Origin of the sequence: Caryophanon tenue, assembly GCF_001700315.1 — a bacterium.
In the GTDB taxonomy this organism is placed as follows: domain Bacteria; phylum Bacillota; class Bacilli; order Bacillales_A; family Planococcaceae; genus Caryophanon; species Caryophanon tenue.
The window spans coordinates 57672-111642 of the sequence record NZ_MASJ01000042.1 but is presented as its reverse complement, the minus strand read 5'-3'; the positions used below and the strand labels follow the sequence as shown (position 1 = coordinate 111642).

Here is a 53971-nt window from a genome sequence, read left to right as displayed (position 1 = left end):
AGGATCAAACTCTCCAAAAAGAATTTGAGTTAAGCTCAAATTTTCCATCTCAAACCGAAGTTCTCGATGTTGCTGGCATCATTTAAGATGTCATAATTTTGTCGGTTAAACCGACTATGTTTCATCAACGTTTGTTGTTCAGTTTTCAAGGTTCATGTTGCAGTCACCTTAGCGACATTTACTATCTTATACCATCTAACAAATAAGGTCAACACTTTTTCAAAAAATTATTTAAAAAAGTTAAGAAAATTTATTATCACGCCAAACGCGTACTTTTTTATCTTAAAGATTTTAATAGGAATTTTCAAGATATTATTTTAATATGCTACACGGCTATCTAGTTTCTTCCCATATATTATATATAAGAAACACCGGCGAATAAATTCCAATCGACCACTATTCATTTAATTCGATAAAAATCTATCTACAGCAAAAAGCGACTGGGACAAAACCCTACTTCTGATGAAAATACATGTATGGAGATAATCAAAATTTGCGCGTGCGTCCCGACACAAGCGGCGATTTCAGCAGGAATAGCAATGTTTGTCTGCGACGAGGTACCGTAGGAGCATGCGCTTTTAAGTGGAACATCGTGTTTGCCTCAAGCCATCCCTACGAAACGCGTCTGCTATGTAGAGTAGCACCCAAAGCAAAAAATATCCTTCAGCCGTTGTCGTTGCTGAAGGATATTTCCTTTTGTCCCAATCTCTTTCCTACTCTTTTAATACTGCCGTTCCACACAAAATAAATCCTTTAATTCCTTTAAGCTGCTTGCAATACATTGGCTTGTTGTAAACGACGCTTCACAACTAAACCGATTGAAGCAGCCATCACCGCTTTTAATACGCCCGTCACTAAAAATGGCACAACACCTGATAATAAAGCTGCTTGCCACGATAAATCTGCAATAACTTTAAGCCATACTGCACCAAATGCTAGTGTAACGAACATGCCGATAACGTTGGCAACAACTGCATGTGTAAATGTATAGCCAAAACGTTCAAAATACACGCCCATCACTAATGCTGTTGGTAAAAACCCAATAATATACCCACCTGTAGGTCCAAAAATAATACCTAAGCCGCCTGAAAATGCAGTAAACACTGGCAAACCAATTGCACCTAATAATATGTATAACCCAACTGCTTGTGTCCCCATTTTTTTACCTAAAATCGTTACAACTAAACCAATGGCTAACGTTTGTCCCGTAATTGGTACCAGTGGCAACGGAATTATAATTTGAGCTAATACAGCAATAATCGCCGCACAAAAAGAAACATAAATTAATGGTCGTACATTCGTTTTCATACACACACCTCTTTTATTTGTTAACCAAATTATAAAATAGGTTAACAAATAAAACAACCTCCTATTATTTAATATGAGGAAATTTTTTATAAAAAGCATGTTCATCCGCTGGATAAGCGAGATGACACGTATGACTTACGGTAAACGTAGCTTCTTGGAAAAATGTACGCATCGTCTGCAAACTATGTTGCACATATTCTATTGTCCCTAAATTAAATGTTTCAACGAACATCCCGTACTGTTCTGCGTTCAGAATACTTTCTAATTCGTTATACGTCGGGTTCATTGTTAACGAAAAAGATTGCTGTGCGCTTAATGACCATAGTAACATCGTCATAAATGGCTTGCGTATTTTATGTTCAATATAATAAATAGCGGGCAAATGCTCTTGACGCTGTAAAGATGTAAGTGCGAATTGTTGCCCTTGCCAAAACTGTTGGCAGCATATCGTAAATTGCTCATTTGTTGGCGCACTAATACACGGCGAGGTTGTAGACGCTAAAAACTGGTCTTTATCAATCAGCACACGTAAATACTCTTCATATTCTAAAAGTTGATGTGCTTGTTGCTCCGTTAATGATTTCACATGTAATTGTTGCCCGTCTTGCGCTAATAATAAATAGGCACTTTCATGCTTTGCTGGTGGAAAAAGCATCATATTTGGCATGAGGACACGTTGTAAACGCTCGAAAAAAATTTGTGCTTGAAACGTTTCATTTACAACAAGCAATACGTAAAAAGCATGTGTAGCCATTGTTTCATCAATCACTTCTTCTTGCTGTAAAACAACTGTACGTATCATTTGTTCGCTCTCTACTACTTCAAGCAATCGCGATAATAAAATTTGTTTTTCCGCCATACGCCCCCTCCTTTTCTTTTTATTATACCGTGAGAACGACTATTTGAATATGAAGCAAGTTAGTCGCAATATCGATTTCCTTTATTTTATACTGTGTATAGAAGAGGTGTTTTTTTATGACAATTACAATTGAACAATTAGAGCGCGATATTGAAGACGTGTTTTATCGCTGCCTTGAATTAGATGCCGATGATGCACAATATAAAATGTCACAATCTTTTGCGTCATTATTGCCGAAATTACAACAAATCGGTTATATTGACCGCTCGCTAACGATTTTAGTACAACCTGAAACTTGCGCGCCACAAGCTCGTCTATTATTACAAAGCTTGCAAAAAGCACATGCACGCAAAACAAGGAAGCGACAACTACTGACACATCGACAAATTATTCGCGTTTGGCTTCGCCAACATCAATCCTACACACATGAGTATTTACCGACAACATTTTAAATAAAGGGGGCATGCGCATGGTCATTCAACGTATTTTATTGGCGTGTAGTTTCTTGTTACTCGCAAGTGCTACACTTTTCTTTCCACTTTATCATTTCAAAGAACCATCTTATGCCGGGCAAACGTTTTTGCCTGCTACATATGTAAGTTATTTATGGATTGCATTATTTGCGCTTTTACTTTCATGGCTAATTCGCTCATTCCATTTAAATCTATATTTTCCTCGCTCCTTTATTTGGTCGTTTTTTGCTAGTAGCTTTCTCCACTTCCTACTCGTCGTTTGTTGGCAAATGGAACTGTATATGACGTCTACTGTATGCGTTAGTTTATTGCTGTTCTTCCTTGTAAAACTGTACGGGGTATCTCATCGGAAGCGCGTCTCCTCATTAGCGAAAGTAACGTTTTCGTTATACGTGAGCTGGATTGGCATGTTAAGCTTTTTCTATTTAAATTTTTTAGTCGTTTATTATGATTGGTCTGCGTTTCTGTCTCAAAACGTGTGGACATTTGTATTTTTAGTCGTTGCCGCTCTTATTAGCGTGACCATTCGTTTTCGCTTTGACGACCGATTATTTCCACTCGTTTGTGCTTGGACGATGATTGGTATCGCTATTTATACTGGCTTGTCACAAATGCTGTTGTTTACGAGCACGATTTTACTGAGTATCCTTTTAATTAGCAGCGTCTTTGTAAAGCCACTGACTGAGCCACAACAAGCATAATCATTGAAACGCTACTTATTTTCTTTTACAATAAAATCATTCCGTCTAAAAGGTGAGGTTTAAACATGAAATTGTTTTATATCGCTATTCTTTTAATGGCTGTCGCAGCGTTGATTTTAGTCGTTTCAAGTATTGCGCAAGGTACACTATCTCTTTTGTGGTATAGCTTATTATTAACAGGTGCGGCGATTGTGTTCGCACGTATTAGTACACATAAAGCGTTGCATGTATCGTAATATATTCACCGCTTTTCATATGAAAATAAACAAAAAGCACATGCATTTTCCGCATGTGCTTTTTGTTTATTTTTTCGCTACGTCGTATGCTTCAATCCAGTCACTGAAACTGCCAACATATACTTTTACATGTTCATAGCCCGCTTCTTTTAACAATGTATACACCGGTGATGCGGTAACCCCACTGCCACAATATATAACAATCTCTTCGTCACGTGCGACCGTTTGCGTAAGCGTATCTGTTACACGTAGGAACGAGCCATCCTTTGCTTGCTCCCAACAATAATTGCGTGCTGTTGGAATATGCCCTGCTACTTTATCCAGTGGCTCAACTTCCCCGCGATAACGTGCCGCTTCACGCGCATCCAGTAAAACCGCGTTGTGCTGACCATCAACAATCGCTTTTACATCGTCACGCGACGCATATATTGCAGACTGCCAATTAGGTGTAATCGTTGTCGCTGTCACATGAACAGTGTGTGCATTCACCGTAAACCCTGCTGCAACTAACGCATCAAAACCACCGTTTACAATACGTACATTCGAAAACCCTGCATACGCTAGCATATAATACGCACGGCTTGCAAACGGTGCACCGCCTTGGTCATAAATCGCGATGGCATCGTCTAGCTGTAAGCCTAAACGCTCAAATACTTGTTGTAATTGCGCATGTGACGGCATCGGATGACGACCACGCGTGCTTGCCATATCCGATAAATCCACCTCTAAATCAATATAACGCGCACCGTCAATATGTGCCTCGTCGTATTGACGTTTGCCAGCTGTCTTATCTTGCAGTGCAAAACGTGCATCTAAAAAGATGACGTCTTGCCCTACTAGTTCCGTTGCTTCTACAAAAACACTCATATCACTCGCCCCTTATGCGTGTTGTAATTGTGTATAAATGTCTTTCCAGCTTTGTAACTGACTTTCCTCTTGTAATAACATACGCTCCGTTGCAATTTGCTCTTTCGCTTGGTCGACTAAGTAATTAGCTTGGCGATCCGCTTCTTGTGCAACATACGCAAATGCCCATTGTAATAAGCGCTCTTTTTCCATATTTAAGAATTTCTCAGCGTCTGGCTTCGTTAATTTCTCTAATGCGTCACGTAAGTTTTCTTTTTCATTTTTCTCGAAGAACGCTTTCGTATTTTTAAAGTGTGATTTTACCGATACATACGGTACTTCAGATTGGAATGGTCCAGTAAAGTCCAGTAATGACGGCTCTTCGGCTTCATATCCTAAGAATGAGAACGAGTTGTTTTTCTCTTTTAAGTTTTGAACATTTTCTTTATATAGCATTAATAAACTGCGTTGTACGTACTGTGCTAAACGGAAGTTCGTTACGCGTAACTCTTGCGCTAAGTCAAAGCTTAAACTTTGTAACACTTCTTTTAATGCGACTTCAAGCGCTTGCTGTGCCGGCTGATGTGCAAACGTTGCTGGGTTATAGCTTTCACGGAAGAAGTCTGGGTAACGATAGTACACACGTTGTAGTAAGTAATACAGTAACTCATCTAACTCTTGCTTCGTATCCGATTCAAGCATTGCTGTTTTCGGTACGCGGTAATATTTCTCAACATCTTGCTCTAACTGTGTTAACTCTTTTAAGCGCTCTTCTTTACGCGATAAGTTGTGCTCTGTTTGTGCGATTAAATCGGATAAACGTTGCTCTGTTTTTTCAACTTCCTCTGCTAACGCTTGTACTGCCAACGCACGTAACTCATCGTTTAAGAATGAATGGAATGCCGATTCAAACGGCTTCATACCCGAATTGTAATCTGCACTGTCTACTTTTTCATTCAACGCTTGTAAACTTGATACTCCGTATAAACGTGGGAAACGAATACCGAAGCGTTGTAATTCTGTACGTACGTATCCTTTTACGTCTTCTGCTTCCGCTTCATTTGACGCTAAATCAATCGCATTTACAATAAAGAACATTTTATCTAGTTCGAACGCATCTTTTACACGCCCTAATTGAATTAAGAATTCACGGTCCGCCTTTGCGAATGCGTGGTTGTAATACGTAATGAATAAAATCGCATCCGCATTACGAATATAATCAAATGCTACACCTGTATGACGCGCGTTAATCGAGTCTGCTCCTGGTGTGTCTACTAATGTTACGCCCATACGTGTAATTGGTGAATCATAGTAGAAGTCGATATTATCAACGAAGCATGAACGATTTTCTTGTGCGACGAATTTTTCAAAGTCTTCACGATTAGCACGAATCGTTGTGCCAAGCTTTGGCATAAACTCGTTATACCCTTGCTCATATGCACGAATAAATGATTTATGCACGTTTAATCGCTCGTCTGTTAATTTAACAGCTAATCCTTCTTGTGCACGACTATAAGCTTCTTCTAATGAAGAAATCGTTAAGCCAATTGCCGCATACGATGCTTGAATATCCGCTAACATATCTTCCTTCGTCTTTAATACAACGTCGGCTGTTTCATGTGGACAGTCTGGTGATACCGGACGAATTTTATTAATCGCAGCTGTTGTTGGGTTTGGTGATACCGGTAATACTTTTGAGCCCATTAACGCGTTTGAGAATGATGATTTCCCTGCTGAGAATGCACCGAATAACGCAATTGTGAAGTCACGCTTTTCTAAACGCTCCACCTTTTTCGTTAAGTACTCCGCTACCTCTGTAAAGCCGTGAACATCTTTTACTAAGTTTGCTGTATGCATCGCACGTGATACGACTTCATCGACAGCAAGTGTCGCAATTGGTGCACGTTCTACTTGTTCTTCTAACACTTCTTGCTGCTCTTTTGGCTTCAACATCGACTCATCAAATAGACGAATTTCTGCTAATGCACGTGCATATTCACGTTCCCAACGCTCTAAAATTAATTTCGATTCTGCGCGGTTTTCATTGCTCACTTGGTGCATCATTAATGCCGAAGCTGCCAAACGGTTTTCAACATCGACAACGCCTTGAATCGCATCAATTTTTTCTTGCATCGCTTCAATTTTCTTTTTCACTGGTCCAGATACTTCTGTTGCCATATTTTGAAGCTCTGCTGCCATTTCCTTTTTCCACACATCACTTTGTTCGATATAGAAACGGTTCGTCGCTTCAGCTACACGGTTCGCAAAGTTTAGTAACGCATCGCCTGCAATTCCCGTACCTGGCTGAATTTGTGCATCAATTAATGATAATGTCGGCACATAGGCAATTGCATCAATTTGCGCTGAGCGTTCCTCTGTTAATGCGCCAACATCACGCAATGCTTGCTTCATTAGCCCTTTTAAATGACCTGTCACTTGCTGTGACGTTACGTGCTGGTATGATTTTTCAACCTCTGCCCCACGACGTGCAATTTCTTCCTCTTTCTTGCCTTTACCACCAAATAAATTTCCTAAGAAGCCCCCCACTTTAAAGTCGGGTTGCTTACTTTCTAAATAATCACGGAGTAAATCACGGAAATGTGCTGGAATAATAACTGATTTTGTATCCGCTAACAATTCTTTGCGCGCATCCTCAAAACGTTCAATCCACTCGTCTACATTTAATAAATCTTTTTGCTGTGTTAATTTGTGATACTGCCCTAATAAATCGTCACGGTGCTTCCAATCATCTTCAAATACGACATCTGTTGAATCCATGATGATTTGCTCTTTTTCTGCTGTTAAATACGCCGTATGCTCATCTTGTAATTTCGTTAATGTATTAGCTGCTGTTTTCACAAGCTCGCCTTGCCAATCGTCCATACTGTCCATTACGATTTTTTTCACTGTTTCAAAATCGTTATGCGGATGATCTTTTTGCTTTAATGATGTGAAGAAAATCGCTTTCGGTTCAACACCCCATGCCGCAAATGATTGGTGTACGGATTGTTTAAAGTCTTCAAATGACAGCTCATTGTCTTTATGCTTATCAATTTGGTTCACGATTAAATACACATTTGGGTTGTATTTCATCAGCTGCTTCGTAAATTGGAAGTTTAACTCAGACTGTACATGGTTATAATCCATCGTGTAGAACACAATATCCGCAATATGCAGCGCTGATTCTGTTGACATCGCGTGTGCATCGTCTGTTGAGTCAACACCTGGCGTATCCATTACCGTTACACCATCTGGTAAATTCGAACCAGCATGACCAATTTCAATCATTTGTACTAAGTCGCCGTTTTTACTTAGTTCTTTTACCGTTTTATACTCATAGCCTGCTTCGAATTTGACGGGTTTGTCATTATGCATATACACAATCGCATAATCTTCATCTGCCTTGTGCACCTTTACAATATTGGCACTTGTCGGAATTGGACTTGCTGCTAGTAAATCTTCTCCAGATAATGCATTAATCATACTTGATTTACCAGCTGAGAAGTGACCTGCAAAGCCGATAACATACTCACGCTGTAACAATTTGCGCGCAAACAATGCCGTTTTTGCATGGCGCTCATCGTCTTGATTGTTTTTATACAAAAGTGATTGGACAGCAGCTTGTTTTAATAGCTGCTCTAAATTTTGCTCGAATTCGCTCATTTTATTCTATAAATCCCCTTCTAGTTTATATAGTATGCCTTATATTCTAACATGTTTTTAGAATAGAGGAATCGTCAATTGTACGTTTTTCAATTTTTTCGAAAAGCGACTAACAAAAACATGCCAAATAGTATTTTTTACGCATATAATCGAAATCATTTAAATGAGCATTAAGACATGGTATGATGGTATACAGATGCTGTTGTTTAACGAACAATCGCCAAATAACCTTCGACACATCAATCTTTCCTCACATAAATGAACAAATTCTATGAGAAATGGGTGACCTATTATGAGTACCACAAAACATATCCAAACTATTTTAAATGGCACAATTCAAGCGATTAAAACCATTATTCCTCTCCCTCTTACAGTAAGCAGTCCTTCTCTTACCGCTGAGCCGTATGAGCAACAAGAAATGGGTGTACTTATCGGCATTGTTGGCGACTTAAAAGGACGTATTATTTTAGACTCTATCCCAACAACATTTTCAACAATTGGGCATTCGATGTTTGGTATGCCACTCGAAGGCGAAATGCTTGAATCATTTACTGGTGAACTTGGTAATATGATTGCTGGTAATTTATGTACAAATGTTGGACAAGAACAGCTCGACTTAGATATTACGCCACCAACTGTAATGGTAGGCCATACAAAGTTATATGGTTTCCAACAAGCATTCCAATTAACAATGTCACTAGAAACAGGCGACAAATTAGTTGTACTTTTAACGATTGATGATGAATCTTAAGCCAAGGTCTATCTAGGCGGGGATAAAATCCTGCTTTAAATTGAATACAAAAAGAAATATCCTTCAGCAACGACAACTGCTGAAGGATATTTTTGTACTTTTGGTGCTATACCACCACTTTTTATGAAAATATTTATTCACGGTCAAATAAATATTTTCGTGAATCATCTTCAATACGTCGGTCGCAATCATCACATGAAAATTTTTCGTGGCGTCGTTGCTTATAACGCATATATTTTGTTGTGCCTTCTTCAAGTTTAAACGGCTGTCTACAATAACGACATATAATTTCGTAATAAATCATGTGTACACCCCTTTTACGCTAATAACACTAGACTGACTGCCATAACGGCCATTCCTGCAACTAAACCATACACAGAAGAATGCGCTTCATCATATTTTTTGGCAGCTGGTAATAATTCATCGATTGAAATAAACACCATAATTCCGGCGACACCAGCAAATACAATGCCAAACATCGTGTCGGTTAAAAATGGCATTAAAATTAAGAAAGCAATTAATGCACCAAGTGGTTCTGATAAACCTGAAGCAAATGACCATTTAAATGCTTTCATCTTTTTACCAGTTGCATAAAAAATCGGAATCGCTACGGCAATACCTTCTGGAATATTATGAATCGCTACAGCAATGGCAACCGCTACACCGACACTTGGGTCTTGAATCACTGACATAAATGTAGCAATACCTTCTGGGAAGTTATGAATCGCAATGGCTAACGCTGTAAATAACCCCATACGCATTAAGCGCTCCGCTTCAGCATGCTCTTGTGCATATTGCACATCTTCAACCGTTTTCACCTCATGAGGGTTGCTCGCTTTTGGAATGAAGCGGTCAATTAACGCAATGACTAACATCCCTCCGAAAAAGCCAACAAGTGTTAACCAATAACCTTTTGTATCACCATGTGCCGCTGTTAATGCATCTTTCGCTTTCACAAAAATCTCGACTAATGATACATAAATCATGACACCTGCTGAAAACCCAAGTGCAATTGATAAAAACTTTTTATTTGTACTTTGCGTAAAGAACGCAATTAAACTCCCGATGCCGGTTGCAAGACCTGCAAACAATGTTAAGCCTAGCGCTAACAATACATCGTCAGTTACGTTCGTGCTAAAAAAACTCATGATACTATCCATTATTCCTCACCTCTACTTACGTATGTATGTTTATATGCTCATCATACACAAAAAGTTTCCTTCGAACAACATTTTTATATCGATGAAATAAATAAGCTTACGGGAATATGACAGAAAAATGCATGTATAAAGCTAGTTGCTTACAAAATCGCGGCACAAAAAATGTGTAACCAGAAATGGCTACACACTTTTTCGAATATAACGTTCTAATAGCTGTGGAATTGTTTCTACAGTGCGTTTGATTTCGTTCGCTTGTTGGTACATCGTAAACGGCGGATGCCCCATTGCCCGAAAACTATTCACTGCCACTGTGTATACCGCATCCATTTGCATGGCATGCGCACCAACTTGTACATCCGTAATACGCTGTCCGACCGGCTGTTGCCATTGACATGTAAATGTCACGCCACCAATAAAGTCAAATTGATATGGCTGCAATGTATTTGGATACACATTGACCGCATAATCAAGTGTTCCGTCCTCATATGTTGCGAATACGGCCGCACTTTGTTCAAGTGCTGCACAAATTTGCGCACCCGTCATCTCTAGCGTCACGAGTACATTGTCGCGCGGATAGCAGCGTCGTATATGTTCACGCGTCACGTGCTGTGGTAATCCACCTTGCTCTTGAAAAAACAGTTCTGTTACAGAAATATCTGCGCCGGTTATATGTCGCTGAAATTGATGAAACCAATCAATGTATGGATGCCCTTGTATCATCGTTTGTTGTAAATCGTTATATGTTAATCTAGCTGGGGCCTTTCCGATTGTTTCCGCTAGCCAAGTTTCCACTTGTGGTTTTCGCGGCGCTTCTTCCACTACCGGCACAATTTGTGCAGCAACTTGCCAAGTGCCGTGTTCATATGTAAATGTTACAGATGCAAACGCTGTCCCGTGTGAACCAGGCTGTATGTACGAAACACCATTTTTTTTGCCGACAAACTGCATATGCTGATGTCCTGTAATGAGCAGGTCAATACCTGGCAAATACAACATCTTTTCAGCTTCATTTTCACCTGTACCTTCATCAAATATCCACGTGCCGTTTGGGTCTTGCGCAAAACCACCATGATAGCTCACAATGACAATGTCCGCTTCCTCCTGCTGGCGAATACGTGGCAATTGTGCAGCAAGTGCTTCGTATGCCTGTTGAAAGTTTAGACCTTTCGTATAGCCATGCTCATCCCAATGCGGTGTAAAATGTGTAGTAACACCGATCACGACTACTTTTACATCCTCAATCATCTTCACAATATACGGTTGCGCAAAGTCACCAATATTACAGCTAATCCACGGGAATGTTGCTTGTTTGCGTAGCTGATGCAAACGCTGCGGTGTTTCATTAAATTCATGATTTCCAAATATCATCGCATCATAGCCAAGTTCATTGGCAAGCGCAATCACTTGGCTATCACATTCATGCGCTGTATCATACATATGCTCAAAACTACCTTGCAGTAAATCGCCATTATCAAGTAGAAGTGCTGGTTTTTGTTGGCGAATATGCGCCGCTATCGTTTCGAAGCGACGCAATTCCCCATGTATATCACTTGTCACAATTGCTGAAAATGATTTACAACGCATATAGACGTGTATATTTCTCCTGTAAATAAGCCGTTAAATACGTTGGGTTTAGTCCTTCACCAGTACCTTCTTGTAATAATTCAAATGGCTTTTTCAGCGCGCCGTGACGATGTACTTTTTCAGTTAACCATTCACGAATTGGCGCTAAGTCACCTGTTGCGCACAACTCATCAAAGTTCGGAATGTCCTTATCCATCGCATGCTTCCACTGTGCTGCATACATATAGCCAAGCGCATAGGATGGGAAGTACCCGAAGCTACCGTCTGACCAGTGCATATCTTGTAGTACACCTTCTGCATCATTTTGTGGGCGTACCCCTAAATATTCTTCATATAAATCATTCCAGCGCTGTGGTAAATCTTTTGCTTGTAGTGAACCGTTAAATAAATCACGCTCTAGCTCATAACGCACCATAATATGTAGCACATATGTCAGCTCATCTGCTTCAATGCGAATAAGTGACGGCTTCGCAAAATTAATTGCCTTTAAGAAATCATCAACCGCAACATCACCGAACTGCTGCAGTGAATATTGTTGTAATAAGGGGAAATTATATGCCCAAAACTGTTCATTACGTCCAATAAAGTTTTCGTAAAACAATGACTGTGACTCATGAATACCCATTGATGTGCCCGTACACAGCGGTAAACCCGTTAAGCTTTCATCAATATTTTGTTCATAAATCGCATGTCCACATTCGTGAATCACACCAAATAACGCTGAGCGGAAATCATACTCATCATACTTCGTTGTCACACGAATATCATTGCGATTTAGTTCAATCATAAACGGATGTACCGTCTCATCTAATCGACCGGCATCAAAATCGTATTGTAGGCGGCGTAGTAATTCTAATGATGCTTCACGTTGCCCATCTTTTGGGAAGTGTTTAAACAACATATCTGTATTTGGTTGCTTGCCATTTGCGACAATTTGCTGTACAAGTGGGGCAACAACTGCACGTACTTTTCCGAATACATCATCTAAAATAGCCGTTGTCATGCCTGGCTCAAATTGGTCCAGTAATGTATTGTACGGTGAACCATTTTTCTCGCCCCAATAGCCGATAAATTTCTTTTTCCACGCAATCATTTTTTCTAAATGTGGTAAGAAAATCGCGAAATCTGCCGCTTCCTTTGCTTGTTCCCATGCCGCTTCTGAATGTGCTTTTTCAATTGTAAATTGCTCAAACTCCGCCACCGGAATACGTTTATTTAAATCGTAGGCCTCGCGTACTTCCTCAACTAAACGCTTTGTGATATATGGCAATGTCTCTTTTTGCGCCTCAAGTGTTGTCAGCATATTGCCAAGCTCATCTGCTGTTTGTAATTCGAATACTTGCGCAGATAATGTTCCGATTACATTGGCACGCTGTTCTAATCCTTTTTTCGGCGCACCTGTACGCATATCCCAATATAATACGCTTAATGCTTCATTGTAATGTTGAATCTTCTTCATGTACTGAATAAATGTTTGTTCCATATTTATCACCTCATCCCTATAGTAGCACGAAAAGATGTGAAACTTTTAGCGCATTAAGAATTTTCACCCTTCATTTTTTATATTATTAAAACAACTGAATTTTCCGACAAATATGAAGATTATTTTAGTACAATACATTTATTACACCAATGCGTCAACGCGAAAAGGAGCATAATATGACAGTATCATTTTATTCAGGACAACAAATTCCACTGGAAATGCACAAAGTACGTATCGTACAAAAATTAAATTTACCACCTGTAGAGCGTCGCGTCGAAGCGATGAAAGAAGCCGGTTATAATACATTCCTTCTAAAAAATGTAGACGTTTTCATGGATATGTTAACAGATAGTGGTGTTAACGCAATGAGTGACCGCCAACAAGCAGCGATGCTTGAAGCAGACGATAGTTATGCAGGCTCAGCTACGTTTACAAAGCTTGAACAAAAAATCGAAGAAATTTTCGGGAAAAAGTATTTCTTACCTGCGCATCAAGGTCGTGCATGTGAAAATATTTTGGGTCAAGTATACGTAACACCAGGGAAAGTCGTGCCGATGAACTATCACTTTACAACATCAAAAGCGCATATTACCGTAAACGGCGGTACAGTAGAAGAAGTATTCAAAGATGAGGCATTAAACTTAACATCGGAAGACTTATTTAAAGGTAATGTAGACATCGATAAATTAGTCGCAATTATTGAAGAAAAAGGCGCTGACAATATTGCATTCGTGCGCGTAGAATCAGGTACAAACTTGATCGGTGGACAACCACACTCTGTTGAAAATATGAAGGCTGTGCGCAAAGTATGCGACCAATACAATTTAAAGCTTGTGTATGATATTAGTTTACTTGCTGACAATTTATACTTCATTAAAACACGTGAAGATGCTTACAAAGATGCGTCAATTCGTGATATTACACGCGAACTTGCCGATTTATCGGATATTTTATACTTCTCAGCACGTAAGCTTGGCTTCGCTCGTGGAGGCGGTATTGCCACAAATAGTGAAGAAGATTACTTACGTATGCGTGAGTTTATTACGTTATATGAAGGTTTCTTAACATACGGTGGTATGTCTGTACGTGAAATGGAAGCTATTACAGTCGGCTTAGATGAAACGATGGATGAAGAATATATTGCACAAGGTCCTCAATTTATTCAGTATATGTCGGATGAATTACAAAAACGTGGTGTGCCAGTTGTGACTCCGGCTGGCGGTTTAGGCTGTCATATTGACGCCACTCGTTTCTTATCACATATCCCACAAGAGCAATATACAGCAGGCGCACTTGCTGCCGCAATTTATATCGCAAGTGGCGCACGTGGTATGGAGCGCGGTACAATGTCGGAACAACGTGATGAAAATGGTGTTGAAACGTTAGCACATATGGAACTTGTGCGTATGGCAATGCCGCGTCGTGTCTTCACACTTTCACAAATTAATTATGTTGTAGACCGCATTGCTTGGCTATATGATAATCGCGAACTCATCGGTGGTATGAAATTTGTCGAAGAGCCAAAAGTGTTACGCTTCTTCTTCGGGAAACTCGATGCATTAACAGATTGGCCAACACAATTAGCGAAAAAATTCCGCGAAGACTTCGGCGAAAGTTTATAAGAATAAACGTGGCTGGGACAGAACTCTATTTCTGATGAAAATGAGTGTATTGAGATGATAAAAATGTGCTGGTGCGTTCCGACACAAGCGGCGACTTCAGCAGGAAAAGCAATGTTTTTCTGCGACGAGGTACCACAGGAGCATGCGCTTGAGACTACTAAGAGGAACATCTGCCAAGAACGCCACGTCGTGTGGTAGGGCAGATGTGACAAACATCGTGTTTGCCTCAAGCCATGCCTGCGAAACGCGTCCGCTATGTGGAGTAGCACCTAAAGCAGAAAAATATCCTTCAGCAGTTGTCTTTGCTGAAGGATATTTCTTTTTGTCCTAGCCTCGTTTTCTTAGAGGAAGTCATTTCTTGACCGCACGTAACAGTTGTTCTGTATGTGCATGACGCGCGACACCAACCGTCGTATATTGTGGCGTATCTCCCGACGATTTAATGACTACGTCACCTCGTTGTTGCATCGGCAATTCGCTATAGTTCATTTCACTGCATGCCTCAACGCGGTGCCATACGAATGGCGCCATCTAAGCGAATCGTTTCCCCATTTAACATTTCATTTTCAAAAATCGCTTGTACAAGTTGTGCATATTCAAATGGTTGCCCTAAACGCGACGGGAATGGCACTTGCTTCCCTAATGACGCTTTCGTCTCTTCCGGTAAGCTCGCTAATAATGGCGTTTCAAATGTACCTGGGGCAATGGTCATTACACGAATGCCATAGCTGGCTAAATCACGTGCAATCGGCAATGTCATACCAACAATGCCTCCTTTTGAAGCGGAATAAGCAGCTTGTCCAATTTGCCCATCGAATGCCGCAACAGAAGCGGTATTTACAATAACACCGCGTTCTCCACCAGCAGTCGGCTCATTTTGTGCCATCTTTTCAGCTGCTAAACGAATGATGTTGAATGTACCAATTAAATTAACATGAATCACCTTTTGGAATGTTGCGAGTGGAAAAGCCCCGCGTGAGCTGACGGTTTTTGCCGCATCGCCAATACCAGCGCAATTGACAACACCATAAATGCCACCGTAACGCTCAGATGCATTATCAATCGCTAGCTGCACGGCTCTTTCATCGGTTACATCAGTCTCATAAAACGCGCAATTTAACTCCTCAGCTAATGCTTGTCCACGCTCTTGTTGTACATCTAAAATAATGGGCACACCACCGTTTGATGCAATCATTCGAGTCGTTGCTTCCCCTAGCCCTGAGCTACCACCTGTCACAAGAATTGCTTTATTTGCAAAGTTCATTCTCAACACCCCTTTATCGGAATTTTAACCTCCTTTAGCTTATTCGTGACATAAAACAGAAATTCCTTTATTAAAACAGAAAAAACCTACCAATAAATTGGTAGGCTTCATTATTATGCTTGTGGGGCAACTGGTAAAATCGTTAAGAAGTGCTCTTTTACGGCTTGCTCTTGTTCATTACATAAAATTGTAATTTCTCCGTGGTCATTCGATGTACGAATTAAACGACCCATCCCTTGCTGTAAACGCAACTGCATAAATGGCAATTCCACTTCATCAAACACATCTTCTGCAAAAGCACGCTTCGCATCAAATAACGGATCATGTGGTGGGAATGGTAAATCAAAAATAACAACGCGTGTTAATGCTTCTTCTGGTAGGTCTAAACCTTCCCATAAGTGGTATGAGCATAGCACTTGTACAGCACCTTGTTGGAAGTCGCGTACAATTGCTGATAACTCACGGTCACCTTCAAATACATAGTCAAGTAATTCATCTGCTGATAGCGCCTCTTTATAGGCAAGCATCGACTGCTTCGATTTAAAGAGCATTAACGTTTGCTCCCCTTGTGCCACGACTGCGCGGGCAGCTGCTACTTTGTCTGCTTGCGCGACATCTTTTACGTGAATTTTCATCACTTCTTCATAATCAAACGGTGATGGTACCGAGAAGTTTTGATGCTTCTTCACACCTAAGCTATAGGCAATATACGAGAAGTCTTTATTCACAGATAGCGTTGCTGATGAGAAGACAATCGGTGTCTTTTTCGAGAATAACTTCTCTTCTAACACTTCTGTAATTAAACGCGGCATAATTACGAGTGTATTACGACCGTCCGTTTGTTCTAACCAATCGACTGCATCTGCTTTTGAAATAAAGATATTTAATGCCGCTTGGTAGTTTTCAAGGAATTCCTCTGCCATGTTCAGCTCATATTCTGGAATCATATATAGCTCAGATTCAAATACAAATTCCTCTAATAACTTCTCAACATCGGCTACAAGCTTTTTCCCAATTTGTAACAAACGTTTTGATTTCTGAATGCGTTTACGCTCATTATCAGATTGTTCCACATCATCCATTAATTGGTCAAAGAATAATTCATGGTCATCTTGTAACATTTCCATCGCATATAATGTACGCTCACGAACACCGTCCACCATTAAACGCTCTAGCATTTGTACAATTGTGTCCCCTTGAATTTTATAAGTCATCGCTTTTTGTGCTGCGTATTCTAATAAATGCCCTTCATCAAGTACCATCATTGATACTTCTGGTAATAATGGCATTTGTCCTTCGCGCTCACGTGACTCTTTCGTCGCTAAATGTTCCATTAAGAAATCTTGTGAACAAATAATTAAATCCGTTGCTTTACGGTAATGCGCGCGGTGTAATGTTTGTCCACAACGATTACGTAAATCACAAACCGCACACTGCATTACTTCGTTATAGTTCACTTTTGCCCAGTTTTCATCGCTGACAGATGGGAAATCACTACGCTCTCCGTACGGTGCTGCATCTTTTAGCGGTGCTTGTGTAAAGACATCTTCCGGAATGTTCATCGCGATTTCATCAATCCAATGTACGTCTTCCTCATCGTCCCAATCAATGTTTTTCACTGCATCTGAATTTAATAAATCCATTAAATTACGTTCTTTTGATGACTCTTTTGATTGTGCGAATAACGAATCAATTAAACTTGCTGTTGAAGCAGGCTTTTCGTCAACAACTGTTTCTTTACGCTCTTGCAATTGTGCTGCTTCGTGCTCACGCTCCGCATACTCAAAGCGTTTTAAGCATAAATATTGGTCGCGTGACTTCGCTAAGCGCACATCAATCGTTAAACCTAAATGGTCGCGTAGTTTGTGTACATCGCCACCTTCTTTGACAAGCTGGTCAATTAATGTTTCATCTGCACACGCAATTAATGCCGGACGCCCTGTATAACGTGCATAGGAAATCGCAGGTAATAAATACGCAATCGTTTTTCCTGTTCCAACACCGGCTTCCGCAAATAAAACATTTTTCTCCTTTAACGCTTGCTCAATTTGATAAGCCATAAAAATTTGCTCGTCTCGACACTCAAAGCCTTTCTCCGGTAATTCATCATATAGCACATCGCCCATCCAATCGCCTAAGCTTTCAAAGAATGAACGGTCTTTCGTTAACTCAAATGGTAGTGATTGTCTCATATCACAAGTTCCCCCTCTAGCACATATTTCGACGCACCAACACGTACGAACATAAGAACGGAAGGAGTCTAGCCCCTTCCGCCGTCATTTATATACAATCAATTCTTGAATTTCTATTCAAAGTTGCAACACTCATTATACTATGAAAGTATCATCATTGAATACTATTTTGCCTAGCACTCGGTGAAAAAAGCTGTGCTACTAAATTCCCTTTAGCAGCCAGCTTTTAATGTTTATTTATTTCGGTTGACGTTTTGATTTTTGTCCCCAGAATTGATAATACTCTGTTTGAATAAAGCCGTTGAATAATTTACGTTTTTTCGTTGCGCGCTTCCCGTATAATTCTTCAAAGTTTTCCATTGATGATAACATGTACACTGACCATGTTGGGTAGTTATACATTTTATCGCCTAGCTTACGAATAACACCTTCCACCACTTCAATATCACCGATACGTTCACCGTACGGAGGGTTACCAATCATTACACCATCTGTCTCTAATGTCGTGAAGTCTGGTGCTGTCATTTGCTTAAATGTAATCATATCGCCAAAGCCTGCTTCTTCAGCATTTTCTTGTGCGATAGCAACCATTTTATGGTCAATATCTGAACCGATAATGTTCAGTTCTTGGTCGTAGTTGGCTAATTCATCTGCTTCGTTACGTGCTTTATCCCACACGTCTTTTTTCATCCAAGGCCAGTCTTCTGAAATAAAGTCACGGTTGTATCCTGGTGCAATATTTTGTCCAATCATTGCCGCTTCTAGTGCGATTGTGCCTGAACCACAGAATGGATCATAAAATGGACGGTTTGGATTCCATTTTGAAATATATACAAGTGCCGCTGCTAATGTTTCTTTTAGCGGTGCATCCCCTTGTGTTTGACGGTAGCCGCGTTTGTGTAAGCCAGCGCCCGATGTATCGATTGTAACGGTTGCTACATCTTTTAAAATTGAAATTTCAATTTTATATTTTGCACCTGATTCATCTAAAAAGCCTAGACGTTTATACGCTAACTTCATGCGCTCAACAATCGCCTTTTTTGTGATAGCTTGACAGTCTGGTACACTGAATAATGTCGATTTTACCGATTTGCCTGATACTGGGAAGTTAGCATCCACTGGTAAATATTTTTCCCAAGGTAATGCTTTTACACCTTGGAATAATTGTTCGAATGTTTTTGCGGGGAATGTCCCTACAACGATTTTGACACGGTCTGCTACACGTAACCAAAGATTTGTACGTGCAATTGCTAGCTCGTCTCCCTCAAAATACACTTTGCCGTTGTCGACACGTGTTTCGTATCCTAATGCTCTTACTTCATCCGCAACAATTGCTTCTAAGCCCATTGCTGATGTTGCTACTAATTGAAATTTACCCATACGTAATTCCTCTCTCATATCATTTCTAGGTGTCTATTTGTTCTGAAGTGATGTCTGCATAAAGCGCACCGCTTCGTCAAATGGTAATGGTTTACTATAATAAAACCCTTGTATTTCATCACAATCTAATGTGCGTAGCAATTGCACTTGGTCTTGTTGCTCAACACCTTCTGCAACGACACGCATATTTAAACGATGTGACATATGAATAATGGCATCTACTACTGCCTGTTTTTCTTGTTGGTGACAAATTTGCTGAATAAAGCTACGGTCAATTTTTAAAGTATCTAACGGGAAACGCACTAAATAGCTTAGTGACGAATATCCTGTCCCAAAATCGTCAATCGATAATGTAAAGCCCAGCTCACGCAATTCATTAAATTTTTCGACCGTTTCATTCGCATTGTTCATAACGGTACGTTCCGTCACTTCAATTTCAAAAAATGACGCATCTGTTTGTGCACGGCCTAACATCCCTTTTATCGACTCTAAAAAGTTCGGATGTTGGAAATGCAAACTTGAAATATTCACAGCAATTGGTAGACGTGGTAAACCTAATTCCGCTAATCGCTTTGAGTCTTCAAATACCTTTTCTAAAATCACTTCGCTAATCGGTACAATTAAGCCTGTTTCCTCGGCATACGGAATAAATTCTCCTGGCGACACAAAACCTAATACTTCATTGTTCCACCGCGCAAGTGCTTCAAAACCGAGAGTTTCCTCCGTTTTTGTGTCGACTTTCGGCTGATAGTACACATCAAATGCTTTTTGTTCTATCGCTTTGCGAATTTCAGCATCTAATAATAGCACACGTGAACTATCAATATTTAACTCATCAAAATAAAGCATGATTTTTTCGGTTGTTTGTCGTTTTGCAAAGTCCATCGCCTTTTCTGCGCGATGCACTAAGTCCTCGGCTGTTACACCTTGGCTCGGATATAAGCTAATGCCAATGTTCGCTGTGACAAAAATTTCATGATCTTGAATATAAATTGGTTCTTCAATTAATTCCGTCATTTTTTGTGCAAAAAAAGTCGCATCGTCAAGGTTTTGTAAATTGGTAATCGCAAGTATAAACTCATCTGCCCCGTAGCGTGCCACAATATCTTTATTACGTAAACATGTACGTAGACGCTTCGCAATTTCTGTTAGTAATATGTCGCCGTTTGAATGACCTAATGTTTCATTTAAATGTTTAAATCGGTCTAAGTCGATAAAATATACAGCGTGATACATATTTTCTAATGTTGTCGACGTTTCTAACAACGCCTCTAAGCGCTTTAAAAAAGCAAAGCGATTCGACACATCGGTTAAAGAGTCCGTCAACTTGCGTTTTTCAAGTTCATGTTCGACAGTTTTTCGTTCTGATAAGTCGGTGAAAATGGCACAATTATAAGTGTGCTCATTGGATTCATCGACTACTTTTAAAATATGAAGCCACTCGGGGTAAATTTCATTGGTTTTACGTTTATTCCAAATTTCACCTTGCCAAGAGCCTGTTGTGTGAATCGATGTCCACATCGTTTGGTAAAATGCTCGATCATGGATGCCTGATTGTAAAAGTTTCGGGTTTTTACCAATAACGTCTTCACGGTTATATCCCGTTACAAACTCAAAAGCTGCGTTGACCTCAATAATTTCACCTTTTGCATTCGTAATCATAATGCCTTCTTTTATATTTTGGAAAATCTTCCTCACTAAACATTGCGGCAAATTCACGGTATGCTGTTCAGGAAATTCGTGGTCAAACTTTTGGTCATCCATTGTGCAAGTCCCCTCATCATAACAGTTAATATTATTTATATAATCGGTCGTACATTGATTTTAAATCGAAAGAAGGCTCTCCAATATCATTGGAGAGCCCAAATTTGCATGAAATGACATCAGTAAATTTTATAAGCCATGTTTTGTTCTCGGGTACTCAAACAGTTATAAAACCTCGTACCATGAGCAGTAATCATCTATCTACGCAACTATGTGCGTCTCTTCATCTGTTCAATTCCTTCAGAAGAATGCCCCTACCATAATTTGGGTTTCTCACTCGTGGGGTTTACCTCGTTCCACCTCATAAGTTTCCTTATAAGCTCCGTCACTGTGGCACTTTCAAGAAGTTTCAACCATATCTAAAAGACTTAGGTTTTCCTTCTGCCGTTAGCCGCTAAGCTACCTTACCTTATTGATTCAGTAAGCACGAACACTACGGTCATCTCAGATCCGTGTGAGCATGGACTTTCCTCTACGCCATTTTTCAGACGCAGCGATTACTCAAATTTATTGATGATATGCCTATTATACTAAAAGAACCAAAAAAAGACAACCTACGCAACTATATTCTATCTATTCTCACATTTCTGAGTTATTCACGGTCTAAACGAGAACCGAAAACATGTTTTTCTAAATTCGAGAGTCGTTGCAAAATATCAAAATAAGTCGTACCTGATGCAGAATGTTGCACTGGCGCCGGCTTTTGTACAGGTCGCTCTGGTTGCACGTGCTGTTTCGCTCGCTGTAACTCTTGACGCAGTTGTGCCATCTCTTGCATTAAACGACGATTTTCTTCTTGTAAGTTTTTTACGGTATCATGTACCTTTTCAAATTCGCGATAATCTTCAATTACTTTATCTAAAAAATTGTCTACATCATCTTGATTATACCCACGTAAACCACTTTTAAATTCCTTTTCATAGATCGTTTTCGCATCTAAATGAAGATTCATACTATCCTTCCTTCCACCAAGACATACGTAGTTTCAGTATAGCATACAACTGATAAAATCATTCGTCGCAAACGTCGCAAAATTAATTTATTTCCCGCTTCTTCATTAAGCGTTTTAAACGATGCTGCAAACGTTGCTCGAACGCTTCTTTTGACTTCCATGGCAATGTTCGGTCAATGTGTACTTTTTGGAGTGCCGCCGTCGTCAGCTGATACGCATCGTCATATGCTTTATACGTATGTTCATAAATTTTTGCCGCTTCCTCATACGACTGCAAAGAAATCCGCATATCCTCTGCTTTTCGCCCCTCTAAAAATGATGCTAATGCTTCATCATACTGAGCACGTTTTTTTCGCTGCAAGCCTAAATAATAATGCGCCGTAAACGTTTCATACGCCTCATAGCTCTGTGTAACATTTGTCAGCACCTCTTCACTGCGCGCATGCTGTTTTAAATCCGCATACCATTTCCCGACATTCGTATACGCAACGACCGTTTCATTTGTAGCTTCCTCAAATAAGGTAATGCTCAAATGAATATACAATGTAATGAGCGATAATAAATCCCATTCATTATGCTTTAATACTTTTAGTAAGCTCGATGTTTCGCCGCTTTTAATGGCGTCCATATAAATAATCGGCGCTAAATGCCCTGGAATATCATCCTCACGTACAAAACCTAATTTCTGCTCTTCCACTTGCTTTAGTTTCATTTGTGCTAAGTCATTTTTCCAAAGACGCTTCGAGCTATGCAGTAAATCAATTTGACGTTGCTCACGTAAACGCGGAATGACACCTTGGCTAAATGTCCAGCGCGTTTGAAGCTGTGGCCAGTCAAAGCTTTTCCCGTTATACGTCACCACCGTTGCTTCTCGCTGCCACAATTTACTTTCAAAAAACATTGCTGCCTCATGCGCAGGGTCCGCTAACACATATTGTGTTAGCACAAAGTTTTTCCCACGACGCTCCAAAAAGCCCAGCAAAAAAATATGGGTGCCGACACCTTTTAAACCCGTTGTTTCCGTATCAAAAAATAAGAGTGTCTCGTCACTATCGGTCGCATATGGATGCGTTAAGCCCGCTTCTTCCCAGCGCATCATGACATCATCTAACATACCTAATGCGTACTGACCGTGCCGATACTGTTCATCATACGTAACCTCATATTTAAACACCGTGCCAAAATCATTGTCAATGCGGGTTAAGCCTGCTTGCTCCCAACGTTCGCTATAAAGCGGCGGCGCTGGTTTTTCATAGCTCGACTTTTGTGTAGGAGCAGTTGGTTCTTTTTTGATCATCTTTTTCATTTGCATTAACTTTTTTTCATAGGACATAGTACAGAACGCCTTTCTTAATTAAAAAGTTCACGTAACTGTGTCATTACGCGGATTGCTTGTTGCTTTGGCTCATCAAATGTCGCCTGGGCCCCAATACATGCCGGACAGCCATTTTCACAGCGACAACGTGTAATATGCTCGCGCGCTTTCTCTAATAACGGCCGCCACATATCATAGACCTTCTCGCTTAGACCAATACCACCTGGATAGCTATCATACACAAAAATGGTCGGTAACTCATTGTGTACGGCTTTTACTTGCGGTACAACATGTACATCCGCGCGGTCACAATGAATAAATAATGGAATAAACGAATTGATTGTATACGCAACATAATGGAGCACATCGGTCAATTGTTCCTTTGATAATTGCGATGGCGGTGTAAAGGATAACCATGTTGCGGTTGTATGCATTTCCATCGGTGGCAAATGAATTGGACCACTGCCAATATTGTCATGACTGTCAAAACGAATCTTTTTGAAAATAGTAGCTTGTGCTAGTAGCGATACGTCTCCAAAGCCTATTTTAGCGTCGGATAATACCAATTCTTTATCTTCGCTCATCACCTTTAGCTCCACTGCAAGATTCGCATCGGTGAAATAATCAACATCTACTTGTCGTACAAATGCTTTCTTCTCGTCCCAATCGAGTGTTTCGACTTGAAACTGAACACCTTGGTGCATATAAATCGCTTCTTCATGTAATAACGTCATCGCCGAATACGTATCCATCTCGCCAATAACACGCGTATGTGCTGGCACAGATTGGTCAATAATTACGACATTTTCTTGCGCCGCGGAACGCAAGCTAATATCATGTGCAGGGAATCGTTCATTCATCCAATGCCATGTGTCTGACGTTTTAAAGAGCACATGCTCGTCCACTAAATAATCCAGTAATTCCTCAATATGAAACTCTCCGTATAAATCATTCGTGCGAAACGGTAATTCAAATGCGGCACATTTTAAATGGTCCATCAGTATTAACATATTATCCGGTGAAATACGTGCTTCTTCCGGCTCTGAGCCAAAGAAAAAGTCGGGATGCTCAATCATATATTGGTCGAGTGCCGTGCTTTGCGCCACATAAATAATGAGTGCCGAATCTTGTCTTCTTCCTGCACGCCCTGCTTGCTGCCATGCTGAAGCAATATTGCCCGGATAACCGGTCATAATACAGGCTTGTAGTTGACCGATATCCACACCTAGCTCTAACGCATTTGTGCTGACTACGGTCCGAATCTCGCCATCACGCAACCCTTTTTCAATAACACGACGCTCTGATGGTAAATAACCACCACGGTATCCGCGAATGGTCGTATCTTGTAATTGATGCTTTGTAAATGCCTGTAAATAGGTGACGAGCATTTCAACTCGTACACGGCTTTTCGCAAAAACAATTGTCTGAATATGGGCATCGTACAATTGCTTTGCAATATCACGCACTTCTAGTACCGCAGAACGGCGAACACCGAATGCTGGATGAAGCATGGGCGGATTATAAAACACAAATGTTTTTTTACCAGTTGGTGCACCTGATTTGGCAATAAGCGCATGCGCCGTATTCGTTAAACTTTCCGCTAACTCTTTTGGGTTTTTAATCGTTGCGGATGTACAAATAAAGAGCGGGTCACTGCTGTAAAACGCACAAATTCGTTTCAGGCGGCGAATAACATGCGCCACATGCGAGCCAAAAACGCCTTTATACGTATGTAATTCATCAATGACGACATACTGTAAATTTTCAAAAAGCGATACCCACTTCGTATGATGCGGTAAAATGCCGCTATGCAACATATCTGGATTCGTCATAATAATATGTCCCGCTTTACGCACCTTTTGACGAATGCCTGGCGCTGTATCTCCGTCATATGTGTAACTTAAAATCTCTTCATCCATCGCTTCAATCAGCGCATGTAAATCGCTTTTTTGGTCTTGTGCAAGTGCCTTTGTTGGAAATAAATAGAGTGCACGTGCATGACGGTTCGTTAAAATCGTTTGCAGCACCGGCAAATGATAACAGTATGACTTCCCTGAAGCTGTCGGTGTAATTGCCGTAAAGGACTGCCCTGCCATTGCATAATCAAACGCCTCGCGCTGATGCGTATATAACTGTTCAATCCCACGCGCATGGAGTGCTTTGACAAGTGATGGCTGCATATCGCTTGGCAATGGTGCGTAGGTGGCTGCTGTTGCCTCAATCGTCCGAATCGCTTCAATCCGTTCCGCCATAGCAGCATCTTGCTGCCACGCTGCCACTAGCGCATCGACCGTTTTCTTTTTACTCAGCATATTGCGCCTCCTTTAGCGCTTTTAAAAATGTTTCGAGCGTGTACTTTGTTGATAAAATCGACTGCTCAAAGCGCTTTTTACTCGTTCCTTTATAAAATGATTGCACGACGAATTGCGTAAACGCTTCTTGTGCATTGTGTACTTGCATCGTGTGCATATATTTTGGTCGGTATCTTTGAATAAAAACATCCGCTTGTTGCTGCCACTGTAAAACGTGCTGATGCCAATAATCGGCATGTGGCTTTACTTCTTGAAAGAAATCTGGCTCGCGGTCCTCTTCACGCATTTGCCAAAAGCGCGCTAAGCAAGCCGTACACTCCTCAATGAGTTGCTCTGTTAATTGTTGTAGCATTATTTTGTCCTCCGCTTATATCCTTTGAAAAGCATATTTTGTACATGTATTATACCACTGAATAATCCGAACACGACAACTAGCATCACGCGCATAGTGTTAGCGGTCGAATAATAGCAATTTCCTTACGATTTTTTAGCATATTCCACCTAACGAAACTGTAAGACAGACGCTTCTTTTCTATTTTGAAAAACTTTGTTAAACTATGGCTTAGTGATAGAAAGCAGGTGAAGACATTTGGTTATTCGTTATCCTAATGGCAAGGCATATACACAAAAACAACCGACGTCACCCACAACAGCCAAAAAAGCAGTTGAAAAAAAACAATCATTTAGTAATCGTGGGAAAACATTAGAAGACGAAATTAATGAAGCAAACGAGTTTTATTTGCGCCAAAAGCTCGCTGTCATCCATAAGAAACCTGTTCCGCTCCAAATCGTCAAAGTAGAGTATCCATCTAGAAGCGCAGCAGTTGTACGCGAAGCTTATTTCCGCACACCTTCTACAACGGATTACAATGGCATTTGGCAAGCTCGTTATATTGACTTTGAAGCAAAGGAAACTGAAAATAAAACGTCCTTTCCACTAAAAAATATTCACGCACACCAAGTACAGCATATGCAAGCTATTGTTGAACAAGGCGGCATTACATTTGTCATTGTGCGTTTTTCGAAGCTTGAACGTTATTTCTTGTTATCGTTTGATGTGTTAAAAGAAGCATGGGATGCGATGCTCGTAGGTGCGCGCAAATCAATCCCGCTTGCAATTTTTGAAACATCTTGCTTAGAAATTCAAACGGGCTATTACCCACGCCTTGATTATTTAAAGGCGGTTGAACAGTTTTACGAACAAACATAAGATAGTTGTCTGTTGAAAGAGAGGGATTTACATGTCAGAGCAACAACCTCCTCAGTCACGTGGGGAGCGTCGCAAAGCAAAAAAGAAACAAACAGCAACCACACCAATTAGCAAATGGGTGAAACGTGTTATTTTACTCATTCTCGCAATTGGTGTGGTCGGCTTGATAACAGGTGGTGGTTTATTCGCCTATTACGCATCAAAAGCCCCTGAGCTGGATGAGGAGTTATTAAAAGACCCCATTTCTGCCGAATTTTTCGATAAAAATGGTGAACTATTCGCCACAATCGGTGCGGAACAACGAACATATATTGAATTTGATGATATTCCGCAAGATATGGTCGATGCCATTTTAGCAACGGAAGATGTACGCTTCTTCGAACATAGCGGTATTGATTTCCGTCGTTTAGCATCAGCTGTTGTTGCCAATCTTACACAAGGCTTTGGTGCACAAGGTGCGTCAACGATTACACAACAAGTTGTCAAAAACTCATTCTTTACCAATGAAAAAACGTTAGAACGTAAAGCACAAGAAGCATTTTTAGCGTATAAATTAGAGCAAGAATATTCAAAAGAAGAAATTTTTGAAATGTACTTTAATAAAACGCTGATGTCTGGTCGTATTTATGGCTTTGGCACAGCAGCTAAATATTTCTTCGGCAAAGAGCTGAACGAATTATCATTAGATGAAATGGCAACGTTAGCCGGCTTACCACAAAGCCCGAATAACTATAATCCATTTAACTATCCTGAAAATGCAGAAAATCGCCGAAATATCGTATTAAGTTTAATGGTACAGCACGGCAAAATTTCTCAAGAAGATGCCAATGCTGCGAAAAACTTATCAGTCGCACAAGCGGTACTTCCTGAAAATGAACGTAATCAATTTAAATCGTCTGATTACCCTGCCTTTTTACAAGTTGTATTAGAAGAAATCGAACGTTTCCAAACAGAAGGTGCTGAATTTACGCTTGATGAAGGCATTAAAGTATATACAACGCTTGATCCAGCAGCACAAGCCATTGTCGAAGCACAGCTAGCAGACGATGCCAACTTCCCGACAGAGGATATGCAAACAGGTGTTGCCGTCGTTGATACAAAAACTGGTGCATTACGTGCAATTGGTGGCGGTCGTCACTACGGAGCGGAACGTGGTTGGAACTACGCCTATAATTTAAACCGTTCTCCAGGTTCAACGATTAAACCGTTAGCCGTATACGGTCCCGTTATTGATAAAGAACAATGGTCAACAGGCACAACGATGATTGATGAACCGTATGAATACGATAGTGGTCAAGCAGTAACAAACTGGGATAGCCGTTATCACGGAGCTGAAACATTACGCTATGCATTAGCAACATCTCGTAACGTACCAGCTGTGAAAATTATGCACGAAATTGGCACAGAAGCTTCTGCTGACTTTATGTCACGTCTTGGCATTTCGATTCCAGACCATGGTGTCTATGAATCTGATGCGCTTGGTGGCGGGAATATTAGCCTTTCACCAATCGAGATGGCTGGTGCATATGCCGCATTCGGGAACAATGGCGTCTTTACAGAGCCTTACGTGATTTCATCTATTGAATTCCGCGATGGTTCAACTCAAAACTACACACCAGAATCAGTTGTCGCAATGCAAGATTATACAGCGTATATGATTACTGATATTTTACGTGATGTCGTTGCACAAGATGGCTCAGCGCGTCGTGCAGGTGTACGTGGAGTCGATGTTGCTGGTAAAACAGGAACAACCAATTACAGTGACCCATCGAAATACTCAAGTGGTGCAGTACCAGATACATGGTTCGTTGGCTACTCACCGAACTACTCGATCGCCGTTTGGGGTGGCTATGAAAATAGCACAACGCCAATTACAACGTGGGATGAGCGTTATATGCCACAAATTTTATTTAAAGGCATTATGACCGATTTATCGGACAATTTAGCAGACGCGCGCGATGAAGAGTTTAAAAAACCTTCTTCTGTATACGAGCAACAAATTGTTGTCGGCTCTGTACCATTACGTGTTGCTGCAGGTGGTGGACGTTATGAATTATTCGTTCGTGGCGGCTCTGGTGCGATCCAACAACCGATTGAAGAAGAGGAAGAAACTGAAGAAGTAACAGCACTTCCTGCGCCAACAGGTTTCTCAGCAACTGCAGATGGCCCAACAGCGAATTTAAGTTGGTCATATAACGCACCTGAAGGCGTAAGTAATGTACAATTCGAAGTGGCTGTCGCTGTTGATGGTGGCGCAACACAGACGATTACTACAACAAATGCAACAAGTGCAGCGTTTAGTCCATTAGAAGATGGAAAAAACTATACATTCACAGTTGTTGCACTTGCAGACGGTCAACGTAGTGCCGCTGCAGCAACAGGCATTAACTTAACGAATGCAACAGACGAAGACACTGAAGAAGAGCCAACTGAATCACCAGCAGAAGACACTGAAGATGTTCCTTCAACGGATGAGGAAGAAACGCCACCAAACAATAATGGCAATGGCAATAACAGTAACAACAATAATAACAATGGGTCTTCCAACAATAACGGTGGTAATGGAAACAACAATGGCAATACGGAACAACCGACGGAGCCTGAACAGCCTGCCGAGCCAACGCCACCTGTTGAAACAACACCGCCAACAGAACTAGAGCCTGAACAGCCTGTTGAACCGACACCACCTGTCGAAACAACACCGCCAACAGACCCTGTACCGACTGAACCTGCTTCAGAAACAGACCCAGCCTAATTTACACGATGGCAATGCTGTTACGTATAAATGAAGGTAAACAAAAAGAAGTATCACGTGACGACATGTCTCATGATACTTCTTTTCATTTTATCGGAGTATATAGTAGACATTCTACGCGTCTGTCGTTATTCTATTACCTAGTATAAACATATACAAAGTGGTAGGTGAACATAGTTATGACAAAAGCTAATATTGGCGACCGCATTCGCTTTACAAAAGATAAAGTGCAATTAGAAGGTCACGTAGAGATTGTCTACGAAAATTCTGTGATGGTAAGCATTGATAACACATTTTTAGAAAAAGCGTCACGTATTTTACCAAATGACCGTACAATCATTAGTCATAAAAAATACGATATTATTTCATAATCAATCACAGTGAAAACACAGAGCGGTAGGAGAAATTTTATCATTTCTCCTACCGCTTTTGTATGCTGAATAACACTCATTTACAAGCAAACCCTCTCTTTCACATCGATAGTAGCGCGCTTCATCGTACTTTCACGCCACATACACCTTTATACATCGGCTTCTTTGTCTAAAGGTACTAGTTGTTGTACACGTGTCGCAAAAGCCTCTACAATGCGTAATGGCATCATAATCCCTTTATAAATACTTTCTAGTTGTCGGTCCTCTATTTGTAAATGCATGCGTTCTTCCATTACATATCGGTTTCCTTTTATCGCTACATATACATGCTGTCCTTGTATATACATATCCATTTGACGAGCCGGAAAGTCATCACGTATTTGCGCTAACGTTTGTTGTAGTGCTTCGTTCAGTAGCATATTTATTTCCGCTTCGTCATTAGAATGCACACGCCAATGGTCCTGAAAGAAATCATGCCCGACATCCAGACGGTCCAACGTATTTAATTGGTCATCATACTTCACTAATTGTTTATATGACCATTTCGACATTTGTTGCTGCATCATCATACCCCAGCTTGTCGTTGAAAATGTTCCTGATAACAGGCGATGCTGTCCGTTACATGCAAAAGGCAAATCAATAACGAGTACGGTCCCTGAGAAAACTTCTAGCAATGTCGCATCCATATGTATGTCTTCATTGCCCGATGATTCATCAAATAGCTGCACCATACTACTTTTAAAATAGATGGGCTGTTGTAAGTCGGACAATTCCATCGTTCCCGATAAAAAATCACTACCTTCTACAGTGCAACCTTTATAACGCCAAAGAGAGGATGAAAAAATCACCTCATCATACAGCTTCTCCTCCGGTACATAACGCGCTGTGAGCGGCATTTTCGTCCGTCCATAACACGTTTCAACCGCCTGAATAACCGGTAATACAACATGCTTACGATAATGCTCAGCATATGCAATAATGCCGGCTTGCTTGCGCCGTTGCCGTACAATCATGCTATAAATTAAAACGCCTAGTAACAACAGTGACAGCCACCAAATATCCACTAAAAAAATAACAGCAAGTATAATCAATACAATATTGGCAACAATGTGGAACCATGTATTTTTTAATAACTCGGTTCTATGTAATTCCACATCAAATTCTTCTACTTTTAAAGCATCCTGCACTTCTTCAAATTTTGGATACATCGAACGCACCTCACTTTAGCGTAACAGCGCTGTATGTAAAGATGCGACATCTACTACAATTTGCTGCGCCCCTGCTTGTCGTAGTTCTTGTTCATCACCGTACCCATATGTAACACCGATTGTAGCAAGCTGGTGCGCTGCTGCCCCCACCATATCATGCAGACGATCTCCAACCATAACGCACTGTTCAGGTTCGCACTGTAACTGACGTAATACTTCAGCAATGACCTCTGCTTTTGCAGAACGCGTACCATCTAACTCACTGCCAATGATTACATCAAAATAAGTCGCTAACTGAAAGTGCTCTAAAATCGTCACTGCAAATACTTGTGGCTTTGACGTTGCCACTGCTAACGTTTTACCTGAAGCCTTTAATGCTTGCAACATCGGTATAACGCCATCATATACTTCATTTTCAAACATGCCTTGCGCAACAAAATATTCTCGGTAATACGCAATTGCTGCTTTTGTTTTTTCGTCGTCAAAGCCCCACTGTGTAAATGATACAGCTAATGGTGGTCCAATAAACGACAGCAATTGTGCTGTCGTTGGCACCTGCTCCCCTAGTTTTTTAAACGCGTACTGAATCGCTCGTGTAATCCCGTCTTGTGGGTCAGTTAATGTGCCATCTAAATCAAATAAAACCGTTGTCGTCATGTAATCCCTATCTCCTTTACTATAGCGATATGAAAAGGTCGCTAAGAATATGCTTCCTAGCGACCTGTTGCTTCATGCTTTTTTTGCTTGTGCACGTAAGCGCGCCATCCGTTTTTTCGTCTCTTTAAACAGCTCATCTAATTGACGATAGCAAGCAAATTGCCCTGGCTTTGCTTTAATAAATAAAAAGCGCTCCACACCGTTAATGGGCATACAAATCAGTTCACTATTTGCTTCAATCGCCGTTGATGTCGTATTAGACGCGTGCAAGACGAAATTTTCATATAATGTAATCGCCTCTAACATCTGCTCTTTTACCGCCTTGTTTCGTGCGGTATGTAGCTCCTCAATTTTTGGCTGCATGGCTTCCCACTCGCGAAACCAAGCATCCACTCGCTCTTTTTCGATTGCTTCAACGCGTACATTACTCACCTGTTTTCACCAGCCCTTTTTTCAGACGCTTTTGCCCTTCGCGACAATCCTCTAATAACGGACATGCATGGCATCCTGGATTTTGTGCTTTACAATGATAACGTCCAAAGAAAATCATTTGATGGTGTGCCTTACTCCAGCGCTCAATTGGTGTTTTTTTCATAATCGTTTGTTCAACTTCTAATACATTATCTTTCCAACGGCATAAACCTAAACGCTTTGAAATGCGTTCAACATGTGTATCAACTGCCATTGCAGGTACATCAAATGCTACGGATAATACAACATTTGCTGTTTTACGCCCAACACCTGGTAACGTTACTAAAGCGTCACGGTCTGCTGGAATTTCCCCACCATAAACCGTTAATAGACGTACACAAAGTGCTTGAATATTTTTCGCCTTATTACGGTATAAGCCAATCGAGCGAATATCGTTTTGTAGTTCCTCTAGTGACACTTGTAAATAATCTTCGGGTGTTTTATATTTTTGAAATAAATCCTTCGTCACACGGTTTACTAATGCATCTGTACATTGCGCAGATAACAATGTCGCAATCGTTAGCTCAAACGCATTGTCATGCACAAGTTCACAATGTGCATCTGGATACATCGCATCCATCGTATCCAAAAATTGTAGCCATTTTTGCTTTGACAACATGTCCTAATCTCTCTCCTCTAGCCAATTATAAAATTCAAACTGTTCGCTTTGTTGAGGCGCTGCTTTTTCTGTTACGATGCGTGGCTGTACCGCTGTTCGGAACTGTGCCGCCTGCGTTTGCGCCTGCTGTACGGTTTGAATATTTTTCTTTTTCCATTCAAATAAAATACGGTCAATATAACGCAAGCTCACTTTCCCTGCAATGACCGCCTCTTTTAGTGCCTCTTTAATTAGTGCTGGTGTGTGTGCATCTTGATCAATCCACATACCAATCGTTTCAATTTCTATCGGTGATAATAAGCGTCCTAACTCCTGCTCAAACATTTGGAAAATATCGCTCTCTTGCGTTTTTTCCTGCTGCTCTTGTTGTTCCACTTCCTGCTTCTCATAATGTAAGCAAATTTTCTCCCATAGTGGATAAATCGTATATTTCTCAAAAATCATGCCTTGTTCATTAATTCCTTGGCGTAATTCAATAAAGCCATGTTGCAATAAACGCTGTAATTTCATCGTGACTGCATGTGCGGATAAATGCATATGACGCGCTATTTCAGCAGGCGTTGGGAAATCATTCCCTTGCTCATGGAAATTCATCATATGCAGAAGCATCATCGCTTCGTCATCTTGAATGTTCAATTCTTTATAGCATTGAAAGAACAGCTGTGGCACAGATAATTGACGCTGTTCCGTCCAAAAACGGAGTCGATTGTTTGTCATACGTAGTAGACTCCTTTCACATTATCGGTTTCTCTATTTTAGCATAAAGCACTCTTACTTTGTGTATCTATGCCTTTGTTTTCTCGGAAAAAATCGCTCGCCAAATAAGAAAAACACCACCCCAAAAATACAGACGTTTCTGGGTGGTGTTTCCTTCCCTAATTAAAGGTATTTCCGGCTATGTTGTTACTTCCCACAGCATTTTTTATACTTTTTACCGCTGCCACATGGACAGTCATCATTACGGCCAACTTTTTGTTGAATCGCTTTTTGTGGTGCATTTTTAGCTTGTAACTCTTTTGTTGTATAGCCACGGTTTTCCCATAAGCGTGTCGTTACAGCTACATCACTAATGACTTGTAAATAATCGTTCATACGCTCTTTTTGTGCTGGCATATGTGCTGTTAAGAAATCATTGATAAACGTGTTAAAGTTCGCGTCTACCCCTTGTAAACGCACGACTAATTCTAGTACTTTGTCGTGTGCTAATGCTTCGTTACCTTCATAAAAATCATGTGCTAACATCGTTGTTAATTTTTGCTGATATGGTGTTGCTTCGACATAGCTTGCATCCGCATAACGCATAAACTCGCTATATACTGGAATATAAAATGATTTTTTAAACGTGCGGCGTACAAATGCTTGACGATTTTCAGCACGGTCTAACGCTTCATGTACAAACACATCATTGTAGACAACAACTTGATTGTCTTTTAAAAGCGCCACATTATTTGCATCTAGTAAAATTGCTTGCAGCTCTTTTACGTGCAATTGCTCATGTGCATGGTGCATTTCATATAAACGTAAGAAATCACGCACGCTAATAATCCCGTATAAATTGACAGCTGCTTTCACATACTGTAACGCTTCTGGTAACGTCGTTGTCTGTTGCGTCACAACAGCTTCTTTTGGCGCTTCACTAACTGATGCTGTCTTTTCTTCCGCTACCGGTGCTGTCGCTTTCGGGCCACGGTACGGGTCTTCTAGCACTGTGTAATTATCATGCTGAATGTGTTCCCACTGTGTTTTACCGTATTTCACCTGTTTTAACATTTCATTGATTAATGCTTCATCATATTCTTTAAATGATTGATGTGATGCCCACTCACGCATGTTTTTATGATCTGAATGTGTTTCATCATTGTACGCTGTTAAAAACTCCTTGAAGCCTTCTACACCGCCTACATCATCTGCTGGTGCTGTGCCTTGTCCCGCTAATAACGTTGGGAACCCAAAATAATAATCTTCAACAATTTTCTCAACGGTAATCGTTAAAGTCCAGTAGTCACCAAAATCATATAAATAGCTGAATGTTTGTCCTACTTCCATATACGCATCAATTTTTAAACGCGTTGGTGATTTCACCGGTTTTCCTTTATATGATTTGCGCTTTGCTTCGTCCACACGCTCCGAGTCGTTTGTGACGATTAACTGCTCAAATTCAAATTGATATAAATGGCTGTCGGTAAAGTTCGTTACCGTTTGAATCGTTTCATGTAAACGATTGAATGTTGCACCTGCTGGTAATACAACTTGACGTGTAACAGCTGGTTGCAACTCATTGAATGTAATGTTTAAAATATAAGCTTTCATAAGTCACCTCTACCTTTTAGCATACGCTAAATCGAACAAATTTTCGAGCGTTAATTCGTAATTTTCACGAGAAATCTATGAATATCGACACTTTTGCATAAAAAAACAGCTTGCATCCCAAAATTGAGATACAAGCTGTTTTCGTTTGGGAATTACATATCCCAGTTGAAGATTAATAATGAACCGAAAACTGTCATAACAGCAATTACCATACCGTATAATACGTTAATGTAAATTGCCCATTTGTCTTCTGACTCACCAGCGTGCATGAACACGACTAATTGTAGTGTTGCTTGTAAGAATGCTGTAATAATTAATACAGCCATACCCATACCAAACGACATGTCTAGGAAGTATACTAACATCGCCACTACTGTTAATACTAGTGAGAAGATGAAGCCCATTACTTGACCTTTTGGAAAGAATTGTGCCATATTACAACATTCCTTTCAGATAGATGAAGCTGAAGATGAAAATCCAAACAACATCTAAGAAGTGCCAATACAGTGAGAAGATAAATGCTTTGTTCGCTGTAATTGGGTTTAAACCGCGTTTAACGATTTGGATGATAATTGAAATACCCCAGAATAAACCGAATGTTACGTGAAGTCCGTGAGTACCTAAAGTTGTTAATAAAGTAGATGTGAAACCTGAAACTGTAATTCCAGCGCCTACGTGTACGTAGTGGAAGAACTCATAAATCTCAACACCTAAGAACACAGCACCTAAAATTAAAGTAACAATCATGAAGTTAACTGTTGCTTTTTTAGAGCCTAATCGCATAGCATGGACAGCTAAACCGATTGTGAAACTACTTGTTAAAAGTACGAATGTTTCAATTAAAACTGGTCCGATTTCGAAAATCTCTGCACCAGTAGGGCCGTTACCTGTACGACCTTCCATTACAAAGTAACATGTAAATAATGTCGCGAAAAGCATGATTTCGGCACCTAAGAAAATCCAGAAACCTAAGATCTTTAAGCGACCTTCTTCTGTTTGATATTCTAAAGGTTTTGAAGTATCAACATGAGCCATTATTTAATCGCACCTCGCTTTTCACGTTCAATTTCTTCGATTTCTTCAACTTCAAAGTAGAAGCCGTGATCATCTTCAAATGAACGGTGTAACATACAACCAAGTACCCCGATTAAGCCGATGATTGCGCCAATCCAGATAGAGAAGATTAAACAGAAACCTAAGATAAAGAAGAATACGTTCATGATAAATGGAACGCCTGATTTGTTAGGCATGTGAATTCGCTCGATTTTTTGACCAGCGAATAAGTCCATGTCTTTGCCACCATATTTGTGATCCCAGAATGCTTCACGAGATTTAATTTGTGGTGTAACCGCAAAGTTGTACTCAGGAATTGGCGTGTTAGTTGCCCACTCAAGAGAACGTGCATCCCATGGGTCTGACGAAATATCGCGAGACGCATAACGGAAGCTGTAGTAAATGTTATACACTAACATTAAGAATGAAATTGTCATGATAATCGAACCGATGAACGCTACCATGTTTAAAGTTGAATAACCTGTTACTTCTGAGTAAGTGTAACCACGACGTGGCTGACCATCTAAACCAGTGATGTACATTGGAATGAACGCAAGTACGAAACCGATAGACATTACCCATGCAGTTGCTTTACCGATTTTCTCGTTAAGCATGAAACCAAATAATTTTGGCCAGTAGAATGTTAAACCTGCTAACATCGCGTAAACAACACCTGGGATGATTACGTTATGGAAGTGGGCTACTAAGAACATTGAGTTGTGGTATTGGTAGTCAGCTGCTGACATCGCAAGCATAACCCCTGTTACACCACCAAGAGTGAATAATGGGATGAATAACATCGCATAAAGCATCGGTGTTGTCATCTCAATCTTACCTTTGTAAAGCGTGAATAACCAGTTGAAGATCTTAACCCCTGTAGGAATCGCAATCGCCATTGTTGTGATTGAGAATACAGAGTTTGTTAAAGCGCCTTGACCCATCGTGAAGAAATGGTGAGTCCAAACACCGAATGAGAATACTGAGATTATGATCATTGAGAAAACCATTGACGTGTAACCGTATAAGTTACGACGAGCGAATACTGGAATGATCTCAGAGTATAAACCGAATGCTGGTAAGATTAGGATGTATACTTCAGGGTGTCCCCAAACCCAGAATAGGTTGGCCCAAAGCATGTCCATACCACCGTTATCCGTTGTAAAGAATTGCGTACCTGCTAAACGGTCTAATGTACCCATAGCTAAAGCTACTGTTAATACAGGGAACGCGAATACGATAATAACGTTTGCGATTAACGCTGACCAAGTGAACATAGGCATACGCATTAATGTCATACCTGGAGCACGCATACGGAAGATTGTCGTCATGAAGTTAATACCTGTCATTAACGTACCAAGACCAGCAATCTGTAAAGAAATCATGTAATAGTTTGTTCCTACTGAAGTAGAGAACTCGTTACCCGCTAATGGGAAGTAAGAAGTCCAACCTGCATCTGGTGAACCACCAACGATGAATGATAAGTTGAACAGACCCATACCCATGAAGAATAACCAGAAACTTAATGAGTTTAAGCGTGGGAACGCTACGTCACGAGCACCAATTTGTAATGGTACAAGGAAGTTAAAGAAGAAAATAATGAATGGCATCGCCATGAATAGGATCATGACAACCCCGTGTGTTGTAAATACTTCGTTATAGTGTTGAGAATCTAAGAAAGTATTCTCAGGCATTGCAAGTTGGTAACGTAACATTACTGCGTCTACGCCACCACGGAATAACATTACTAATGCTACAATCAGGTACATGATACCGATTTTCTTATGGTCTACAGTAGTAATCCACTCACGCCATAAGTAGCCCCATTTTTTAAAGTACGTGATACCTGCTACGATAACGATCGCACCTAAAACAATGGAAATCATTGCCATATAAATTAAGAAACTTGGATGTGGTATGGCAAATCGCTCAAAGAATTCCATCTTTTCGTAACTCCTTCCAGATGATTTATTGCTTGTTCGCTACGAATAATTAATGTGTCATCAATTAACTAGCTGAAAATTATTCGTGTCCAACTTCTGCATTTGGATCACGTTCGCTCACTGGGCTATGTGGACCAGGAGGCGGTGAGAATTCTAAGTGAGTACCTGTGTACGTAGATGTACCTAAGTGACCAGGCTCTAATAATTCTTCAAAAATTTCTTCTGTAAGTGGTTCAGCAGTTTCGTGAACTTCTTGTACCCACTCATCGAATTCAGCTTGAGTCATTGCTGTTGTAAGGAATGTATTTTCAGCGAAACCTACACCACTGAAGTTACCGTTACGGCCCATGAACTCACCTGGTTGGTCAGCTGCTAAATGTAAAACTGTTTCCATGTCAGCCATCGCATACTTTTGACCACCTAATTGTGGAATCCAGAAACTTGTGATTGGTCCGTGAGAATATAAACGGAACTCAAGAGCACGGCCTGCTGGAATGTATAGGTAGTTTACAGTTTCGATATTTTCTTCTGGATAGCTGAAGTGCCATTTCCAGTTTGAAGAAGACGCATATACTACTAATGGTTCTGTATCTTCGTATCCTTGTGGAACCGCTTCTACGATGTAGTTTGATTTTACAGAAACTACAGATAAGAAAATAACGATAATTACTGGGATACCGATACAAATTGCCTCTACAAGCATGTTACCTTCAATATGAGGTGGCTCGTAATCAGGGCTTTGTTTCGATGCACGATATTTATATAGCATTACTGCCATAATTGTAAATACCGCAATAACAATTGCAGACATAACGTAAATTAATAACATTGTGTCATCTGCTTGTCGCTGAGCTTGAGGACCTTTAGGGTCTAGCACTAATAATGGTTCACATGCGCCTAAAACAATCGCACTTAAAGCCATCATAGTAGCAAATAAAGTCCCTTTCATCTTCGCTTTCATAGGTGGACTCCCTTCAATCAAATTGACTGGCTAGAACTGTCATATCTACCCACTAAACATCGTTCTTATGACCATATCCAATAGATACATATGGCATTCCGAAGTAAATAGAATGTGTAAATTCTTCAACAGCGTATTGCTGTAACTCTCCCTCCCTTACAAATGTCACAAGTGCATCAATCCAATAATAATGTAGTTTACAATTACATGAAGCTTGAAGGCCACATTACGGAAAAATGCAAATATGTAATATGACAAACAATTATTGATTTCTTGTGCCATGTAAGCAGAAAGCTTTGGTAACTTTGTCGAACGAATCCCCTATATATCATTTATATTGAAACAATTTCACTACAAAACCGTCCCATTCATAAAGGATATATATCCGCAGCACAAACAAACTTTAATAGCTTTTGTCTACCGCTTTTACAGCTAGATAAGTTCATAAGGCTAAACAGCACTACCAACCGGATTTTTACACGATTTATTACCCCTCTAACCTACTCAAATTTTATGTGAAGTTGCCCAGGAAGTCAAAGTAATCTCAACACATAATTCCATTTAAATAACAATTCCAATATAATTTACCTTTTATATTTGTCAATTTATTCCCTTGTAATAATCACCCAAAGTCAGTTACATCAAGGGTTTGAGATACTTTCTGAAACCCATTTGAATTATGACAGTTCTATGGCAACATATGAATTTTTTATTAATTCAAAAGACATTATCCACCCTTTTTAAAAGGATAATTATCCCTTTAATTGTATTATTAAGGTCATATTTTATTTTTTTAACAATAATATTTGGTAATTAAAGGTTGTTTTCACGCCATTCGTCATCATTTTGTCAAAACTATTTTCAAATTCATCGTTTTCTATGCGCGTTGGCTTTTTTCTTCACTGTTCTTTCACAAAGAGTTCAAGGTCTTTTTAATTTCTCCAATTATAATAGTAGAAACCCCTATTTATTTTTCCGTGAACTATGTGACACCTTGTATAAAAGATGGTATTTTATTAGTAGTTCATTGAACAATATACATATTTAGAAAGGAGCTTCCACAATGACTGAATTTTTAACGAATCCAACGCTCGTGATTGTGTCACTTATTTTAACAATTGTCGGGATTATTGCAGGTATCGTCTTGCATAAAATGACGGATTATAACGCTTGGATGATTTGGGGCGCTATCTCTACACTCATTTTCTCTTGGACTTCTTCTGTCTTCCTTGGTTATTTCTTTAACTTAGCAACGAATGGTATTGATGACGCGATGCTGATTATGCTAATTTTATGGGTACCACTATTTTTCGGTATTGCGATCGTCGCCTTCGTATGGGGTTATGTAAAATACAAAGGCATTACGATTGATTTATAAACAGAAAAAAAGAGGTTGAGACAAAACAAAGTGTTAGGAGAAATATCGTCATTTCTCCTAACACTTTTCTGCTTTCATCGTCGTTAAATTTTCGAGCAGGCTTTTCTGCGGTACGGCTCGAGCCTGTAGTCTCTCGCTCGTACTGTTCCGCTAGAAGTCCGCTCTTCATTTAACGACGACGTATCAAATGTTTATCATCGAACATCGGTGGGATTGATTTGGATTATCCTTCTGTCCCAGCCTCTTTTCGTTATGCGTCACTTCCCTATTAAGGGTATAGACGGTTTAATAAACGTGGGAATGGAATGGCTTCACGAATGTGCTCTGTTCCTGAAATCCACGCAACTGTACGCTCTAAGCCTAGACCGAAGCCTGAGTGCGGCACAGAACCTTGTTTGCGTAAATCTAAATACCAAGCATATGCGTCCATTGATAAACCATGGTCTTCTAAGCGTGATTTTAATAAATCGTAATCGTTAATACGTTCAGAGCCACCGATAATTTCACCATAGCCTTCTGGTGCAATTAAGTCTGCACATAATACGACATCATCACGCTCTGGGTGCGGCTGCATATAGAATGGTTTAATACCGACTGGGTAGCACGTAATGAATACTGGCTTGTCGAAATGGTTCGCAATTGCCGTTTCATGTGGTGCACCGAAGTCATCGCCCCACTGAATATCATCAAAACCTTCTTTGTGTAAAAACTCAATCGCTTCATCGTATGAAATACGTGGGAATGGCGCTTGTACATTTTCAAGTTTCGATGTATCACGTCCAAGACGCTCTAAATCTAACTTACAGTTTTTCAGTACAGATTGAACGATATGTGATACATATTGCTCTTGTACTTCTAAGCTTTCGTCATGCTCTGTGAATGCCATTTCTGGCTCAATCATCCAGAACTCAATTAAGTGACGACGTGTTTTTGATTTTTCTGCACGGAATGTTGGACCGAATGAGAAAACTTTTCCTAATGCCATTGCTGCTGCTTCCATATAAAGCTGACCAGATTGAGATAAGAATGCATCTTCATCGAAATATTTCGTATGGAATAGTTCTGATGTTCCTTCTGGTGCTGAACCTGTTAAAATCGGTGGGTCCATTTTTGTGAAACCATTGTCGTTAAAGAATTCGTAAGTAGCACGAATAATTTCGTTACGAATTTTCATAACAGCATGTTGCTTACGAGAACGTAACCAAAGATGACGGTTGTCCATTAAGAACTCTGTTCCGTGCTCTTTTGGTGTGATTGGGTAATCTTTTGCTGCGCTAATTACTTCAATACCTGTTACATTTAACTCTGCACCGAATGATGAACGCTCATCTTCTTTTACTTCGCCGATAACGTACATTGATGTTTCTTGCGTCATTCCTTTCGCAACTGCGAATAATTCTTCGCCAACTTCAGCCTTTACAACAACACCTTGTGCAAAGCCTGAACCGTCACGTAATTGTAAAAACGCCATTTTACCACTTGCACGTTTGTTGGCTAACCATGCGCCAATTTTAACTGTTTCGCCAATATGTTTTGGCATTTCTTGAATTGTAATTTTTTTCATAATGTCCTCCAAATTGTACGAAGAAACTACGCTTGCCATTTACTTTCTACAAAGTTATGCATACGTGTTACCGCTTCTTCTAATAATTCTAATGATGTCGCATATGATAAGCGGATTGTACTTGGTGCACCGAAGCCTGAGCCTGGTACAACAGCCACATTTGCTTCCGTTAATAATGCTGTTACGAAATCATCGACTGAATCGTAACCTGTTTTTTGTGCTGCTTCTGATACATCTGGTAGTAAGTAAAATGCACCTTGTGGCTTTAACACTTGGAAACCTGGAATTGCACTTAACTTCGGATAAATCACTTCTAAACGGCTTTCAAATGCTTGACGCATTGTTTCTACCGCTTCTTGTGAACCATTGTATGCTTCAATTGTCGCATATTGTGCTGTCGTTGTCGCGTTTGACGTTGAGTGAGAAGCAAGGTCTGTCATCGCATTAATGATGCTCGCATCACCTGCTGCGTACCCGATACGCCAGCCCGTCATTGAGTGTGATTTTGCCACACCATTTACAACGATTGTACGTGCTTTCACACTGGCAGAAAGTTGTGCGATTGAGTAGTGCTCTACCCCATCATAAACAAGCTTTTCATAAATTTCATCTGAGATGATGAGTAAATCTTTTTCCTCTGCTACTTTCGCTAACTCAGCTAGCTCTTCTTTTGAGTAAATCATACCCGACGGATTACTTGGAGAGTTAATAATAACTGCTTTTGTTTTGGCTGTTACAGCATCACGTAACTGCTGTGCTGTAATTTTATATTGTTGTGCCGCTGTACCTTCTACATACACCGGCTTCCCACCAGCAAGCTTTACTTGCTCTGGGTACGATACCCAATATGGGATTGGAATAATCACTTCATCGCCTTCATTTAAAATAACTTGGAATAATGTGTACAGTACATGCTTTGCACCAACACCTACCATCACTTCATTTGCTTTATACGCTAATTGATTATCACGCTCAAGCTTTGCAATAATTGCTTGCTTTAATGCTGGTAAACCACCCGCTGGCGTATACTTTGTGAAACCTTTATCCATCGAGTCTTTTGCTGCTTGTAAAATATTCTCTGGTGTGTTGAAGTCAGGTTCACCTGCTCCTAGACCAATTACATCTACGCCTTGCTCTTTTAGTTCTTTCGCTTTAGCGGTAATCGCTAAAGTCGCTGATGGTGTTAATGTTTGTACACGATTCGCTAATAAATGATTCATGAATGGATTCTCTCCTTACAAATTTAAAATGCGCTTCCACCCGTTACCATCTTTATGGAGAAAATAGACGTAATTCAATTGGTCGTCCGCATCAATATACGTTAGTTCCCATACAGCGCCGGGTTGTTCGAAGCCTAGCTTAGCATGAAGCAGCTTATTGACTTCTTGCTCGCTACGTAAAACATCTAAAGCTTGTTCTTGCGTAATACCGTCCTCTAAAAATACTTCCTGTATGAAATCCACTTCTAGGCTCGTCGGAACAAAGACAGCTTTTTCTTTACCATTTTCGTCTACCCCGAAAACGGTAATATACGATTTTTGTCCATTGTACGTATATGAACTTGTTACATCGCTAACATACGCTTCACTTAGCGCAAGTTGTTCCGCTTGTCGCTCAATACTCGCAAATGGCGCATTTGCTTTCCAAAGTACACCAATCGTAATGACAAGTGCTAAAGAAACAAAAAATACGGAAATAAACGTAATCCAATTTTTCATGTGCTCACCCGCTTCATGCCATATGTCGGACTACTTTTATACCTTTCCGAATACAGACATCGGAATATTTGTGTGTGTCTTTCCATAATTGTCTCCTGCTTTCTTCCTCATCGTTCATTATTATACCAATGTTCTAGCGCTAAAACCATATCCTCTAATGATAGTTTTTGCACATCAATTGGCGGTAATGCATCAATAAATTGTTGGCCATATGATTTTGTATGAATACGGCGGTCGAGCACAATAAAAACACCGCGATCATGCGATGAACGAATTAAACGTCCAAAGCCTTGTTTAAAACGCATAATGGCTTCGGGGAGTGCTAGCTCTAAAAAGGAATTTTTATGCTGTTGCTCATACATATTCGCCCGTGCCTTAAAAATAGGGTCTTCTGGTGATGAAAATGGTAACCGTGCCACAATCACGGCTGAAAGTGCATCCCCTGGAACGTCCACCCCTTCCCAGAAACTGTTTGTCCCAAATAACACCGAACGCTGAAACTTTTGGAACGCTTTTAATAAACGCATGCGGCTGCCTCCCGTAACACCTTGTGCAAATAACATATATTCCGTAAGTGCTTCGGTTTCTTGAATATATGCGACCGTTTCCTTTAACATTTGTTGCGACGTAAACAACACAAAGCTTCGTCCCTCTGTTTGCTGTACACTCGCAATAATCCCTTTTGCAATCGCCTCGACATATGCTTGTTGCGATACAGTTTGTACATCTGGCATATCACTAACAATCATCATTTTCGCGCCTGCATAATAGCTTTGTGGTGCTTGGAACTGATGCACTGGCACACGTCGCTTCATGCCGAGCTGCTCGGTAATAAAGTGCGGATTATGTGGTACGGTCATTGTACCTGACGTCCAAATAATACCGATGTTCCCGCGCTGCTGTTGAAATAATTGTTGAATAGTACGCGCGACATGTAATGGCTTATGCAACACATGCAAGCTTCCTGGTAAACTACGTTGATCAAGCTCTAGCCACGTTGTGTAATGGACATCCTTTTGAATAAAAATCCGTTCCCACTCGGCAACTTTAATGGTCATTTCACGAATTAAATAGTGCCAGTCATTCAGTAAATACATATCTTCAACAACGAGCGGCTCTGTGCCACTTGAGAAATACGTCGCAATTTGCTTCGCCGCTGCTAACCACTGCACGACCGCATCGCGCGTTTCTCGAATCGCTTGCTCCGGCAATGCAATTTGTTGTAAAAATACCGTTTGTTTAACCGCGTCTAGCTGCTCATTTTGTAAGACTTGTACCATTTGTTGCACCGCGCGCTCAAAGCTTTGCGTCATACGCACATAGCTTCGTTCTGCTTGTAATAAAGCATTCATACTCACACGGCGCGTTTTTAAGGCACGTTTGTACAGTTTTCGAAACAATTGATGCTCCTCAGACGTACCAATTTGACCAAAAATATATTTCCACTGTGTGTATTGAAATATACTTTCATGCTGTTGAATCGCTGCTTGTACCATTTGGTGCGCCTCATCAATAATCCAACCACCGACCTCTTGATACAGCGGTGTTTTACGCGTTGTTTCAGCGAGTAACATCGCATGATTCGTAATAATAACTTCCACATGACGACTACGTTTTAATGCGCGCGTATAATAATCAACTGCACCTGTTGGACCGCTCACTGATTTGCGTAAACGGTCAAGCACAAGCTGTCCACCACCACTTACCGTTAACTCACTTAAGTCACCGGTAACCGTTTTTGTGAGCCAGACGATTACTTGTAATAACGCTAATGTTTCATCATAAGATTCTGGTTCTTGGCGCACAAGCTGTGTAACACGCTCTAAATCGACATAATGCTGCATGCCTTTTAATAAAGCAACGTGTACAGTTGTCCCAAGAATACGTTCAACTTTTTGCAACTCTTCTTGTAATAGTTGCTCTTGTAAGTAAGATGTATACGTACTAATCGCAATTTTTTTGCGTTCCCGCTTTGCATATAAAATCGCTGGCAATAAATAACCGAGCGATTTTCCAATACCCGTTGAAGCTTCAATGACTGTTTCATGGCGCGCCTTTAAAGCCTCCCATACAACATCCATCATTTGAAATTGCGCAGGGCGCTCTTCAAATTGCGGATAAGCTTTCTCACATAGTGCCATTTTTTGCTGTGTCGTTTGTGGATAGGCTGTTTCTACATCGTCTGCTTTGTCAATATGTGGCTCTTTTTGAATGGCTAGTCGACCGTAAAACAGTAAATCTTCACGCGTTTCCTGTATTGTGCGTTTTTCACGCAGTGCATCAAATAATAAATGAGCGATATTTGATTTTAAACGAAAAGCACGTTTATGCAACTGTTCAATCGTCGCTTGTGGCAATGTTAAAATTTCCTCATAACATTTCGCTAATAATTGCGCAGTTGCTAATGCATCTTCATCTGCTCGGTGTGCTTGCTGCAGCGGGATATGTAAATCTGCCGCTAAATCCCCTAACTTAAAGCTTAACGCAGTTGGGTACATAATTTTCGCTAACTCGACCGTATCAACAAATCGTCCTTGCCATGGTGACATGCCAATACGCTGAAATTCTTGTTGTAAAAAGTTCAAATCAAAATCGACATTATGGGCAACAAATACACTATCTTCCAATAATTCGTATACATAATCTGCATGCGCCTCAAACGGCATCGCATATCGTACATCTTCATCCCGAATATGGGTTAAATCCGTAATATGAGCTGGAATTGGCTGTCCCGGGTCAACAAATGTTGAAAACTGCTGCTCTACTTGCCAATTACGCATAATGACAATCGCTATTTGAATGATGCGGTCGCCATTTTTAGATGAATGCCCTGTTGTCTCTAAATCAACAATCGCATATTTTTGACTTTCCATTCGCTACTCAACTCACTATCTTCATAATAGAAAAAAGTGTACCATACTCCTGCTTTATCGGTCATGTTTTTACGTTAAAATCTCATAATTCGTTTAAGTGACTTTCTCATAGGGTAATCATTACTATACATGTTAAAGGGGTGATTCATTTGTTAGATGTTCAAGAAACAGCATTAAGCATTTTATCGAATGAGCGTGTCGGTACATTAGCGTCTGTTCATGACGGTAAACCATATACACGCTATATGACATTTTATAATGAAGGGTTTACGTTATATACCGTAACATCCAAAAACGCACCAAAAGTACATGAACTACTCGCAAACCCGCGCACTCACATTTTATACGGCTATGAAAATAATGACTTACTGGAAGAATTTTTAGAAATTGAGGCGACGGTATCTGAATATGATGATGCCACAATTAAAGAGCAATTTGTGCAACACTTTAAAGATGCCTATTTCAATGACCCTTCCGATATGCTTGTTTTAAAAGTAACGCCAACGCGTTTACGCATTATGAATAAAACAGGCGACCAACAGCAAGAAGTGCCACTGCCGTAAAAATAGAGAGGAGCGATATACAAATGGAACATGTAAAAGAAAAAATACTCGATATTTTAAAAAATAATAAAATTGGTGTCATGACGACTGTACACAATGAACAACCGTACTCTCGCTACATGACATTTACACATGAAGAGTTTACATTGTTTACACGCACACTTGAGGATTCTGAAAAGGTGCTCGATTTACAAAAAAATCCGTATACGCATATTTTACTTGGCTATACAAACACCGACCCAGATGCGTCGTATATCGAAATCGAAGCAAAAGTAACCGATTTTCGAGACGATGAATTAAAACTTAAAATCGTCAACACGCTTCGCAGCATTTTCCAAAAAGAAAGCGATATGATTGCCATTCAAATTGAACCAATCCGTATTACACTACACGATAAAAAAGGGACAGCACCACAAACGGTTGACTTCCCTCTACAATAATAATGAAAAAAGCCATCTGAGCATTTATGCTCGGACGGCTTTTTTTGTTACACAGATGAACTAATATATGCGTACTGGTCCATCATTTCAGCACGGTCATACAGCATAAATTGCTGCTGTAAGCTGTCATCTGCCATATACGCTAAAAATGTACAAATATACTGACCCTCTGCTGTAAATAATAGTGTATCATCACGGAAACGGCTCCCGAAACTTTCCCAATACAATGTTTCTTCACTAAGAGGCAATGCGTCTTCTACTTCATCAATCGCACGCGCTAATAATAAGGTCATATAATTTTGCACGGTGCGTACACTCATCGCAATTTGCGCTTCAAACATATCGCGCACCCATGCCACTTCCGCATCGGTCATATGCTCAGTACAAATACCTAATGGTGCTACCGGCATGACTTGCTGTAAGATTGCATACTGAATCGTCGGGTCTATCGGAGCTTGCTGTACCGCTTCAAATTGTCCATCTACAACGCGGTACATAAATGCTTTTGCAGCATGTTGCTGAACAGCTGTTAAAAACGGCACATGCGCCTGCTGAAATAAAGTCGTCAGACGTGCTGCCCAAATCGGCTCAACATTGTGCATAATGAATCGTGGTCTGTCATACACAGTTAGCTGCTCCACTTCAACTGTCTGCAAACCATATAATTGAAAATCGACTTGAATTTGTTGCGTAATTTGTGCCATGAAAAATTGATAAATCGGATGCTGGCGGTCCTTGCATTGGCGAATGGCTTGCACGTATTGCCAAACGGTTTGCTTGCGCCCTGCATCCGGTAACTGTTCAAATGGATAAAGTGTCGTCATAAAGCCACCTCTCTTTTGTTTACTATCGAAATAATGGCTAATTTCTTAACGATTATTTATCATTTCTGGACGTTTTGTTGTCGAATATAACGCGAACTGCGCGAGTACGAGACCGATAATCGTGCACACCATCACAGCGACAATTGCCCCAATAATGCTTGGCTTCATCGTCATCATATAAACAATCGCTATTAATTGTAGTGCCATCATTGACACACTTCGCCACAAAACGACGTTGCGACATTCGATTTGCAGCGCCTCCGACATGTGCTCTAACGGATGCTCATTTGCAGCTGCAGCAATTCGCTTTAAACGTGGTAAATTAATCACTGGACCTGCCATGCACATAAATAGCAATAACACTAGTGACATATTAATCCAAGCAGTTTGCCATCCCCAAGCACTTATCGTTAAATAAATCCCAGGTCCAATGACAAACACCGCACTCGGTGGCAATAAACCATCCATTTTCACTGCAAAGTTTGCCCACGTCCGCAATATCATTACATGTCGTGCTACGAGCAAACCAACCATCGCAGCGAGCGTTAAACTCACTGCACCAAACATCAGCAAGACACCAACAATGTGTAAAAACACCATAAATGAATACATTTTATCCCCTCGTCAAAAAAAACACAATAACAATGAGATTGTTATTGTGTAAATTTTACCAAGTTATCATTTTCTTGACTATATGTGTAGGTGTGATTTCTTTATTTTTACATTACTGTCGCTTCTGGCTCGTACGATATCATTTCTTTAATGTGATTACCTTCACCCATAATTGCTACAGTTGGCTGATGTTCTGCCGCTTCTGCATTGTCAACATATACATACGACATAATAATGATGATATCCCCCTTTTGTACAAGACGCGCTGCCGCACCGTTGACACAAATAACACCGCTACCACGCTCTCCTGAAATAATATACGTTTCAAAACGCGCACCATTATTATTATTGACGATATGCACTTTTTCATTTGGGAGCATCCCTACTGCATCTAAAATATCTTGATCAATTGTAATGGAGCCAACATAATTTAAATCCGCTTGTGTAACCGTAGCGCGGTGGATTTTGCTATTCATCATCATACGAAACATTTTAGTTTCCCCCTAAATTTATCATTAAATTATCAATGAGACGCGTCTTGCCAATATAAACCGCTAATGCTAATACCACTTGTGTTGTACTATCATCGACCGGTGCTAAATCTGGATACGATAATACTTCAATATAATCGATACGACCTGTTGTATGCGTTGTAATATGCGCTGTTGCCGCATCAATCGCTTTCTCAACATGATGCGTGTTAAGCAGTACATCTTTTGCGAGTTGTAATGCCGCATATAATTGCGGCGCCTCTACTCGCTCAGTTTCAGTCAAATACATATTGCGTGAAGATTTTGCTAAACCATCGTCTTCACGCACAATCGGCACACTGCGAATGACCACTGGGAAATTAAAATCGCGTACCATTGTCTCAATAATTGCCACTTGTTGTGCATCCTTTTGACCGAAATAGGCAACGTCCGGTTGTACTAAGTGAAACAGTTTGGCAACGACTTGTAGCACACCATCAAAATGCCCTGGACGACTTGCCCCGCACAGCATCGTTGCTTGACGCCCTGCATGAAGACGAATGCCGCCGTCATGTGGATACATTTCCGCAACAGATGGTGCAAATATCGCATCGACACCAACCGATGTAGCAAGCGCCACATCGCGTGCTAAATCGCGTGGATACGCATCGAAATCTTCATTTGGACCAAACTGCGTCGGATTGACAAACACGCTCATAATCGCAATATCGTGCTCCTCACGCGCTGCTTTCGCTAACGTTAAATGCCCATCATGTAATGCGCCCATTGTCGGCACAAAACCAATCGTTTGCTGTTGGCGTTTCGCATTGCAAATAAATGTCTGTAATGCGGCAATTGTTTTCAATACTTGCATCTTATTTTACGCCTCCGTACAACTGATCTAACTGCTCTTCTTGCATCGTAAAGCTATGCGCAAGCGTTGGGAATGTCCCATTTTTCACCGCTTGTGTATAACCTGCTAGTCCTTCGCGCATCACACGCCCTGCATCTGCAAAAATTTCGACAAATTTCGGTACACGGTGCTCCCCAAACTTTAATAAATCATGGTATACAAGCACTTGCCCATCCGCTTCTACACCTGCACCAATACCAATTGTCGGAATGACTAATTGACGTGAAATCATTTCCGTTAATTGATGCGGAATACATTCGAATACGACCGCGCATGCTCCTGCTTGCTGTACAGCTTGTGCATCACGAATAAGTGCCTCGGCTTGTTCTGCCGTCTTTCCTTGCACTTTGTAGCCACCAAGCACGCCCGCTGATTGGGGTTGTAAACCTAAATGTGCCACGACTGGAATGCCAGCTGACGTCAGTTTACGAATTACCTCAATTACTTCGCCTGCTCCTTCAACCTTTACTGCATTGGCGTTTGTTTCTTGCATGATACGTACCGCCGTTTGCAATGTGTCATTGACATCACCGTGATAGCTACCAAATGGCATATCGACCACGACAAATGTATCTTTCGCACCGCGACGTACTGCTTTGCTATGATGAATCATATCCTCTACTGTGACACGCATCGTTGAATCATAGCCTAACACGACCATCCCTAGCGAATCCCCAACTAAAATCATATCAACACCGGCTTGCTCTGCTAATGTTGCTTGTGCGTAATCATACGCCGTCACCATGACGATTTTTTCGCCATGCGCTTTCATTTGTAAAAACTGTGCTGTCGTTTTCATACATTTCCTCCTTCTAAAAGGTGGAAGAAAACAAAAAAATCTTTCTGTCAAAAGGACAGAAAGATACAAGGCGTACTGGTTCCGCTATGATGCATGGCTAAATAAGCCTACATATGGCGTCATAAAGTGTGCTGTTTTCTTCCGTCCCTGTCTTCGTTCAAGATCAAGGCAGATTTTTTGTAGTTTATGGTAAATTAAGAAGAGGTACAGTTCACAAACGGATACTGTCCTACACGCCTACTATAACAAAAAAAAAAATACGCGTCTATTTTATTATACAAACAAGGGGGATTTCTATGCGTCACACATTCATTTTGCTCGTTATGTTGTTAGTTGTAAGCGGCTGTACACCAACAACCGAAGAACAACAGCCACAGCCCATTGATACGAGCTACTTTGAACTCCAACTGCAAGATGCTAAAAATATGTTCCAAACAAACGCCACACTGGGCATTACGATGCTCGCAGATACCATTCCAAAAGAGCATATTTCGTATGAACATGAGCATGGCATTATTACAGCCATTACAAAAGAAATAGAACCGGTAACAACGGACGTTTTAAACGAGCTACAACTAACATCACCGTACACGCTAGATGACCTTCACACATTAACGTGGGACGCCAGTGATGTCGTGACAACGCTCCGCATCACACGAAACGCACCAACACTCAAACAAACGGTTTATGACATGCCACTTGATGAAAAGATTGGACAGCTCATTATTACCGGCTTTGAAGGCACAACCATCACTGAAGAATTACGCCGTGCAGTTGAGGAACAGCACATCAGCAATATCATTTTATTTTCAAAAAACATTGTAGACCACACACAACTTCAGCAATTTGCAACAAACTTTCATGCACTTGAACATACCTACCCTCTTTGGATAAGTATTGATGAAGAAGGGGGCAATGTTAGTCGCTTACCGGACGAACTCGTGTCTATTCCGACTGCCACAACATTAGCGAATAACCATTCAACAGCGGAAATTGAACGCATTGCAAATCATTTAGGACAAGCACTACTTGCATATGGTATTCAAGTAAACTTCGCGCCCGTTATGGATGTTAACAGCAATCCTAAAAATCCCGTTATCGGCACGCGCAGCTTTAGTGACGATGCATCAATCGTTTCTCAGTACGCTCTTGCGTTTCATCATGGTTTAACGGAGGCACATGTACTAACAGCGATGAAACATTTCCCTGGGCATGGTGACACCGATATTGATTCACATCATGCGCTGCCTGTGTTGTCTCATTCAAAAGAACAATTGTATGACGTAGAGCTTGTACCGTTTATCGAAGCCATTCAAGAACAGGCACCAATGATTATGGTCGGACATTTACTCATTCCAGCGCTCGATGATACGTTACCCGCCTCTGTATCTCCTGCTGTTATTACAGAACTTTTACGCCAGGAGCTTGGTTATACAGGATTAGTCGTTACCGATGATATTACAATGGATGCGCTTGACATGCCGATTGCCGACACCGCCGTACAAACATTAGTAGCAGGCAGTGACCTTGTGCTCATTGGACATGGCTTAGCAAATGCCCTCACTGCGCAGCAGGCGATTATAGAAGCTGTAGAACAAGGTGTTTTAACGGAGGAGCGCATTAATACAAGCGTATTACGTGTGTTACGTCAAAAACAGATGCTCGGTGAAGCAAGTGTGAAGCAATTTTCCATCGCCACATGGAATGACACGATGCGACAATTACTGCAATCATCACAATAAAAACGCGTCCGCTATTTGACGTAGCACCAAAAGCAGAAAAATATCCTTCAGCCATTGTTGTTGCTGGCTGAAGGATATTTCTTTTTGTGTCACGGTCTTTTTTATGTTAATTCAATATCTGCTGAGTAAATGCCGCGCACATCGCCATTCGCAAGACGTAGCTGTAATACCCCGTCTTCTGTAATGCCAACCGCCGTACCTTCTAACACTTCACGTAATGTTGTCGCACGAATATTTTTGCCAATCGTGCCCGATGCTTCTTCCCATAATGTTTTCAAACGAGAAAAACCATATGTCACATATTGTTCGCTATAGTTTTCCATATAGCGACAAATTTCTGCAACAAGCGCTGCTCGGTCTAACACTTCGCCTGCTTCCATACGTAATGACGTCGCAATAGACTGTAGTTCTTCTGGAAAATGCTCTTTTTGCTGGTTCACATTAATGCCAATGCCAACAAGTAACGCTTGCACACGGTCTGCTTCTGCAATCATCTCCGTTAAAATACCGGTCGTTTTTTTGCCATTGATTAAAATATCGTTCGGCCATTTAATTTCAGGCGTTATTGTTGGGTAAAGCGACTTCATCGCGTTAACGACTGCCACTGCTGCGACAAGTGTAAATTGCGGCGCTTGATGTGGCGGTAAATCAGGAC

Annotated in this window: 49 protein-coding genes and 1 other RNA gene (1 of these 50 running past the window's edge); 12 read left to right on the top strand and 38 right to left on the bottom strand. The window is 40.6% G+C overall.

Translation table 11 applies throughout. The features are described from left to right. Nucleotides 1-762 precede the first annotated feature (762 nt). Both A6M13_RS15920 and A6M13_RS15915 read right to left on the bottom strand, forming a co-directional pair. Nucleotides 763-1308, bottom strand: coding sequence for a biotin transporter BioY (locus A6M13_RS15920; protein ID WP_066548832.1), 546 nt, complete (start codon nucleotides 1306-1308; stop codon nucleotides 763-765). 64 nt (nucleotides 1309-1372) lie between these two features. Continuing rightward, nucleotides 1373-2167, bottom strand: coding sequence for an aminoglycoside 6-adenylyltransferase (locus A6M13_RS15915; protein ID WP_066548829.1), 795 nt, complete (start codon nucleotides 2165-2167; stop codon nucleotides 1373-1375). 116 nt (nucleotides 2168-2283) lie between these two features. Here A6M13_RS15915 and A6M13_RS15910 point away from each other — a divergent pair, with 116 nt between their 5' ends. The 3 genes from A6M13_RS15910 (at nucleotide 2284) to A6M13_RS16420 (ending at nucleotide 3577) form a co-directional block, all read left to right on the top strand. After that, the gene (locus tag A6M13_RS15910; RefSeq protein ID WP_066548827.1) at nucleotides 2284-2619 is read left to right on the top strand and encodes a hypothetical protein; all 336 of its coding nucleotides are present in this window, start codon (nucleotides 2284-2286) and stop codon (nucleotides 2617-2619) included. Between the two features lie 17 nt (nucleotides 2620-2636). Then, on the top strand, nucleotides 2637-3341 hold the full coding sequence (locus A6M13_RS15905; protein WP_066548826.1) for a hypothetical protein: 705 nt from the start codon (nucleotides 2637-2639) through the stop codon (nucleotides 3339-3341). Between the two features lie 65 nt (nucleotides 3342-3406). Next, nucleotides 3407-3577 carry a hypothetical protein gene (locus tag A6M13_RS16420; protein WP_169817465.1) on the top strand — a complete coding sequence of 57 codons (171 nt, stop codon included), beginning with the start codon at nucleotides 3407-3409 and terminating at the stop codon, nucleotides 3575-3577. A 66-nt stretch (nucleotides 3578-3643) separates the two neighbouring features. Here the strand turns inward: A6M13_RS16420 and A6M13_RS15900 are convergent, their stop codons facing one another. After that, nucleotides 3644-4444 carry a sulfurtransferase gene (locus A6M13_RS15900; RefSeq protein ID WP_066548824.1) on the bottom strand — a complete coding sequence of 267 codons (801 nt, stop codon included), beginning with the start codon at nucleotides 4442-4444 and terminating at the stop codon, nucleotides 3644-3646. A gap of 12 nt (nucleotides 4445-4456) precedes the next feature. Further along, nucleotides 4457-8086: a dynamin family protein gene (locus A6M13_RS15895; RefSeq protein ID WP_066548822.1), complete on the bottom strand. Its 3630-nt coding sequence runs from the start codon at nucleotides 8084-8086 to the stop codon at nucleotides 4457-4459. Between the two features lie 292 nt (nucleotides 8087-8378). Here A6M13_RS15895 and A6M13_RS15890 point away from each other — a divergent pair, with 292 nt between their 5' ends. Then, complete coding sequence (locus tag A6M13_RS15890) at nucleotides 8379-8837, top strand: chemotaxis protein CheX (RefSeq protein WP_066548821.1); 459 nt, start codon at nucleotides 8379-8381, stop codon at nucleotides 8835-8837. 133 nt (nucleotides 8838-8970) lie between these two features. On the opposite strand, the gene A6M13_RS16170 is transcribed toward A6M13_RS15890, so the two are convergent. The 4 genes from A6M13_RS16170 to A6M13_RS15875 form a co-directional block, all read right to left on the bottom strand. Next, entirely contained in the window at nucleotides 8971-9141 is a 171-nt protein-coding gene (locus A6M13_RS16170; RefSeq protein ID WP_141680985.1) for a DUF2197 domain-containing protein, read from the bottom strand. Nucleotides 9142-9154: 13 nt separating this feature from the next. Then, on the bottom strand, nucleotides 9155-9997 hold the full coding sequence (gene zupT, locus A6M13_RS15885; RefSeq protein WP_245669366.1) for a zinc transporter ZupT: 843 nt from the start codon (nucleotides 9995-9997) through the stop codon (nucleotides 9155-9157). Between the two features lie 180 nt (nucleotides 9998-10177). Beyond that, nucleotides 10178-11581 carry a bifunctional metallophosphatase/5'-nucleotidase gene (locus A6M13_RS15880; RefSeq protein ID WP_066548817.1) on the bottom strand — a complete coding sequence of 468 codons (1404 nt, stop codon included), beginning with the start codon at nucleotides 11579-11581 and terminating at the stop codon, nucleotides 10178-10180. Further along, entirely contained in the window at nucleotides 11571-13064 is a 1494-nt protein-coding gene (locus A6M13_RS15875) for a carboxypeptidase M32 (protein WP_066548813.1), read from the bottom strand. The genes A6M13_RS15880 and A6M13_RS15875 overlap by 11 nt, the downstream gene beginning before the upstream one ends. A 176-nt stretch (nucleotides 13065-13240) precedes the next feature. Here A6M13_RS15875 and A6M13_RS15870 point away from each other — a divergent pair, with 176 nt between their 5' ends. Next, a complete protein-coding gene (locus tag A6M13_RS15870) occupies nucleotides 13241-14686 on the top strand; it encodes a tryptophanase (RefSeq protein ID WP_066548810.1) in 1446 nt (481 codons plus the stop codon). A 351-nt stretch (nucleotides 14687-15037) separates the two neighbouring features. Here A6M13_RS15870 and A6M13_RS16165 read toward each other — a convergent pair whose 3' ends face one another. The 10 genes from A6M13_RS16165 to A6M13_RS15825 all read right to left on the bottom strand — a co-directional run bounded on the left by A6M13_RS16165 (nucleotide 15038) and on the right by A6M13_RS15825 (nucleotide 26217). Then, nucleotides 15038-15217 carry a hypothetical protein gene (locus tag A6M13_RS16165; protein WP_141680984.1) on the bottom strand — a complete coding sequence of 60 codons (180 nt, stop codon included), beginning with the start codon at nucleotides 15215-15217 and terminating at the stop codon, nucleotides 15038-15040. After that, on the bottom strand, nucleotides 15189-15950 hold the full coding sequence (locus A6M13_RS15865) for a 3-hydroxyacyl-CoA dehydrogenase (RefSeq protein WP_066548803.1): 762 nt from the start codon (nucleotides 15948-15950) through the stop codon (nucleotides 15189-15191). The genes A6M13_RS16165 and A6M13_RS15865 overlap by 29 nt, the downstream gene beginning before the upstream one ends. Nucleotides 15951-16063: 113 nt before the next feature. Beyond that, nucleotides 16064-18142, bottom strand: coding sequence for an ATP-dependent DNA helicase (locus A6M13_RS15860; RefSeq protein WP_245669365.1), 2079 nt, complete (start codon nucleotides 18140-18142; stop codon nucleotides 16064-16066). A 237-nt stretch (nucleotides 18143-18379) separates the two neighbouring features. Then, the gene (locus tag A6M13_RS15855; RefSeq protein ID WP_066548800.1) at nucleotides 18380-19522 is read right to left on the bottom strand and encodes a THUMP domain-containing class I SAM-dependent RNA methyltransferase; all 1143 of its coding nucleotides are present in this window, start codon (nucleotides 19520-19522) and stop codon (nucleotides 18380-18382) included. A gap of 33 nt (nucleotides 19523-19555) precedes the next feature. Then, on the bottom strand, nucleotides 19556-21286 hold the full coding sequence (locus tag A6M13_RS15850; protein ID WP_066548798.1) for a putative bifunctional diguanylate cyclase/phosphodiesterase: 1731 nt from the start codon (nucleotides 21284-21286) through the stop codon (nucleotides 19556-19558). Between the two features lie 127 nt (nucleotides 21287-21413). Beyond that, nucleotides 21414-21795, bottom strand: an RNA gene (gene rnpB, locus A6M13_RS15845) — RNase P RNA component class B. Nucleotides 21796-21878: 83 nt separating this feature from the next. Then, the gene (gene gpsB / locus A6M13_RS15840) at nucleotides 21879-22238 is read right to left on the bottom strand and encodes a cell division regulator GpsB (RefSeq protein WP_066548795.1); all 360 of its coding nucleotides are present in this window, start codon (nucleotides 22236-22238) and stop codon (nucleotides 21879-21881) included. A gap of 82 nt (nucleotides 22239-22320) precedes the next feature. Continuing rightward, nucleotides 22321-23571, bottom strand: a complete 1251-nt coding sequence (locus A6M13_RS15835; RefSeq protein ID WP_066548794.1) for a ribonuclease H-like domain-containing protein — start codon at nucleotides 23569-23571, stop codon at nucleotides 22321-22323. Nucleotides 23572-23588: 17 nt separating this feature from the next. After that, nucleotides 23589-25865 carry a DEAD/DEAH box helicase gene (locus A6M13_RS15830; protein WP_066548791.1) on the bottom strand — a complete coding sequence of 759 codons (2277 nt, stop codon included), beginning with the start codon at nucleotides 25863-25865 and terminating at the stop codon, nucleotides 23589-23591. Next, nucleotides 25855-26217 (bottom strand): DUF1798 family protein, encoded by a 363-nt coding sequence (locus A6M13_RS15825; RefSeq protein ID WP_066548788.1) that lies wholly within the window; start codon nucleotides 26215-26217, stop codon nucleotides 25855-25857. Before A6M13_RS15825 ends, A6M13_RS15830 begins: the two co-directional genes overlap by 11 nt. A gap of 237 nt (nucleotides 26218-26454) precedes the next feature. On the opposite strand from A6M13_RS15825, the gene recU reads away from it, so the two are divergent. From recU to A6M13_RS15810, 3 genes are all read left to right on the top strand, one after another. Next, nucleotides 26455-27075, top strand: a complete 621-nt coding sequence (gene recU, locus A6M13_RS15820) for a Holliday junction resolvase RecU (RefSeq protein ID WP_066548786.1) — start codon at nucleotides 26455-26457, stop codon at nucleotides 27073-27075. A 31-nt stretch (nucleotides 27076-27106) separates the two neighbouring features. Continuing rightward, a complete protein-coding gene (locus tag A6M13_RS15815; protein ID WP_066548783.1) occupies nucleotides 27107-29830 on the top strand; it encodes a transglycosylase domain-containing protein in 2724 nt (907 codons plus the stop codon). A gap of 179 nt (nucleotides 29831-30009) precedes the next feature. Then, a complete protein-coding gene (locus tag A6M13_RS15810; protein ID WP_066548780.1) occupies nucleotides 30010-30201 on the top strand; it encodes a DUF2187 family protein in 192 nt (63 codons plus the stop codon). A gap of 149 nt (nucleotides 30202-30350) precedes the next feature. Here the strand turns inward: A6M13_RS15810 and A6M13_RS15805 are convergent, their stop codons facing one another. The 10 genes from A6M13_RS15805 to A6M13_RS15760 form a co-directional block, all read right to left on the bottom strand. Next, on the bottom strand, nucleotides 30351-31409 hold the full coding sequence (locus tag A6M13_RS15805; RefSeq protein WP_066548776.1) for a DUF3137 domain-containing protein: 1059 nt from the start codon (nucleotides 31407-31409) through the stop codon (nucleotides 30351-30353). Nucleotides 31410-31424: 15 nt separating this feature from the next. Next, nucleotides 31425-32066, bottom strand: a complete 642-nt coding sequence (locus A6M13_RS15800) for an HAD family hydrolase (RefSeq protein ID WP_066548773.1) — start codon at nucleotides 32064-32066, stop codon at nucleotides 31425-31427. 72 nt (nucleotides 32067-32138) lie between these two features. Continuing rightward, complete coding sequence (locus tag A6M13_RS15795; RefSeq protein WP_066548771.1) at nucleotides 32139-32498, bottom strand: YpoC family protein; 360 nt, start codon at nucleotides 32496-32498, stop codon at nucleotides 32139-32141. Beyond that, complete coding sequence (gene nth, locus A6M13_RS15790) at nucleotides 32491-33156, bottom strand: endonuclease III (RefSeq protein ID WP_066548767.1); 666 nt, start codon at nucleotides 33154-33156, stop codon at nucleotides 32491-32493. Before nth ends, A6M13_RS15795 begins: the two co-directional genes overlap by 8 nt. Before the next feature lie 3 nt (nucleotides 33157-33159). After that, nucleotides 33160-33873 carry a DnaD domain-containing protein gene (locus tag A6M13_RS15785; RefSeq protein ID WP_066548765.1) on the bottom strand — a complete coding sequence of 238 codons (714 nt, stop codon included), beginning with the start codon at nucleotides 33871-33873 and terminating at the stop codon, nucleotides 33160-33162. Between the two features lie 186 nt (nucleotides 33874-34059). Continuing rightward, nucleotides 34060-35466, bottom strand: coding sequence for a plasmid pRiA4b ORF-3 family protein (locus tag A6M13_RS15780; RefSeq protein ID WP_066548762.1), 1407 nt, complete (start codon nucleotides 35464-35466; stop codon nucleotides 34060-34062). Between the two features lie 152 nt (nucleotides 35467-35618). Next, nucleotides 35619-35900, bottom strand: a complete 282-nt coding sequence (gene qoxD, locus A6M13_RS15775) for a cytochrome aa3 quinol oxidase subunit IV (RefSeq protein WP_066548760.1) — start codon at nucleotides 35898-35900, stop codon at nucleotides 35619-35621. 1 nt (nucleotide 35901) lies between these two features. Continuing rightward, nucleotides 35902-36501 carry a cytochrome aa3 quinol oxidase subunit III gene (qoxC, locus tag A6M13_RS15770; protein WP_066548759.1) on the bottom strand — a complete coding sequence of 200 codons (600 nt, stop codon included), beginning with the start codon at nucleotides 36499-36501 and terminating at the stop codon, nucleotides 35902-35904. Then, nucleotides 36501-38459, bottom strand: a complete 1959-nt coding sequence (gene qoxB / locus A6M13_RS15765) for a cytochrome aa3 quinol oxidase subunit I (RefSeq protein WP_066548755.1) — start codon at nucleotides 38457-38459, stop codon at nucleotides 36501-36503. The genes qoxC and qoxB overlap by 1 nt, the downstream gene beginning before the upstream one ends. Nucleotides 38460-38538: 79 nt before the next feature. Then, on the bottom strand, nucleotides 38539-39420 hold the full coding sequence (locus A6M13_RS15760; RefSeq protein ID WP_066548754.1) for a cytochrome c oxidase subunit II transmembrane domain-containing protein: 882 nt from the start codon (nucleotides 39418-39420) through the stop codon (nucleotides 38539-38541). A 1063-nt stretch (nucleotides 39421-40483) separates the two neighbouring features. Between A6M13_RS15760 and A6M13_RS15755 the strand changes: the two genes are divergently transcribed. Continuing rightward, nucleotides 40484-40798, top strand: a complete 315-nt coding sequence (locus A6M13_RS15755) for a hypothetical protein (RefSeq protein ID WP_066548749.1) — start codon at nucleotides 40484-40486, stop codon at nucleotides 40796-40798. A gap of 268 nt (nucleotides 40799-41066) precedes the next feature. Here the strand turns inward: A6M13_RS15755 and asnS are convergent, their stop codons facing one another. From asnS to dinG, 4 genes are all read right to left on the bottom strand, one after another. Further along, on the bottom strand, nucleotides 41067-42362 hold the full coding sequence (gene asnS / locus A6M13_RS15750) for an asparagine--tRNA ligase (protein WP_066548742.1): 1296 nt from the start codon (nucleotides 42360-42362) through the stop codon (nucleotides 41067-41069). Between the two features lie 26 nt (nucleotides 42363-42388). After that, a complete protein-coding gene (locus A6M13_RS15745) occupies nucleotides 42389-43582 on the bottom strand; it encodes a pyridoxal phosphate-dependent aminotransferase (RefSeq protein WP_066548740.1) in 1194 nt (397 codons plus the stop codon). Nucleotides 43583-43597: 15 nt separating this feature from the next. After that, on the bottom strand, nucleotides 43598-44080 hold the full coding sequence (locus tag A6M13_RS15740) for a cell wall elongation regulator TseB-like domain-containing protein (RefSeq protein ID WP_066548736.1): 483 nt from the start codon (nucleotides 44078-44080) through the stop codon (nucleotides 43598-43600). 107 nt (nucleotides 44081-44187) lie between these two features. Then, on the bottom strand, nucleotides 44188-46953 hold the full coding sequence (dinG, locus tag A6M13_RS15735) for an ATP-dependent DNA helicase DinG (protein ID WP_066548733.1): 2766 nt from the start codon (nucleotides 46951-46953) through the stop codon (nucleotides 44188-44190). A 149-nt stretch (nucleotides 46954-47102) separates the two neighbouring features. Between dinG and A6M13_RS15730 the strand changes: the two genes are divergently transcribed. Both A6M13_RS15730 and A6M13_RS15725 read left to right on the top strand, forming a co-directional pair. Further along, nucleotides 47103-47516, top strand: coding sequence for a pyridoxamine 5'-phosphate oxidase family protein (locus tag A6M13_RS15730; protein ID WP_169817464.1), 414 nt, complete (start codon nucleotides 47103-47105; stop codon nucleotides 47514-47516). A 23-nt stretch (nucleotides 47517-47539) separates the two neighbouring features. Continuing rightward, on the top strand, nucleotides 47540-47956 hold the full coding sequence (locus A6M13_RS15725) for a pyridoxamine 5'-phosphate oxidase family protein (RefSeq protein ID WP_066548731.1): 417 nt from the start codon (nucleotides 47540-47542) through the stop codon (nucleotides 47954-47956). Nucleotides 47957-48003: 47 nt separating this feature from the next. Here the strand turns inward: A6M13_RS15725 and A6M13_RS15720 are convergent, their stop codons facing one another. From A6M13_RS15720 to panB, 5 genes are all read right to left on the bottom strand, one after another. Then, nucleotides 48004-48780, bottom strand: a complete 777-nt coding sequence (locus tag A6M13_RS15720; RefSeq protein ID WP_066548729.1) for a hypothetical protein — start codon at nucleotides 48778-48780, stop codon at nucleotides 48004-48006. 45 nt (nucleotides 48781-48825) lie between these two features. Continuing rightward, complete coding sequence (locus A6M13_RS15715) at nucleotides 48826-49392, bottom strand: hypothetical protein (RefSeq protein ID WP_066548727.1); 567 nt, start codon at nucleotides 49390-49392, stop codon at nucleotides 48826-48828. 107 nt (nucleotides 49393-49499) lie between these two features. Continuing rightward, nucleotides 49500-49883 (bottom strand): aspartate 1-decarboxylase, encoded by a 384-nt coding sequence (panD, locus tag A6M13_RS15710; protein ID WP_066548725.1) that lies wholly within the window; start codon nucleotides 49881-49883, stop codon nucleotides 49500-49502. Between the two features lies 1 nt (nucleotide 49884). Further along, nucleotides 49885-50736 carry a pantoate--beta-alanine ligase gene (panC, locus tag A6M13_RS15705; protein ID WP_066548721.1) on the bottom strand — a complete coding sequence of 284 codons (852 nt, stop codon included), beginning with the start codon at nucleotides 50734-50736 and terminating at the stop codon, nucleotides 49885-49887. 1 nt (nucleotide 50737) lies between these two features. Continuing rightward, entirely contained in the window at nucleotides 50738-51574 is an 837-nt protein-coding gene (gene panB / locus A6M13_RS15700) for a 3-methyl-2-oxobutanoate hydroxymethyltransferase (RefSeq protein WP_066548720.1), read from the bottom strand. Nucleotides 51575-51870: 296 nt separating this feature from the next. Between panB and A6M13_RS15695 the strand changes: the two genes are divergently transcribed. Then, nucleotides 51871-53316, top strand: a complete 1446-nt coding sequence (locus A6M13_RS15695; protein WP_066548717.1) for a glycoside hydrolase family 3 protein — start codon at nucleotides 51871-51873, stop codon at nucleotides 53314-53316. A gap of 101 nt (nucleotides 53317-53417) precedes the next feature. On the opposite strand, the gene A6M13_RS15690 is transcribed toward A6M13_RS15695, so the two are convergent. Then, nucleotides 53418-53971 carry the 3' portion of a biotin--[acetyl-CoA-carboxylase] ligase gene (locus A6M13_RS15690; protein WP_066548712.1) on the bottom strand. 433 nt of this gene lie beyond the right edge of the window, so the window shows 554 of its 987 coding nt (coding positions 434-987); its start codon lies beyond the right edge, outside the window; the stop codon is at nucleotides 53418-53420.

What these genes read in the sequence shown, in the direction of transcription:
- A6M13_RS15920 (WP_066548832.1), bottom strand. Translation starts at nt 1,308, where the DNA reads ATGAAAACGAATGTACGACCATTAATTTATGTTTCTTTTTGTGCGGCG.
- A6M13_RS15880 (WP_066548817.1), bottom strand. Translation starts at nt 11,581, where the DNA reads ATGCGTTGTAAATCATTTTCAGCAATTGTGACAAGTGATATACATGGG.
- qoxD (WP_066548760.1), bottom strand. Translation starts at nt 35,900, where the DNA reads ATGGCACAATTCTTTCCAAAAGGTCAAGTAATGGGCTTCATCTTCTCA.
- A6M13_RS15695 (WP_066548717.1), top strand. Translation starts at nt 51,871, where the DNA reads ATGCGTCACACATTCATTTTGCTCGTTATGTTGTTAGTTGTAAGCGGC.
- A6M13_RS15860 (WP_245669365.1), bottom strand. Translation starts at nt 18,142, where the DNA reads ATGAGACAATCACTACCATTTGAGTTAACGAAAGACCGTTCATTCTTT.
- A6M13_RS15915 (WP_066548829.1), bottom strand. Translation starts at nt 2,167, where the DNA reads ATGGCGGAAAAACAAATTTTATTATCGCGATTGCTTGAAGTAGTAGAG.
- gpsB (WP_066548795.1), bottom strand. Translation starts at nt 22,238, where the DNA reads ATGAATCTTCATTTAGATGCGAAAACGATCTATGAAAAGGAATTTAAA.
- A6M13_RS15850 (WP_066548798.1), bottom strand. Translation starts at nt 21,286, where the DNA reads ATGGATGACCAAAAGTTTGACCACGAATTTCCTGAACAGCATACCGTG.
- panB (WP_066548720.1), bottom strand. Translation starts at nt 51,574, where the DNA reads ATGAAAACGACAGCACAGTTTTTACAAATGAAAGCGCATGGCGAAAAA.
- nth (WP_066548767.1), bottom strand. Translation starts at nt 33,156, where the DNA reads ATGTTGTCAAAGCAAAAATGGCTACAATTTTTGGATACGATGGATGCG.
- A6M13_RS15825 (WP_066548788.1), bottom strand. Translation starts at nt 26,217, where the DNA reads ATGCTACAACAATTAACAGAGCAACTCATTGAGGAGTGTACGGCTTGC.
- A6M13_RS15755 (WP_066548749.1), top strand. Translation starts at nt 40,484, where the DNA reads ATGACTGAATTTTTAACGAATCCAACGCTCGTGATTGTGTCACTTATT.
- A6M13_RS15855 (WP_066548800.1), bottom strand. Translation starts at nt 19,522, where the DNA reads ATGGGTAAATTTCAATTAGTAGCAACATCAGCAATGGGCTTAGAAGCA.
- A6M13_RS15890 (WP_066548821.1), top strand. Translation starts at nt 8,379, where the DNA reads ATGAGTACCACAAAACATATCCAAACTATTTTAAATGGCACAATTCAA.
- A6M13_RS15800 (WP_066548773.1), bottom strand. Translation starts at nt 32,066, where the DNA reads ATGACGACAACGGTTTTATTTGATTTAGATGGCACATTAACTGACCCA.
- A6M13_RS15785 (WP_066548765.1), bottom strand. Translation starts at nt 33,873, where the DNA reads ATGACAAACAATCGACTCCGTTTTTGGACGGAACAGCGTCAATTATCT.
- qoxC (WP_066548759.1), bottom strand. Translation starts at nt 36,501, where the DNA reads ATGGCTCATGTTGATACTTCAAAACCTTTAGAATATCAAACAGAAGAA.
- A6M13_RS15905 (WP_066548826.1), top strand. Translation starts at nt 2,637, where the DNA reads ATGGTCATTCAACGTATTTTATTGGCGTGTAGTTTCTTGTTACTCGCA.
- A6M13_RS16170 (WP_141680985.1), bottom strand. Translation starts at nt 9,141, where the DNA reads ATGATTTATTACGAAATTATATGTCGTTATTGTAGACAGCCGTTTAAA.
- A6M13_RS16165 (WP_141680984.1), bottom strand. Translation starts at nt 15,217, where the DNA reads ATGGCGCCATTCGTATGGCACCGCGTTGAGGCATGCAGTGAAATGAAC.
- A6M13_RS15715 (WP_066548727.1), bottom strand. Translation starts at nt 49,392, where the DNA reads ATGTATTCATTTATGGTGTTTTTACACATTGTTGGTGTCTTGCTGATG.
- A6M13_RS15895 (WP_066548822.1), bottom strand. Translation starts at nt 8,086, where the DNA reads ATGAGCGAATTCGAGCAAAATTTAGAGCAGCTATTAAAACAAGCTGCT.
- A6M13_RS15835 (WP_066548794.1), bottom strand. Translation starts at nt 23,571, where the DNA reads ATGTCCTATGAAAAAAAGTTAATGCAAATGAAAAAGATGATCAAAAAA.
- A6M13_RS15745 (WP_066548740.1), bottom strand. Translation starts at nt 43,582, where the DNA reads ATGAATCATTTATTAGCGAATCGTGTACAAACATTAACACCATCAGCG.
- A6M13_RS15910 (WP_066548827.1), top strand. Translation starts at nt 2,284, where the DNA reads ATGACAATTACAATTGAACAATTAGAGCGCGATATTGAAGACGTGTTT.
- A6M13_RS15875 (WP_066548813.1), bottom strand. Translation starts at nt 13,064, where the DNA reads ATGGAACAAACATTTATTCAGTACATGAAGAAGATTCAACATTACAAT.
- A6M13_RS15725 (WP_066548731.1), top strand. Translation starts at nt 47,540, where the DNA reads ATGGAACATGTAAAAGAAAAAATACTCGATATTTTAAAAAATAATAAA.
- A6M13_RS15865 (WP_066548803.1), bottom strand. Translation starts at nt 15,950, where the DNA reads ATGAACTTTGCAAATAAAGCAATTCTTGTGACAGGTGGTAGCTCAGGG.
- zupT (WP_245669366.1), bottom strand. Translation starts at nt 9,997, where the DNA reads ATGGATAGTATCATGAGTTTTTTTAGCACGAACGTAACTGACGATGTA.
- A6M13_RS16420 (WP_169817465.1), top strand. Translation starts at nt 3,407, where the DNA reads ATGAAATTGTTTTATATCGCTATTCTTTTAATGGCTGTCGCAGCGTTG.
- panD (WP_066548725.1), bottom strand. Translation starts at nt 49,883, where the DNA reads ATGTTTCGTATGATGATGAATAGCAAAATCCACCGCGCTACGGTTACA.
- A6M13_RS15810 (WP_066548780.1), top strand. Translation starts at nt 30,010, where the DNA reads ATGACAAAAGCTAATATTGGCGACCGCATTCGCTTTACAAAAGATAAA.
- A6M13_RS15830 (WP_066548791.1), bottom strand. Translation starts at nt 25,865, where the DNA reads ATGCTGAGTAAAAAGAAAACGGTCGATGCGCTAGTGGCAGCGTGGCAG.
- qoxB (WP_066548755.1), bottom strand. Translation starts at nt 38,459, where the DNA reads ATGGAATTCTTTGAGCGATTTGCCATACCACATCCAAGTTTCTTAATT.
- A6M13_RS15740 (WP_066548736.1), bottom strand. Translation starts at nt 44,080, where the DNA reads ATGAAAAATTGGATTACGTTTATTTCCGTATTTTTTGTTTCTTTAGCA.
- A6M13_RS15815 (WP_066548783.1), top strand. Translation starts at nt 27,107, where the DNA reads ATGTCAGAGCAACAACCTCCTCAGTCACGTGGGGAGCGTCGCAAAGCA.
- A6M13_RS15805 (WP_066548776.1), bottom strand. Translation starts at nt 31,409, where the DNA reads ATGTATCCAAAATTTGAAGAAGTGCAGGATGCTTTAAAAGTAGAAGAA.
- panC (WP_066548721.1), bottom strand. Translation starts at nt 50,736, where the DNA reads ATGCAAGTATTGAAAACAATTGCCGCATTACAGACATTTATTTGCAAT.
- dinG (WP_066548733.1), bottom strand. Translation starts at nt 46,953, where the DNA reads ATGGAAAGTCAAAAATATGCGATTGTTGATTTAGAGACAACAGGGCAT.
- asnS (WP_066548742.1), bottom strand. Translation starts at nt 42,362, where the DNA reads ATGAAAAAAATTACAATTCAAGAAATGCCAAAACATATTGGCGAAACA.
- A6M13_RS15780 (WP_066548762.1), bottom strand. Translation starts at nt 35,466, where the DNA reads ATGAAAGCTTATATTTTAAACATTACATTCAATGAGTTGCAACCAGCT.
- A6M13_RS15900 (WP_066548824.1), bottom strand. Translation starts at nt 4,444, where the DNA reads ATGAGTGTTTTTGTAGAAGCAACGGAACTAGTAGGGCAAGACGTCATC.
- A6M13_RS15720 (WP_066548729.1), bottom strand. Translation starts at nt 48,780, where the DNA reads ATGACGACACTTTATCCATTTGAACAGTTACCGGATGCAGGGCGCAAG.
- A6M13_RS15760 (WP_066548754.1), bottom strand. Translation starts at nt 39,420, where the DNA reads ATGAAAGCGAAGATGAAAGGGACTTTATTTGCTACTATGATGGCTTTA.
- A6M13_RS15870 (WP_066548810.1), top strand. Translation starts at nt 13,241, where the DNA reads ATGACAGTATCATTTTATTCAGGACAACAAATTCCACTGGAAATGCAC.